The organism is Bradyrhizobium sp. USDA 4011, from assembly GCF_054063415.1.
The window spans coordinates 2321023-2377190 of record NZ_JBSSGG010000001.1 but is presented as its reverse complement, the minus strand read 5'-3'; the positions used below and the strand labels follow the sequence as shown (position 1 = coordinate 2377190).

General features: G+C 62.5%; 54 protein-coding genes and 4 pseudogenes (1 of these 58 running past the window's edge). 25 read left to right on the top strand and 33 right to left on the bottom strand.

Annotated features, from left to right (window positions below; genetic code table 11):
• Positions 1-383, top strand: partial view of a transcriptional repressor gene (locus tag ACVW1C_RS11085; RefSeq protein WP_456758451.1) — the 3' portion only. It extends 91 nt beyond the left edge of the window; the window shows 383 of its 474 coding nt (coding positions 92-474); its start codon lies beyond the left edge, outside the window; it ends in the stop codon at positions 381-383.
• Positions 384-547: 164 nt separating this feature from the next.
• Here the strand turns inward: ACVW1C_RS11085 and ACVW1C_RS11080 are convergent, their stop codons facing one another.
• From ACVW1C_RS11080 to ACVW1C_RS11065, 4 genes are read right to left on the bottom strand one after another with little or no spacing between them, the layout of a single operon-like run.
• The gene (locus ACVW1C_RS11080; protein ID WP_456758450.1) at positions 548-1459 is read right to left on the bottom strand and encodes a DUF3526 domain-containing protein; all 912 of its coding nucleotides are present in this window, start codon (positions 1457-1459) and stop codon (positions 548-550) included.
• On the bottom strand, positions 1420-2016 hold the full coding sequence (locus tag ACVW1C_RS11075) for a hypothetical protein (protein WP_456758449.1): 597 nt from the start codon (positions 2014-2016) through the stop codon (positions 1420-1422). Before ACVW1C_RS11075 ends, ACVW1C_RS11080 begins: the two co-directional genes overlap by 40 nt.
• Before the next feature lie 16 nt (positions 2017-2032).
• Positions 2033-3430 carry an ABC transporter permease subunit gene (locus tag ACVW1C_RS11070; RefSeq protein ID WP_456758448.1) on the bottom strand — a complete coding sequence of 466 codons (1398 nt, stop codon included), beginning with the start codon at positions 3428-3430 and terminating at the stop codon, positions 2033-2035.
• Between the two features lies 1 nt (position 3431).
• On the bottom strand, positions 3432-4136 hold the full coding sequence (locus ACVW1C_RS11065) for an ABC transporter ATP-binding protein (RefSeq protein WP_456758447.1): 705 nt from the start codon (positions 4134-4136) through the stop codon (positions 3432-3434).
• Between the two features lie 153 nt (positions 4137-4289).
• Between ACVW1C_RS11065 and ACVW1C_RS11060 the strand changes: the two genes are divergently transcribed.
• From ACVW1C_RS11060 to ACVW1C_RS11050, 3 genes are all read left to right on the top strand, one after another.
• The gene (locus ACVW1C_RS11060; RefSeq protein WP_456758446.1) at positions 4290-6707 is read left to right on the top strand and encodes a TonB-dependent receptor domain-containing protein; all 2418 of its coding nucleotides are present in this window, start codon (positions 4290-4292) and stop codon (positions 6705-6707) included.
• The gene (locus tag ACVW1C_RS11055) at positions 6707-8143 is read left to right on the top strand and encodes a PepSY domain-containing protein (RefSeq protein WP_456758445.1); all 1437 of its coding nucleotides are present in this window, start codon (positions 6707-6709) and stop codon (positions 8141-8143) included. Before ACVW1C_RS11060 ends, ACVW1C_RS11055 begins: the two co-directional genes overlap by 1 nt.
• Before the next feature lie 574 nt (positions 8144-8717).
• Positions 8718-9047, top strand: coding sequence for a hypothetical protein (locus tag ACVW1C_RS11050; protein ID WP_456758444.1), 330 nt, complete (start codon positions 8718-8720; stop codon positions 9045-9047).
• Between the two features lie 17 nt (positions 9048-9064).
• Here ACVW1C_RS11050 and ACVW1C_RS11045 read toward each other — a convergent pair whose 3' ends face one another.
• Positions 9065-9325 carry an ArsR/SmtB family transcription factor gene (locus ACVW1C_RS11045; RefSeq protein ID WP_456758443.1) on the bottom strand — a complete coding sequence of 87 codons (261 nt, stop codon included), beginning with the start codon at positions 9323-9325 and terminating at the stop codon, positions 9065-9067.
• Between the two features lie 164 nt (positions 9326-9489).
• On the opposite strand from ACVW1C_RS11045, the gene ACVW1C_RS11040 reads away from it, so the two are divergent.
• The gene (locus ACVW1C_RS11040) at positions 9490-9810 is read left to right on the top strand and encodes a hypothetical protein (RefSeq protein ID WP_456758442.1); all 321 of its coding nucleotides are present in this window, start codon (positions 9490-9492) and stop codon (positions 9808-9810) included.
• Between the two features lie 330 nt (positions 9811-10140).
• On the opposite strand, the gene ACVW1C_RS11035 is transcribed toward ACVW1C_RS11040, so the two are convergent.
• From ACVW1C_RS11035 to ACVW1C_RS11000, 8 genes are all read right to left on the bottom strand, one after another.
• Positions 10141-10434, bottom strand: a complete 294-nt coding sequence (locus ACVW1C_RS11035; protein ID WP_456730838.1) for a nitrate reductase — start codon at positions 10432-10434, stop codon at positions 10141-10143.
• A 46-nt stretch (positions 10435-10480) separates the two neighbouring features.
• A complete protein-coding gene (locus tag ACVW1C_RS11030) occupies positions 10481-11452 on the bottom strand; it encodes a CobW family GTP-binding protein (protein ID WP_456758441.1) in 972 nt (323 codons plus the stop codon).
• A gap of 93 nt (positions 11453-11545) precedes the next feature.
• Positions 11546-12451: a metal ABC transporter substrate-binding protein gene (locus tag ACVW1C_RS11025; protein WP_456758440.1), complete on the bottom strand. Its 906-nt coding sequence runs from the start codon at positions 12449-12451 to the stop codon at positions 11546-11548.
• Positions 12452-12478: 27 nt separating this feature from the next.
• Positions 12479-13345, bottom strand: coding sequence for a metal ABC transporter permease (locus ACVW1C_RS11020; RefSeq protein WP_456758439.1), 867 nt, complete (start codon positions 13343-13345; stop codon positions 12479-12481).
• Positions 13342-14142 (bottom strand): metal ABC transporter ATP-binding protein, encoded by an 801-nt coding sequence (locus ACVW1C_RS11015; RefSeq protein WP_456758438.1) that lies wholly within the window; start codon positions 14140-14142, stop codon positions 13342-13344. Before ACVW1C_RS11015 ends, ACVW1C_RS11020 begins: the two co-directional genes overlap by 4 nt.
• Positions 14139-14297, bottom strand: coding sequence for a hypothetical protein (locus tag ACVW1C_RS11010; RefSeq protein ID WP_456758437.1), 159 nt, complete (start codon positions 14295-14297; stop codon positions 14139-14141). The genes ACVW1C_RS11015 and ACVW1C_RS11010 overlap by 4 nt, the downstream gene beginning before the upstream one ends.
• A 53-nt stretch (positions 14298-14350) precedes the next feature.
• On the bottom strand, positions 14351-15700 hold the full coding sequence (locus tag ACVW1C_RS11005; RefSeq protein ID WP_456758436.1) for a CobW family GTP-binding protein: 1350 nt from the start codon (positions 15698-15700) through the stop codon (positions 14351-14353).
• The gene (locus ACVW1C_RS11000) at positions 15701-16102 is read right to left on the bottom strand and encodes a Fur family transcriptional regulator (RefSeq protein ID WP_456758435.1); all 402 of its coding nucleotides are present in this window, start codon (positions 16100-16102) and stop codon (positions 15701-15703) included.
• Positions 16103-16187: 85 nt separating this feature from the next.
• Between ACVW1C_RS11000 and ACVW1C_RS10995 the strand changes: the two are divergent.
• The 9 genes and pseudogenes from ACVW1C_RS10995 to ACVW1C_RS10955 all read left to right on the top strand — a co-directional run.
• Positions 16188-17397 (top strand): annotated as a pseudogene (locus ACVW1C_RS10995) (GTP-binding protein).
• Positions 17394-17678 (top strand): hypothetical protein, encoded by a 285-nt coding sequence (locus ACVW1C_RS10990; protein ID WP_456758434.1) that lies wholly within the window; start codon positions 17394-17396, stop codon positions 17676-17678. The pseudogene ACVW1C_RS10995 and the gene ACVW1C_RS10990 overlap by 4 nt, the downstream one beginning before the upstream one ends.
• 39 nt (positions 17679-17717) lie before the next feature.
• Positions 17718-18617, top strand: a complete 900-nt coding sequence (locus ACVW1C_RS10985; protein WP_456763049.1) for a metal ABC transporter substrate-binding protein — start codon at positions 17718-17720, stop codon at positions 18615-18617.
• A gap of 132 nt (positions 18618-18749) precedes the next feature.
• The gene (locus ACVW1C_RS10980) at positions 18750-19304 is read left to right on the top strand and encodes a HupE/UreJ family protein (RefSeq protein WP_456758433.1); all 555 of its coding nucleotides are present in this window, start codon (positions 18750-18752) and stop codon (positions 19302-19304) included.
• 112 nt (positions 19305-19416) lie between these two features.
• A complete protein-coding gene (locus ACVW1C_RS10975; RefSeq protein ID WP_456758432.1) occupies positions 19417-20049 on the top strand; it encodes a hypothetical protein in 633 nt (210 codons plus the stop codon).
• Positions 20050-20294: 245 nt separating this feature from the next.
• Positions 20295-20930: a DUF1007 family protein gene (locus ACVW1C_RS10970; RefSeq protein ID WP_456763048.1), complete on the top strand. Its 636-nt coding sequence runs from the start codon at positions 20295-20297 to the stop codon at positions 20928-20930.
• A 59-nt stretch (positions 20931-20989) separates the two neighbouring features.
• Positions 20990-22054 carry a nickel/cobalt transporter gene (locus ACVW1C_RS10965; RefSeq protein WP_456758431.1) on the top strand — a complete coding sequence of 355 codons (1065 nt, stop codon included), beginning with the start codon at positions 20990-20992 and terminating at the stop codon, positions 22052-22054.
• A 30-nt stretch (positions 22055-22084) separates the two neighbouring features.
• Positions 22085-22355: pseudogene (locus ACVW1C_RS10960) on the top strand (efflux RND transporter permease subunit); the annotation flags it as partial.
• Positions 22356-22372: 17 nt separating this feature from the next.
• Positions 22373-22500, top strand: a pseudogene (locus ACVW1C_RS10955) (TetR family transcriptional regulator); the annotation flags it as partial.
• A 366-nt stretch (positions 22501-22866) separates the two neighbouring features.
• Here ACVW1C_RS10955 and ACVW1C_RS10950 read toward each other — a convergent pair.
• The 9 genes and pseudogenes from ACVW1C_RS10950 to ACVW1C_RS10910 form a co-directional block, all read right to left on the bottom strand.
• A complete protein-coding gene (locus ACVW1C_RS10950; RefSeq protein WP_456758430.1) occupies positions 22867-23703 on the bottom strand; it encodes an alpha/beta fold hydrolase in 837 nt (278 codons plus the stop codon).
• Positions 23704-23890: 187 nt separating this feature from the next.
• Positions 23891-24306: pseudogene (locus tag ACVW1C_RS10945) on the bottom strand (Lrp/AsnC family transcriptional regulator).
• 200 nt (positions 24307-24506) lie between these two features.
• Entirely contained in the window at positions 24507-25439 is a 933-nt protein-coding gene (locus tag ACVW1C_RS10940) for a sugar-binding protein (protein WP_456758429.1), read from the bottom strand.
• A gap of 90 nt (positions 25440-25529) precedes the next feature.
• A complete protein-coding gene (locus tag ACVW1C_RS10935; protein WP_456758428.1) occupies positions 25530-26612 on the bottom strand; it encodes an ABC transporter permease in 1083 nt (360 codons plus the stop codon).
• Positions 26612-27376, bottom strand: coding sequence for an ATP-binding cassette domain-containing protein (locus ACVW1C_RS10930; RefSeq protein WP_207835400.1), 765 nt, complete (start codon positions 27374-27376; stop codon positions 26612-26614). The genes ACVW1C_RS10935 and ACVW1C_RS10930 overlap by 1 nt, the downstream gene beginning before the upstream one ends.
• 40 nt (positions 27377-27416) lie before the next feature.
• Positions 27417-28766: a carbohydrate porin gene (locus ACVW1C_RS10925; RefSeq protein ID WP_456758427.1), complete on the bottom strand. Its 1350-nt coding sequence runs from the start codon at positions 28764-28766 to the stop codon at positions 27417-27419.
• A 309-nt stretch (positions 28767-29075) separates the two neighbouring features.
• Entirely contained in the window at positions 29076-30137 is a 1062-nt protein-coding gene (locus ACVW1C_RS10920) for an ABC transporter permease (RefSeq protein WP_456758426.1), read from the bottom strand.
• On the bottom strand, positions 30134-31660 hold the full coding sequence (locus ACVW1C_RS10915) for a sugar ABC transporter ATP-binding protein (protein WP_456758425.1): 1527 nt from the start codon (positions 31658-31660) through the stop codon (positions 30134-30136). The genes ACVW1C_RS10920 and ACVW1C_RS10915 overlap by 4 nt, the downstream gene beginning before the upstream one ends.
• A gap of 64 nt (positions 31661-31724) precedes the next feature.
• Positions 31725-32690 carry a sugar-binding protein gene (locus ACVW1C_RS10910; protein ID WP_097673225.1) on the bottom strand — a complete coding sequence of 322 codons (966 nt, stop codon included), beginning with the start codon at positions 32688-32690 and terminating at the stop codon, positions 31725-31727.
• Positions 32691-32944: 254 nt separating this feature from the next.
• On the opposite strand from ACVW1C_RS10910, the gene ACVW1C_RS10905 reads away from it, so the two are divergent.
• Both ACVW1C_RS10905 and ACVW1C_RS10900 read left to right on the top strand, forming a co-directional pair.
• Positions 32945-34216 carry an ROK family protein gene (locus ACVW1C_RS10905; protein ID WP_456763047.1) on the top strand — a complete coding sequence of 424 codons (1272 nt, stop codon included), beginning with the start codon at positions 32945-32947 and terminating at the stop codon, positions 34214-34216.
• A 79-nt stretch (positions 34217-34295) separates the two neighbouring features.
• Positions 34296-35054 carry an SDR family NAD(P)-dependent oxidoreductase gene (locus ACVW1C_RS10900; RefSeq protein WP_092124364.1) on the top strand — a complete coding sequence of 253 codons (759 nt, stop codon included), beginning with the start codon at positions 34296-34298 and terminating at the stop codon, positions 35052-35054.
• A 46-nt stretch (positions 35055-35100) separates the two neighbouring features.
• Here the strand turns inward: ACVW1C_RS10900 and ACVW1C_RS10895 are convergent, their stop codons facing one another.
• Positions 35101-35403: a hypothetical protein gene (locus tag ACVW1C_RS10895; RefSeq protein ID WP_456758424.1), complete on the bottom strand. Its 303-nt coding sequence runs from the start codon at positions 35401-35403 to the stop codon at positions 35101-35103.
• A 150-nt stretch (positions 35404-35553) separates the two neighbouring features.
• Here ACVW1C_RS10895 and ACVW1C_RS10890 point away from each other — a divergent pair, with 150 nt between their 5' ends.
• Entirely contained in the window at positions 35554-36207 is a 654-nt protein-coding gene (locus ACVW1C_RS10890) for a TetR family transcriptional regulator (protein WP_456758423.1), read from the top strand.
• A gap of 8 nt (positions 36208-36215) precedes the next feature.
• Here the strand turns inward: ACVW1C_RS10890 and paaZ are convergent, their stop codons facing one another.
• Both paaZ and paaG read right to left on the bottom strand, forming a co-directional pair.
• Positions 36216-38243 (bottom strand): phenylacetic acid degradation bifunctional protein PaaZ, encoded by a 2028-nt coding sequence (gene paaZ, locus ACVW1C_RS10885; RefSeq protein WP_456758422.1) that lies wholly within the window; start codon positions 38241-38243, stop codon positions 36216-36218.
• A gap of 115 nt (positions 38244-38358) precedes the next feature.
• Entirely contained in the window at positions 38359-39150 is a 792-nt protein-coding gene (gene paaG, locus ACVW1C_RS10880; protein ID WP_456758421.1) for a 2-(1,2-epoxy-1,2-dihydrophenyl)acetyl-CoA isomerase PaaG, read from the bottom strand.
• 369 nt (positions 39151-39519) lie between these two features.
• On the opposite strand from paaG, the gene ACVW1C_RS10875 reads away from it, so the two are divergent.
• On the top strand, positions 39520-39660 hold the full coding sequence (locus ACVW1C_RS10875; RefSeq protein ID WP_456758420.1) for a hypothetical protein: 141 nt from the start codon (positions 39520-39522) through the stop codon (positions 39658-39660).
• A gap of 2 nt (positions 39661-39662) precedes the next feature.
• Here the strand turns inward: ACVW1C_RS10875 and ACVW1C_RS10870 are convergent, their stop codons facing one another.
• Positions 39663-40232, bottom strand: a complete 570-nt coding sequence (locus ACVW1C_RS10870) for a TetR/AcrR family transcriptional regulator (protein ID WP_456758419.1) — start codon at positions 40230-40232, stop codon at positions 39663-39665.
• Positions 40233-40321: 89 nt separating this feature from the next.
• Between ACVW1C_RS10870 and ACVW1C_RS10865 the strand changes: the two genes are divergently transcribed.
• From ACVW1C_RS10865 to ACVW1C_RS10850, 4 genes are all read left to right on the top strand, one after another.
• Positions 40322-40639: a monooxygenase gene (locus tag ACVW1C_RS10865; protein WP_456758418.1), complete on the top strand. Its 318-nt coding sequence runs from the start codon at positions 40322-40324 to the stop codon at positions 40637-40639.
• A gap of 150 nt (positions 40640-40789) precedes the next feature.
• On the top strand, positions 40790-41839 hold the full coding sequence (locus tag ACVW1C_RS10860; RefSeq protein ID WP_456758417.1) for an aldo/keto reductase: 1050 nt from the start codon (positions 40790-40792) through the stop codon (positions 41837-41839).
• Entirely contained in the window at positions 41836-42690 is an 855-nt protein-coding gene (locus tag ACVW1C_RS10855) for an amidohydrolase family protein (RefSeq protein ID WP_456758416.1), read from the top strand. Before ACVW1C_RS10860 ends, ACVW1C_RS10855 begins: the two co-directional genes overlap by 4 nt.
• A gap of 119 nt (positions 42691-42809) precedes the next feature.
• A complete protein-coding gene (locus tag ACVW1C_RS10850; protein WP_456758415.1) occupies positions 42810-45149 on the top strand; it encodes a Tex family protein in 2340 nt (779 codons plus the stop codon).
• Positions 45150-45198: 49 nt separating this feature from the next.
• Here the strand turns inward: ACVW1C_RS10850 and ACVW1C_RS10845 are convergent, their stop codons facing one another.
• A complete protein-coding gene (locus ACVW1C_RS10845; RefSeq protein ID WP_456758414.1) occupies positions 45199-46662 on the bottom strand; it encodes a catalase in 1464 nt (487 codons plus the stop codon).
• 434 nt (positions 46663-47096) lie between these two features.
• Between ACVW1C_RS10845 and ACVW1C_RS10840 the strand changes: the two genes are divergently transcribed.
• From ACVW1C_RS10840 to ACVW1C_RS10830, 3 genes are all read left to right on the top strand, one after another.
• A complete protein-coding gene (locus tag ACVW1C_RS10840) occupies positions 47097-47624 on the top strand; it encodes a hypothetical protein (protein ID WP_456758413.1) in 528 nt (175 codons plus the stop codon).
• Positions 47625-47770: 146 nt separating this feature from the next.
• Positions 47771-48463, top strand: a complete 693-nt coding sequence (locus ACVW1C_RS10835) for a response regulator transcription factor (RefSeq protein WP_021075850.1) — start codon at positions 47771-47773, stop codon at positions 48461-48463.
• On the top strand, positions 48450-49817 hold the full coding sequence (locus ACVW1C_RS10830) for a sensor histidine kinase (RefSeq protein WP_456758412.1): 1368 nt from the start codon (positions 48450-48452) through the stop codon (positions 49815-49817). The genes ACVW1C_RS10835 and ACVW1C_RS10830 overlap by 14 nt, the downstream gene beginning before the upstream one ends.
• A 335-nt stretch (positions 49818-50152) precedes the next feature.
• On the opposite strand, the gene ACVW1C_RS10825 is transcribed toward ACVW1C_RS10830, so the two are convergent.
• Genes ACVW1C_RS10825 through ACVW1C_RS10800 form a run of 6 tightly spaced genes read right to left on the bottom strand, consistent with a single transcriptional unit; the run spans position 50153 to position 56162 of the window.
• Entirely contained in the window at positions 50153-50779 is a 627-nt protein-coding gene (locus ACVW1C_RS10825; protein WP_456758411.1) for an FMN-dependent NADH-azoreductase, read from the bottom strand.
• 12 nt (positions 50780-50791) lie between these two features.
• Positions 50792-52363 (bottom strand): isochorismatase family protein, encoded by a 1572-nt coding sequence (locus ACVW1C_RS10820; protein WP_456758410.1) that lies wholly within the window; start codon positions 52361-52363, stop codon positions 50792-50794.
• Between the two features lie 17 nt (positions 52364-52380).
• Complete coding sequence (locus ACVW1C_RS10815; RefSeq protein WP_163151617.1) at positions 52381-53229, bottom strand: MBL fold metallo-hydrolase; 849 nt, start codon at positions 53227-53229, stop codon at positions 52381-52383.
• A gap of 49 nt (positions 53230-53278) precedes the next feature.
• Positions 53279-54169, bottom strand: coding sequence for an amidohydrolase family protein (locus tag ACVW1C_RS10810; RefSeq protein WP_456758409.1), 891 nt, complete (start codon positions 54167-54169; stop codon positions 53279-53281).
• On the bottom strand, positions 54166-55284 hold the full coding sequence (locus tag ACVW1C_RS10805) for a vWA domain-containing protein (RefSeq protein WP_456758408.1): 1119 nt from the start codon (positions 55282-55284) through the stop codon (positions 54166-54168). The genes ACVW1C_RS10810 and ACVW1C_RS10805 overlap by 4 nt, the downstream gene beginning before the upstream one ends.
• Positions 55281-56162 (bottom strand): AAA family ATPase, encoded by an 882-nt coding sequence (locus ACVW1C_RS10800; protein WP_456758407.1) that lies wholly within the window; start codon positions 56160-56162, stop codon positions 55281-55283. The genes ACVW1C_RS10805 and ACVW1C_RS10800 overlap by 4 nt, the downstream gene beginning before the upstream one ends.
• Positions 56163-56168 lie beyond the last annotated feature (6 nt).

The window sequence follows — 56168 nt, the reverse complement described above, 5'->3', positions numbered from 1 at the left end:
CGCCGATGCGCCAAAGCGTGCTTGCCTTGCTCGCGACGTCCGGAAAGCCGATGAGCGCCTACGAGATCGCAGAGAAACTGAGCGATGCGCGAAAGCTCAAGACCGTGCAGGTCTACCGTGCGCTCGAATTTTTGCAGGAGGCAGGGTGCGTCCATCGGCTGGCGTCCCGCTCGGCCTATTTCGCCTGCGATCATCTGCACGGAGAAGGCGAAACGGTTGTCTTCATGGTTTGCGCGCAATGTGGCGCAGTTCAGGAGGCAGCGTCCGAACTGGTGGCGCGCGGCTTGCGGGGCGCAGCGAAAACAACCGGCTTCAGGCCCTGGCATCCGATGATCGAGGTGGAGGGCCAGTGTGCGGAATGCGCGGGTACGCCTGAACGCTAGCCCTCAAGGCTTGTGGCAGGATCGGTCAATCTCGCGGTCAGGCGCAAGGAATATTGCTGGCGAGCAGCGGCAAGCGTCGCACCCCGTCTGGGCTTCACTGCGGTGTCGATAGCTTTGGCGATTCTCTGTACCAGAGGTGTCTTGATCGGAAACGCTTTGGACAGTCACGCGATCGATCGGCGGGACGAGCGCACAAGCGCGAGGCCGCCAAGCACGGATGCGAGCGCCAGCACCAACATGGCCCGCCACCAGATGCTCCATCTGATTTCGCTTGCCGGCATCTCAATCCAATGCCATCGGGGCAATGATGACAGGTCACGCACGGTCATGGCGCGGCTTTCCAGGATTCTGGGAGAGAAATACTGCCGCCATCCGTTGTGAAAAGTTTCGGTCTGATCCTTGAACGCGAGGAAACGGCGTGAATCTGTGCCGGCGATGGAGGTCAGTGCTTCATTGACGAGAATCGCAGGCGATAGCCAGCTCAGTCGGTCGACAAGTTTTTGCTGTTGCAGCAGTTGCTGATCAAAGCGTTTCAAAAGCGGCTCTATTTGTTCGTCGACTTTTTGCTTGGCCAGAAAAAGCGCGCGCATGCGCGAGGGTACTTCGACGCGTTCGTCTTTCACCAGCAGCGCTTCCGGATCGGAGGCATAGCGGTAGTCCGCGCTATAGAGGTCCTCGTATTCCCGCAATGATTCCGCCGTCGCTACGCGCGTGCGGCTCGCCAATTCCGTGCGGGAAGGCGCCGGGCTGACCAAGCCGACGACAAGGTTCATTGTCACTGGCAAGATGAGCACAAAAAATGTCCAGGTCGCCACCGTGATCAGGGCATTCGTCGAAGAGGAATAACCGCTCGCGTTGACCAGAGCCGCGACCGCAAACCAGAACAAAGTATAAGCTGCGACCAGTGCTGACCACGAGAGCATCAAGGCTAGTTGCTCCGCGCCACGGGCTTCGGGGTGGATGAGAACCAGCGCGACAAGCGGTAGGGGAATGGCGACGGCCAGCAGCGCAAGCATGAGCACGACGATTTTCCCGGTCAGCAAGGTGCCGATGGCCAGAGGCTGCGAACAGAGCATGCGTAGGGTGCCATGTTCACGCTCCGCGCCGACAGCAGGTTATAGCCGAGCGTAGTGACCAGCAGAGGCAACACGAAAACGATGACGAAAGCGAGGTCGAAGTGCCCGCTGAGTAGGTTCCACGGATTTTCGATTTCCGTGTCGTACATAAACTGAACTTTGCTCAAATAGGTGATGCGATAATAGTTGGGCATCATGTCCGACTGCCCGATCGCCAGCGCCGCGAGCGGCGCGTTGGGCATTGTGGCGAAGCGACCGGACAGGGAGCCTGCCATCGCAGCCGGGTTCGCCGGATTGGAGAAAGGTATCAGCGCTGTTTTGCCTTCGAGGACGGACCGGAGCGTCTCACTATTTGCCGCTTGGGTCTCTTTTTCGTGTTTGAGGACGTGGGCGACCATGCGGCCGCGGAGCGTTGCTTGCGCCAGTCCCACAAATAGTCCGTAACCCAGCATGAGGGCCAGAACGCAACATACCGACGGCAGCGTGCGGTCGCGCAAAAGGATGCGGGCTTCATGCAGTACGATCAGCGACAAGTTCGAGAGCGGGCGATGCTTCATCGTTTCATCCGAATACCTAGCGCATCAGCGGACGCGTGAGCGCGTACAATGCGAGTGCGCCGGAGAGGCAGAACATGACGGCGAGCAGTACAAGGCTCGCCCAATGGTGCGCCAAGGCAAACGACGCAGACGGAAGTTCATATTTGAATTTCGGCACGCTCGCCCACAGCTCGGGACCGGCCTTATAGGTGAAGTGCGCATTGCCCAAGCGATCGGCGTGTTCGATCAGGTCCTCACTGACAATGTTTTGAATCGTCCGCCGCTGGGTTTCGGCCGCGGTTGAGAAGTCGCGATGTTGCGAAAAGTCCGTTCCCGCCATGCCCATCGAGAAGCCGCGGAGTGCGACAACCGGGGCAACGAGGCCGACCCACTCTTGCGCGCGCTGTTGACGCTCGAATGTATCCCAAAGCCTGCCGAAGTTTTCATCAAGTGCGCCGTAGCCAGCCTCGTCGTCAACCTTTAGCGCCGCCCCCCATTTGTTGAGTGGAACCGATGGATCCCACGGCATTCGCGCACCGAAATGAGCGGACCAGGCCTTGCGGCCAGCGTCTGCCACGTCGTGCGCGAGATGATTGTCGAAGTCGAGCCGGGACGGAGTAGGGTAAAGCAAAATCGCCGCCTCCGAGGCAGTGCGCGGAGCAATCAGCGTTGCCGCGACCCAGAAGCTCAGGAGCAAGACCAGGGCTGCCCGCGATGAACTTACAAGAGCGGATACCGCAAGCGTCAGAAATACGAAAAAGCCGAGATAGAGCCCATATCCCAAAGCGAGCCACGCGATCCGACAGACCACGTCGAGGCGCTCTCCAGCGGGTAGGCGAGCAACGATGAGCACCGCAAAGGCAATGCCGACTGGGGCAGTCAAAGCGCCAATGCCGCCCGCCAGTGCAGCCGCTTTGCCGAGGAGGAGACTTCGCGCGGGTACGCCTAGGCTGAGAAGCTGGCGCAACGTTCCACGTTCGCGTTCGCCACTCACGGCGTTGAAGCCGATGACGATAATGAGCAAGGGGACCAAAACCTGAAGTAGCCAGGCCGGCGATAGCTCGCCGAACCGCTGCAATCCGGTGGCATCCTGGGCCGGTCGGAACTTGAGTTCGCTCTGGCGATGCGCCTGAAGCCAGACGGTCGAGCCGACAAACGGCGCTATGCCGGGATCGAAGACGGTAAGCGATGGTTCAGGCTTGAACACGTGCATGCCCTGTTCCGCCGCATCGTGCGGGTGGCGATAGCCTTGGTGAAGCCAGGCATCGTAGTCGAGGGCCTGGCCGGCCGACCGTTCGCTATTCAGCTGAACCTGCCGATTCAACCCGGCCGCGAGAGCCACCAGCATGAGGACGACGACCAGACCTCCACCCCAGAGCAGGCGCCCGTCGCGGGCCAATTCACGCAGATCCTTAACGGCTATGATTGCGAACACGTCAATTCTTCATGTGCTTGAGGTACAGCATTTCAAGATCGGCGTGGCTGACGTCCTCGCTCCTGAGCTCCTCCACCAGCCGCCCATGCTTCATGATGCCGATGCGAGTCCCGGTCTGTTTCGCGTGGAAGAGATCGTGCGTCGTTGTAAACACCGCGACGCCGTTGTTGCTCGCCTTGACGAGAAGCTCGGAGAACTCGTTGGCTGCGGACGGGTCAAGTCCCGAGGTCGGCTCGTCGAGCAGGAGGGCTTTGGCGTTCTTGGCCAGCGCGATGGCAATGCCCACCTTCTGGCGCATGCCTTTCGAGTAGGTCGCGACCCTGTCATCGGCTGCTTGACGAGGCAGACCCGCGGCCTCAAGCAGCTCAAGCAGCCGCAGCCGCGGCAAGCGCTCACCGATGGCGAGCGAAGAGAAGAATGCCAGGTTTTCCAAACCTGTGAGCACGCCATAGAGCGTGACCTGTTCCGGGATATACGCGAGCAGCCGCTTCGTCTCGAGAGGCTGACGCACCACGTCAAGCTTGCCGATTTGCAGGCTACCGGATGTCGGTTGGAGAAAATTCAGGAACAGATTAACCAGCGTCGTCTTGCCGGCGCCGTTGGCCCCGAGCAGGCAGTAGATCTCGCCGGGCTGGACACCAAGCGAGACATTGTTCAGCGCGCTCTTGGCGCCGAACTGCTTCGTTACTTCAATAGCTTCGAGCATGGATCCCCTTGCCTCAATCGGCCACCGCGCGGCGATGGTGTGGTGTGCGGTCCGCCAGCAACAGTGGCGAGGGATCACGCTGTAAGCGATGAAACGGCCTCTTGACCAGTGTAACGTTATAACATTACAGCGCGCGCGCTGTGAAGCCTCGATATGGGACGAGGTGGTTTGGTGGGGGCGAGTGTGCGTTATCTGTTGAGTTCGGTTTCTCTTTCAACGCTTTTGATAGTGGCAGACCTTCTTTATCTTGGCGTGGTCCAGGCGCAAGCTCAGACGGTTCCGTCGTCAACCCAGCCAGCGACTTCATTGCCGGCGGTAACCGTTGATGCGCCACAGCAGCGAACAACGGCCCGAGTGGCGACGCCGTCGAGCGCGCAGAGAGGTCGAGTCTCGCGTGCGAGCAGAAATCCGCGACCACCAACCACTGCCGAAGCGTCACCGCAGTCGCAAGGGCAACAGCAAATGCCCGCGACGCCGCTCAACACCAATACGGTGACGCAGAGCGCGAGCCGCCTGGGACTAACCGCGCGGGAAACCCCAGCGACAGTTGAGGTCGTCGGCGCGGACGCGATTCGCGAGCAGGGCTACCACAACATGCTCGATACCGTTAAGGGCGCGACTGGCGTCCAGGCGGGAGATGCGCCGAACGACATCTCCTTTGCGATGCGCGGTTTCCAAGGCAATCAGATCAACGTGACCTACAACGGCATCAATATTGGGCCGACGGGCTTCACGGCCTTGACGATGGAGACCTTCAATCTCGACCATGTTGAATTCCTCAAGGGTCCGTCGTCGCTGATGTCTGGCGAAGGCGCGGTGGGTGGCGCCATCAATTACGTCACCAAGACGCCGCACACCGGCCCCATCCAGAACGAGGCATTTGTCGGATTCGATTCCTACGGCAGCTACCGGACCGGCTTTGGATCCGGCGGCAGTACCAAAATTCAGGGGCTCGATTATCGCTTCGATATCAGTCAGTCGAACGTGAATGGATTCATCGATGGTACCGACGCCAAGAACCTGCACGTGTCTGGGCAACTCGACTATCGCCTCTCGGACACCTTCAAGGTGTTCGCCGCAGCAGAATACAAGAACTATTACGGCCACATCTACGAAGGAACACCGCTCGTTCCCGTAGCATTTAGTGGTCCTTACGCGACCAACGGGGTCGTGTCGGGCACGAAGGTGTCAGATTACAACGGCACCAACCTCGGCGCTGTCACGATTGACAGCCGGACGCTCAACACGAACTACAATGTGCTGGACAACCACAAGACCATTGACGAGACGTGGTTCCGCTCCGGATTTGAATGGAATCTCGCGAACAGCGTCACGCTAAGAAGTCAGACTTACGAGTACAATTCGAGTCGCGACTGGTACAACAGCGAGGTCAGTGCCTTCAATACCATCGACAACAAGGTGGATCGCGAGCGCTTCTTCGTGCACCACAATCAGAACACCGTCGGCAACAATACCGACGTGACCTGGGACTCTCGTTTCTTCGGTTTGGAGAATCGCCTGGTCACCGGCGTCGAGGCCTACCATCTGGACTTTACCCGCCCCGCAGCTGCCAACTTTCCTTACGACCAGGTCAACCTGGTCGACCCCACCCGCGGTTATTACGGCCTGCTTACGACACAGCGTCAGACCGCCACCATCGACAGCATCGCATTCAACGTCGAAGATCGTCTGAAGTTGACGCCGACCTTCGCCCTGATCGGCGGCCTGCGCTATAATCCGTTCTCGCTCGATCGCGAGTCGACAAACGTGTACGGCGCAACGAAGGCCGGCTTTCCCTACTCGGCCGACTGGGACCCGGTCACAGGCCGAATCGGCTACACCTGGGAAGCGTTTCAGGGCACCGCGTTCTACAGCCAGTATGCCACGGCCAGCGATCTGTCAGGCGGAAGCATCTTTCTCTTGAGCCCAACGCAGAAGCTTGTGCTTACGGATGCGCGTAGCTACGAGACCGGCGTTAAGAACCTGTGGTGGAACGGCCGTGCCGAATGGACCTTTTCGGCCTTCGACATCGAGCGCAGCAATGTCTACACGGCGCAGGCCGGACAGACTCTCAACCTCGCAGGAAAGGTCAAATCGCAAGGTGTCGAGTTCGCTGTGGCGGTGCGGCCGGTCCCCGAGCTCAAGCTCTGGGGCAACGTCGCCTACGTCCACGCCCGTTATGCGGACTATGATTTCACCGGCGGCTCATTCTCCGGAAACGCACCGCCCAACATTCCTGCGTTGGTGGTGAACGGCGGGGCATCCTACCGCTTCCTTAATCCGGGCTGGCTGCCGGCCGAGGCTGGCTTCTCGGTGCGTCACGTCGGTGACCGCTATACCACCGATGCCAACACGGTGACGATGCTGGCTTATACGACGGCTGACGTATTTGCGTTCGTCGACATTCCCAAATCCCGGACGTTCCCCACATTCGACAACACGCGTGTCACTTTCCGGGTTCGAAATCTCACGGACAAGATATATGCCGCCTGGAGCGACCCATTCTACCCTGACCAGATTTTCCTGGGAGCACGGCGAACATACGAAATTGAGACGTCGTTCAAGTTCTGATGGTAGTCCGCCTACAGCGATTCCTGGTCCTTATCCATCGTTGGCTGAGCATTCCGCTGTGCCTGCTGTTCGCGATGTGGTTTGCATCCGGTATCGTGATGCACTTTGTGCCGTTTCCTGTGCTGACCGAAACCGAACGGTTCGCTGGACTACCGGCCATCGACGTCTCCGTGATAAAGCACAGCCCGGCCGAGGCCGTCGCAGCGAGCCTTCTCAAGGGCGTTACGCGAGTGCGCTTGTGGCAGCGCAGCGACGGTCCTGTCTACCTGGTGTCTACGTCCTCCGGCATGAAAGCCTTGCGTGCCGACGATTTGCGCGCGGCCGATGTCGGGTCCGAGCTGGTTGCTGTGGCCATCGCGTCAGAGCATGCGCGTTTACGCGGCTTCGCTTCCGCTTCCACTACATTGGTTCGGCTGGCCGAATATGATCAATGGACGGTACCGAACAGCTTCGATCCTTATCGACCTCTCTATCGCGTTGCCCTGAACGATCGTGCGGGAACGGAGCTTTACGTCTCCTCGCGCACCGGTGAGATCGTAAGCGACTCGACGCGCAGTGAGCGTGCATGGAACTACGTTGGAAGCATCGCGCATTGGATCTACCCGACCGTACTGCGCAGAAACTGGGCAGTCTGGAACGTTACGGTCTGGTGGCTATCCCTTGCTGCTGTCCTCGCGGCATTGTCGGGCGTTATCGTGGGTCTGTTTCGTCTCAAGCGCGCGCGAGGCCGTATCGTATCTCCTTACCGACGATGGCATGCTTGGCATCACTGGCTCGGATTGACGTGCGCCGTTTTCGTCATGACTTGGATTGTCAGCGGGTGGCTATCGATGGACCATGGCCGTCTCTTTTCCACCGGCGCGCTGACCACATCGGAAGCGGATCGGATTGCCGGCACGGCGGCTTGGGAAAGTCTGACGTCAATAGGAGTCGCCCCACCTACCACCCGAGAAATCGAATGGTTCGCTCTCGGCGCCCGTATCTATCGGCGTATTCGAGCGGTGATCGACACTCAGCAGCTTTCCCTCGTCGATCCGGTGTCACGTGCGTCGTCTTCCTCGTTCTTGCAGGCCGACGAAGTCAACGCCGCCATCGTCCACGCGCTCGGAGGCTGCTCGAGCACGTCCGTCGTGACGCGAGGCGATGAATATATCATCGCATCTGACGCTGCAGCGGCTCCAGTCTATCGGTCCATCTGCGGAGAGGTCTGGTACCAAGTCGATGGCGCCAGCGGCGCCAACCTGGAAAAGCTTGATCCACAACGTCGAAGCTATCGCTGGCTGTATCGCGCGCTGCACACCCTCGACTTTTCCGTCTTGATGGCGCGCCCAGAACTGCGTACGACCCTCGTTGTTGTTCTATGCGCTTTGGGCGCAGCGTTCAGCGTCACCGGGATCCTGATTGCCTGGCGGCGACTGCGATTGGAATTTCGCTGACTCCATCGAAATGATCTGCCCGTGCTCAGCTGGCGGAGCCTCTATCGCCGGGCCGGGAAACAGCGAGGTTGCAAGCGCTCGCAAAGGGGAAACCCGTGACTCTGACGAGAGCTTCTCAAAACTGCCAACTGGCCGTCGATATGCCTCGCAAGCCGACCGCTGCGGAATGATCTTGGCCATGGCGCAGATGTGGAATCTGCTCGCGGGTGATGCCAGTCTCGTCTCGTTCGGCCAAGGTGTTTGTCGGAATCAGGGCCTCTTTGGGATCACCGACGAGCTCGATGTGTCCCCCTATTTGGGGTCTGCCGATCGCGCCGCTTGCCTGCGCGGTGTTTGCCGCCGTGATTGCGCTGCAGCTGTTCGACCTGTTCCACGAATCCCAAAATCCCCACATGATGTAGCCGTAGGCCTCCCATCAAAGTCATGGACCGTGGCTACGTCTTGCCACGGTCCGCGCTAGGACAGGGCGGGCCTGTGCCCGCTGCGACGGGGAAATTCCTCGTAGCGCTCACTCACACTGCGGCTGATTCGCTAGGGGAGATCAGGCCAGTGTCAGGCGACCGTGATCGTCACAATGGTCACCGTGGGCGTGATGCAAGCGTCCGTCGACGAGATAGTCGATGTGGTCCCCATGGGGCACTGCCTCATGTCCACAACCGGGGCCGTGGGTATGAGAGGCGCATTTCGTATCGGGCGTGCAGCGCACAGGGTTTGCGGCGCTGACAGCGATCACATGCTCATCGACATGATCGCCATGCATGTGATGCAGGTGACCGTCGTGCAGATAGTCGACATGGCCGTCATGTCGGACGGCGGTATGTCCGCAGTTCGGGCCATGTTGATGGGTGTGGTTGGCATGATGCTTCTCGTTACACGCGCTCATTGTTCATTCCTTCCGTATTGATCTCGAACTGCCCGAGATCAGATGTTGTGCCTTTCGGCGGCATGTTCGATGGCGCTCTCAACCAGTCGAAGAACATGGTCATCGGAGAGCGCATAGTAGATATGCTTTGCCTCTCGCCTGCGCTTGACCAGCCGCACCGCATGGAGCGTCTTCAGGCGCGCCGATACCGTGGTCAAATTCTCGTCTTCCAACTCCGCCAGTTCCGACACACAGACTTCGCCGCTGGCGAGGTGGGCCAGCAAACGCAACCGGGCTGGATCGCCGAGCGCCCGAAACATCGCAGACGCCTCCTCAAGCTGGAGGTCGTTCGGCAGTTTTGCGATCGGCCGTGGAGAATGGTGATGCGTATAGCGAGCCATTCATACTCCATCAGTCCAACGATCCATGGATTAATAGTTGGACTTGGTGCTGTCAAGCCCGACGTGGAGGCGGCGGCCTTGAGTTGAAGGCGCTCGCGCAGACCCACCTGAGTTGGACCTTCAACGGCGTGGACCCTGCCAATGAGATGCTCAAGGTCGCCGCGAAGACGCTGGGAACCCTAACTTCGCGCGTCGTCTGTCTCCCGCTGTCGAGGTACGTCGCGTTCGCAATTGCCTCCGGTGTGGATACTGAGCGCGCCCAGGCAATGCGCGGGATCATCGAGGCCAATCTGAATATGCTCAACCCCGAGCAGGACGAAGCGATTCTGCGTGAGGCTGGATTCTCCAACATATGTCAGTTCTACGCCGCCTTCACTTGGCGAGGATGGGTGGCGCACGGCTGATCCGCTTCGCATCTGTCAAGCTCCACGAGCGGTTTGGCGACGCCAATTGCGAGCCAGTGATTCCCGAGCCAGACGTAGCATTTCTCCCGTCTGCTACATTGACGAGGTCTGATTCCAGCCCGCAGCCCAGCGCGCATCCGTGCGCCGGCACAGAACGGTGGGTCCCAAGCGTCGTATCGTGCTTTAAACCCGATGACGATGGTGAATGCAGCGCCAGCCTTGCAATGAGACAAACTCAAGGGGTAACTAGACCCGAATTCGGCGATCGGATCTTAGTGACAGCGTCGGGGAGGCATACGCTCCTAAAAGGTGGATGCTAGGAGCCAACCATCACGTCAGGTCGTCTTGATCGCCTCCAAAAGCCTTCACCAAATCCTTCAACGTCACTTCGGGAATCGGTTTATGGATGCGGGCCAGACGCGGCTTCTCGCCGTTGATGAGTACCGCGACGACTGTCTCGGTGTCGGGGCAATCCCTATCGCTGCAATTCAATTCGGTAACGGAAATTGTGACTTCTTCCGTCAGGTCCAGGTGCCGGCGCGCCTCTTCCTTCAACCGCGCGACGGATTCCGGGTACCCAATCTTCGATTTGCGGGCGAACGGATTTACAAATGACGATGACATGTCGTGCTTCAACCCGACTGTTCAATTCGGTCCTTGCATTGCGGGACTAGACTTGGCAGGCCTCAAATCCAGTGCGCAACACGTCTTCCGGCAAATTTCTTCCGATGAAGACGAGGCGGCTCTCGCGCGGCTCGGTCTCTTTCCAAGGCCGCTGTGGGGCGCCATCGATCAGCATGTGCACGCCCTGGACGACAAACCGGTCGGGGTCATCCCTGAAAGCCAGAATGCCCTTCATGCGAAGGATATCCATGCCCAGTTTCTGGACGATCATCTGGATCCATGGCAGGAAACGATCGGGGTCCAAGTCTCGGCTTGATTTCAGCGACAAGCTCTTGACGTGACTGTCGTGCTCATGCGCGTGCGTTTCATTCATGAAGTCGGGCTCGAATTCCAGGATCCGATTCAGATCGAACGCATCCATGCCCATGACCTTGCCGAGGTCGACTGAGCACTTCTCGGTGTGATGTAGCTTGGCGTATGGGTTGATCTGGCGGATGCGCGCTTCAACTTGCTTGATTTCGTCAGAGGTGACCAGATCGGTCTTATTGACGAGAATGACATCGGCAAATGCGATCTGTTCCTGCGCCTCGTGCGCGCTCTCGATCTCGCCAAGCAGGTGCTTGGCGTCGATCACGGTCACGATCGCGTCGAGCTTCGTCCTCTTGCGAACCTCTTCGTCGACTATGAACGTTTGCGCAACCGGCGCGGGATCGGCCAAGCCCGTTGTTTCAACAATGATGCCGTCGAATTTGCCCTTGCGCTTCATCAAGCCTTCTATGATGCGGATGAGATCTCCACGAACGGTGCAGCAGATGCAGCCGTTGTTCATTTCGAAGATCTCTTCATCGGCGTTGACGATGAGATCGTTGTCGATGCCGACTTCGCCAAATTCGTTGACTATCACCGCATAGCGCTTCCCGTGGGTTTCGGTCAGAATGCGGTTCAACAACGTGGTCTTGCCCGATCCGAGATAACCCGTGAGAACAGTGACGGGCGTTTGAACGTCGAGGTTTGTCATCATGAACACTCCGGGTCTGACGGGCCAAAAATCTACACGGTCTCGTCCAGTCTATGAACGGATAGTATAATATACGATACGAGCCAACAACGGTTATTCGGATAGCGCGGAGATCATGGTCCGGAGGTTGGAACGAAACATGTCAAGATAGGTCGGTGCGGGGCCGTCGGGGGCCGAAAGAGAATCCGAGTAGAGCGTCCCACCGATAACCGCGCCGGTCTCGCTGGAAAGTTGACCAACAAGCCGAGGATCAGTGACATTCTCCAGAAAGACGGCCGGGATTCTTTCGGTTTTGATCTGACGTACAATCCTGGCGAGGTCCTGCGCCGAAGGTGCGCTTTCGGTGCTGATACCTTCGGGGGCAATGAACTCGAAGCCGTAGGCGGCACCGAAATAGCCGAACGCATCATGCGTGGTAATGATTTTGCGCCGCTCCGCCGGAATCTTGGCGGCTGCGGCTCTCACCTCCGCATCGAGCTTGTCGATTTCAGCAATCAATCTTTCGGCATTCGTCTCGAATGTCGCCTTGTCGTTGGGATCTGCCTTAGCCAAGCCATCCCGTATGTTTGCAACATAGATCTTGCCGTTCTGCAGATCCTGCCAGGCATGCGGATCGGTCACCCTGGTGCTGTGTTCCACCATTTCCCGCGGCTTGACGCCGGCGCTTGCTGTTACAAGGACGCCATGAAAGCCGGAAGCGTCCTGCAGTCGAGGCATCCAGCCTTCCAGTCCCAGGCCATTCATAACAAGGACCTTCGCGTCTCCGAGATGTCTGGCATCAGAAGGCGTGGGATGGAACGTGTGAGCATCGCCATTGGGCGCCACGAGCGTCATCACGGCTACGCGGTCGCCACCGACTTCGCGGGCGAGATCGCCGAGAATGGAAAATGATGTGACTACCAGGATCTTGTCGGAAGCATTCGCCGGATGTTCCCAGCCAGCAAGCGCTGATACAAGCAAGGCGGTCAATATGCTGATCATCGCTCGATTTTGTTTCATGAGCTGCGTCCTCCAGGACAAACTGCATCAGGCTTCGAGATGGCGCACCGGAAGCAACTTAGTGAGGACACTGCCGCGCGGACCAAAGAGCATGGAAAGAACATAACTCCCACCACAGGTGACGACGATGGTCGGGCCAGAAGCCATGTTCAGGTAATACGAGAGAAGGAGGCCAACGTAGCAGCTTGCAAGGGCGAAGATGACGGCGAACAGGAGAAGCTGGAAGACTTCGTCGGCCCAAAATCGCGCGGTCGCGGCGGGCAGGAGCATGATGCCGACGGCCATCAGGGTGCCAAGTGCGTTGAAGCTTCCCACGAGGCTCAACACTACCAGGGCAAGAAAGGAAAGATGCACAACAGAACTGGAGCGGCTCACGGAGCGCAGGAATTGTGCATCGATGCACTCCACGACGAGGGGGCGGTAGATGATCGCCAGTCCGGTCATGCTGATGGTTGCGATGGCACCCATCACAAGCAGGGATTTGTCGTCAAGCGAGAGCACGGTGCCGAACAGGACCTGCATGAGATCGACATTTGAGCCACGAGCAGAAACGATGAGGACTCCAGCTGCAAGGGACATCAGGTAGAATGCCGCTAGGCTTGCATCCTCCTTGAGAACGGTGGATCGGCTGACCGCTCCGGCAAGGAGCGCAACGCTCAGGCCTGCGATCAAGCCGCCTGCGGACATGGCCGACAGGGAGAATCCCGCGACCAGATAGCCAATCGCGACCCCAGGCAGGATTGCGTGGCTCATCGCGTCCCCCATCAAGCTCATCCGTCGAAGCATCAAGAATACGCCGATCGGCGGGGCGCCTAGCGACAGCGCAAAGCATCCGACCAGCGCCCGGCGCATGAAGGAGAACTCGACGAATGGCTCGATAAGAAGATCGATCATGACTTCCTTTGCGCCTCATGCTCTCCACGCTGACACACCTCGGCATTCTCGTCCCACGCCTCGCACAGGTGACGCGCGCGCCTGAGATTGTCGTCCGTCAGGACGGCCGCGCTGTCGCCCCAGGCAACCAGCTCGCGTGCGAGCAACAGAGTTTGCGGAAAATTCGCTCGTGCCTGGTCGAGGTCATGGACTGCCGCGATGATGGTTCGTCCTTCCTCGTGCCATCTCTGGATGATTGCGATCAGGTCCGACACCGTCCGGCTATCGATCGCAGCAAAGGGTTCATCGAGCAGGATAATCGACGCATTTTGCAGCATTAGTCGTGCAAACAGGGCCCGTTGTAACTGGCCGCCGGAAAGGGAGCCAATCAGGCGGTCTTCGAAGCCGGCAAGGCCGACCAAGTCGAGCGCCTGCCTCGCGCGCAGCTCCAGTTGCGTATCAAGGGGGCGCCAACCGCCAATCTCGTGCCACAGACCCATCGAGACCAGATCGAACAATCGCAGCGGAAAGCTTCGATCGATTTCCTTCAGTTGCGGCAAATACGCGAAGTCGCGCGGATTTGCTCCCTTGCGGTTGAGTTTTCCCTGCAGCGGCTTGATATCCCCAATGATGCCTTTGAGCAGGGTCGATTTGCCTGCGCCATTCGGACCGACGAGGGCAATGAGATCGCCTCGCGCGACGGTGCCGTTGAGATGGTGCACTGCCGGATGCCGATCGTATCCGAGCGTCAGTTCCTCGAATGAGAGAGCGACGCTCTTCGGCTTCGAAGGAACGGAATGTACGACGGCCGGCATCATGATCCGACGACCAGCGCAATTGCCAACCAAAGGATAGCTGCCAACATCGCGACCGGAATCAGCCGGTGAGCGACACCGGTGCGCAGCGGCGAAAAGCGAAGCCGCGACGTATCGTTGTCGCGGATCGCGGCCGGCTCGGAGTTCGCGGCCGTCATTGTGCCCAACCCCTTCGTTCGAAAATGTTGTGCACGGCGTCCACTCATTGACGTTACATTATAACAGTCGCTTCTATCGAAGTGGCCGTCAAGGCCTGCGTCTGCAAAGGAGAGAAAATGAAAACAGGCGGGTTCGGCCAATTCCGACGACGGTCCTGCCAGTTTATTTCGGATAGATGCGTCGGCGTGCAAACAGAAACTGTCGCCCCGTATAAGGGATTGCAATCGCGATGGCCGGCGCGCTGATGTTCCGACAGGTGGTTTGAGACCGACAGCACAGCTGCCCCCACCGCGATCGCAAACGCTGCAGCAATCAGCACAAGCGCGACGGGCGCAGCTCTTGGTCTCTTCAATCCGGCCAACGCATCGAACAATTGTTGGACGGCCTCGGGATCGATATCCCGACAGATAACGACAAGGCGAGTTCGGCGATCCTCGGAGGGCCATTGTTCAAGACGGTGGAAGGGATAGACCGTGTGCTGCACCACATGAATCAAAATTGGTCGATCGACATCATCTGAAACTGCAATTAGGCCCTTGACGCGCAACAGCCGGTCGCCGGCAGCGCTCTGGAGCAGGAAGAGAAATCCATCCAGATCCGTCTGTGAGACCGGTTGGTCTCTGATGATGCTGAACGTCTGTATTCGGCCGGCGTGGCGGCCCTTGGAGGTTGCGGCATGCTCGCCCGACTGCTCGGCTGCGAGCACGCGATCTAGCGCAAGCCAGTCTTCAACGTCCTCCTTGCGTTGCGCAGTCACGAATTCGCGAGCCTCGAACAGATGCGCGATGGCGAATCCGGCGCCGTGTCGGTCAATAACCTTCGCGGTCGGATTGATGTCGGCAATCTGCCGGCGCAGGTCCTCAATCGGGCTCCCTGCCAAGTCTGTCTTGGTCAGGACGATGCGATCGGCAAATGCAATCTGCTTGAGGCACTCGAAATGTCGCTCCAGCGTTTGTTCAGCAGCCAGGACATCCACGGCGCAGACAAAACCCGCCAGATGAAACCGCCGAGCCACCACGTGATCGCGCAAACCCGTGGCAGGCGTGCCGCCAGGAATGAGTTGGTTGACCACGGGGGCTGGATCCGCAAGACCGGTCGTCTCGACGATCACCCTTGAAAAGCTGCGGCCGAGTTGCTTTTGGACGTTCTCATGGAGTTCGAAGAGCGAGGTTCTGATGTCGCTGCCGGCGGTGCAGCACAGGCAGCCCGTCGTCGTGATCATCATCTCGCGTTCGCCGACGCGGACAAGATCGTGGTCGATCGAGATGTCACCGAATTCGTTGATGATGACGGCGGTGTCGCCGAATGCCGGGTCGCGGAGAAGGTCGTTCAAAAGCGTCGATTTGCCGGCGCCGAGAAACCCGGAAAGCACGATTACGGGTGTCGATTGTGGCGCCACCATCTAGGCGTGCGATCCCACGCACGCATTGCATTGTCCCTTGAGTTCAATAACTGCGGTTTCGATCTTGAAACCATGTTTGTCGGCTGTTGCTCTGAGACGCCGAAAGGCATCGGCTTCATCGAGTTCTTCCACATTGCCGCAGTCGCGACAGATTGCGAACACCGCAGCCCCATGCCGATGCTGGGGGTCAACGCAGGCGACATAGGCGTTGATTGTCTCAAGCCGGTGAGCAGCTCCCTGTTCGATCAGCTTGTTGAGTGCGCGATAGACCGTCGGCGGCGCCGAAATCTCATGCTTGCGGGCGGCATCAAGGACTTCATAGGCCGTCATGGGCCCTCCTGCCGTCTGGAGGATACGCAAAATCTGCTGATGTTTGGGCGCCTTGGCATTCGCGCGCTTCATTGAGGTCTCCTCAACTCTTCAAACGGCGGTTGACGGATGTTATAATATACGACTAAACCTGCGGCACAAGTCGCAGAGGCTCATGATGGCTCATCAAAATCTTCCCGTCACCGTTCTTTCCGGGTTCCTTGGCGCAGGCAAGACGACGCTCTTGAACCACATGCTCGCCAACCGCGAGGGACGCCGGATCGCTGTGATCGTCAACGACATGAGCGAGGTCAACATCGATGCGGAGCTTGTGCGCCAGGATGGGGGCCTGACGCGGACCGATGAAACGCTGGTCGAAATGACCAATGGCTGCATCTGTTGCACGCTCCGCGAGGATCTGCTGGTCGAAGTCCGGAAACTAGCTTCGAGCGGCCGCTTCGATGCCTTGGTGATTGAGTTCGACCGGAGTTGGGGAACCGCTGCCGGTCGCGGCCACTTTCGAATTCCGGGACGAGGAGGGCGCCAGCCTTTCCGATGTTGCTCGCCTTGACACCATGGTGACGGTCGTGGATGCGGCCAGTCTGCTTGCGAACTACTCCAGCCAGGACTTCCTTCGGGATCGGGGCGAAGTTGCCGGCCCCGAGGACCAGAGGGCGCTCGTCGACCTTCTGGTCGAGCAAATCGAGTTTGCCGACGTGATCGTGCTCAACAAGGTTTCGGCGGCCTCTCCGGAGCATCTCGAGATCGCGCGCGCGATCGTCCGGTCCCTGAATTCCGATGCCAGAATAATCGAGACAGATTTCGCGACTGTGCCTCTCGATCAGGTACTGGGAACCAATTCCTTCGATTTCGAGAAAGCTCATCGCCACCCGCTCTGGTTCAAGGAGCTTAACGGCTTCAAGGACCACCTCCCGGAAACCGAGGAATATGGCGTGCGGTCCTTCGTCTATCGTGCCCGCCGTCCGTTTCATCCCGGACGTTTCCAGGCATTCTGCAATGAACCCTGGCCGGGGGTCATTCGCGCCAAGGGATTCTTCTGGCTCGCGACGCGCCCGAATTTTGTCGGCGAACTGGCGCTTGCCGGAGCCATTGTCCGAACGTCGAAACGGGGGCTGTGGTGGTCGGCTGTCCCGCAGCAGAGATGGCCCGAGGATCCCGGTTGGCGGCAGAGCATGAAGCCCTATCTCGACCCGGTTTGGGGCGACCGGCGGCAGGAGATCGTGATCATCGGGATCGATCCGATGGACGAGGCGTCCATCCGCCGCCGTCTCGACAGCTGCCTGGTCGGAGAGCCCGATCATTTCACGCCGGAAGCATGGGGCTGTTTGCCAGACCCATTCCCGTCCTGGACAAAGGACGCCGCATGACAAACCGAATGATCGGCCGCTCGTGGGAAGAGCTGCTGCACACGCCCGAAGAGATGGACGCGTCAGTAGTACCGCCCCGCTTTGACGAAGCGCGCGATCACATCGGCTTGGCAATCGAACGCATCGAGCGGGCAGGCATTCCGGCTGAAACGCTTCACGCCGTCTTGATGAGCGAGACGTTGCCGCGCTTGATCCATGAGCACGGCCCGCTCTGGGTCGCTGCCATGCTTGCACAGTTTTCTTCGGCGCTCATTCGTGACGCGGGATCCAAGCATCAATAGACAAGAGTATCGAAGCCCGAGTGAGATTGGGGTGTCATGATGCCACGATATGCGCTTCTCCTCACCGTCATCGTGACGCTGTTTGGGATTCAGAGCGCCAGCGCTGGGAAAAAGCTCGACGTCGTCGCGACTTTCTCCATCCTTGGCGATCTCGTGAAAAATGTCGGCGGCGACCGGGTCTGCGTCAATACGCTTGTCGGGCCGGACGGCAACACTCACGTCTATACACCATCGCCTGCGGACGCAAAGAAGCTCGCCGACGCAGATGTCATCGTCGTGAACGGCTTGGGGCTTGAGGGGTGGTTGGACAGGCTAATCAATGCCTCTGGCACAAAGGCGGCGATCATTGTTGCAACCACGCGGATCAAACCGAAAGAGAGAGCCGGGAAGGCGGATGATGACGGTCATGGCAGCACCGATCCTCATGCTTGGCAATCGGTTGCGAATGCAAAAACCTACGTCGAAAACATTCGCGATGGGTTAGTTGCGGCCGACCCCGAGGGCAAGGGGGCGTATGAGGAGAACGCACGGGAATATCTCGCCCGTCTCGACCAGCTCGATCGTGATGTACGATCGACGATTTCAACCATCCCAGCCGACAAGCGGCTCATCGTTACAAATCATCGCGCGTTCGGATATTTCGAGCGGGAGTATGGCATCAAGTTTGCCTCACCTCAGGGTCTTTCGACAGAAGCTGAACCATCCGCGAAAGGCATGGCATCGATCATTATTGCTATCAGGCAGAGTAAGGCACCTGCGGTATTTCTGGAAAACGTTACGGACCCGCGGCTAATGCAGCAGATTGCCACGGAAACCGGTGCCAGAATTGGAGGCACGCTGTACTCTGACGCTCTCACGGATGAAAAAGGCGATGCGTCCACATATATTGATCTTGTTCGGCACAATCTAAGGCAACTGTCCTCCGCACTTTCAAACTGAATCGGGAAAATCGCATTCTCGATGGCGCGGTCGTATGTTCAATAGGATTGACTGGCTCTTGTGAATCGTACGATCCGACTAAATCCGCGACTCGCAGCCGTCGCCGCAGTTGCCATCGGCTGTTGCTGCTGGATGCTGCCAGATTCCGCGGCAGCCCACATCGCCTCGACGGGCTCCGGCGGCTTCGGAAGCGGGTTTGTCCATCCGCTCACCGGACCAGACCATTTTCTTGCGATGTTCGCCGTCGGCCTGTGGGGCGCCCAGATGGGCGGTCGGCCGGTTTGGACGCTGCCGGTGACATTCCCGCTGATCATGGCTGCCGGCGGCGCTGCCGGAATGTTCGGCCTGCCGCTTCCGGGCGGGGAGATCGGCATCGCGCTCTCGATTCTCGCGCTGGGCCTGGCAATCACTTTTGCCTGGAATCCCGCGGAAGGGATAGCGCTCTGTTTGATAGCGGTTTTTGCGATCTGTCATGGATACGCGCACGGAGCTGAGTTGCCCCTTGCGGCCGATCCGGTCGACTACATCATTGGCTTCGTCGTCGCGACGGGCCTGATCCACGTCTTTGGTATCGGCGTCGGGCTTGGACTAGGCAAGCCGTTTGGGGGGCGCCTGGCTCGCGGGCTGGGAGTGCTGATCGGGCTTGGCGGAGTTTACTTCCTTGTCCCAGCGCTCTCCGTCAGGTGAACGTCTTGTCGACGTCCTCGCCGCTGCGGGAAAATGGAGTGGCCCCGCACTGGTCGCTCTCGGATTGCTCGGGGCGTCGGCAATAGCGATGCTTCCCACTGCGGGACGCAGCATGCTCGCGTGGTGGATATTATCGACTGCGCTCGCACCCGAGCGGGTGCTCCCGCTGGTCGGGCTCGGCGTCGCCTTCGCACTGGTGGACCGCAATTACAGTCTCGGAGCACTCGCGCTGCTCGGCGGCGGCGTGGCTGTCGGCTTTTTCAGTCGAGACTGGCTGCTGTCGGCCGTGGCGGCAATTCCAGGGGCAACAAGCCACCATTTCCTGACGGTGACAATCTCCAGCGTGACCGTCGGCGTCGCACTTGCGCTGCCCGATGGGCGACTGCGTTCAAGGCTTCTGCTCGTCGCCGCCGTCGTCGCCGGAAGCATGCTGGCGGTGACGATCCAGGTGACGGACCCCAGCCTTCACGATATTTCGATCCCCGTGGCGGGAGTGGTCGTCGGGTTTTGGATCATCGCGGCCGTTGCGCTGACCGCACGGGCGTTCCGGCGGGACTGGTTTGCGATTCCAGCGCGCATTCTCGGCAGTTGGCTCATTGCCATCGGCCTGCTCTATGGCGGGGTGTCGCTGATACCGAAACATAAGTCCGAATCGCCACTGCCCGCCGGTCCGGCGCCGAATCTCGTTCCGGACCCAGGGGCAGGTCGCCTGGCTCCCGAGCTCCAGCCGCAGAGCCCGCCCTAGCATTCCGGTCCTTAAAGGCTCTAGCTCGATCGTGTCCCAGCACGCGCCTTTAGGTCCGCAAGGCCACAATTAGCTTGCAATTGCCCTGCGACTTGGCGACGATTCCCAAATCAGATACCTGCAGCATGAGAAGCGTTAGAATAGCCTTCTGACAGGATTGACATTGGACGGATATCGTTCGAGGCCGACATAGCGTGACTGTCAATTTCGGAAGACTGTAACTTCGTCGATGGGAGTCGAAGGTGATCCGGCGGGGCGGCGTCTACTTCATTGCAATTGCTGCAGGCATCGTCCTTCAGGCGCGCGCCGCGCACGCTCACCCCCATGTGTGGATCAAAGTTGCCAGTGAAATCGTCTATGATGCGGATGGAGCAATCAAGGGCATCCGGCACGCTTGGGCCTTCGATGATATGTTTACAACCTATGCGCTTCAGGGGATCCACGCCAAGACGAGCGGCGCTTACAGTCGCGAAGAACTGGACCCACTCGCGCGAACAAACATCAAATCGCTCAAGGATGCCGACTATTTCACCTCCGTAGAGGTTGACGGAAGAGAGCAGAAGCTTGCCGACCCGATCGACTATTATTTCGAATACAACAACGAGGCGTTGGTCCTGCATTTCACCCTTCCGTTTCAAACGCCGGCCAAGCCAAAACAACTTGCGCTGGAGATATTCGATCCAGACTATTTCATCGAGTTTGCGTTGCAGGAACGAGAGCCGGTCCGGCTGGTCGGCGCACCCGCCGGGTGTACGATGACGATCCACAGTCCGACCGACGACGAGAGCACGGAGAAGCTCAAGGGGCAAAATTCATCAGGGAATGCCAATAGCAGTCTCGGAGCCGCATTTGCTGACCAGATCAGGGTCGATTGTCCGTGAGACTGCCTAGCATTAGAACCCTGGCGACGGTTTCGGCCATTTTGCTCGTGGCTGCAGGGATGGATGGCCTGTCGCATGTCTTGATGGCGCAGAATCCGTTTGGAGGTACGCCGCGATCAGGCCTCGACCCGCAGACGAGCGGTGTTGTCGGCTGGCTTCTGAGGAAGCAGTCGGAATTTTATCGAGAGATTTCCTCCACTATTCGGGCCGCCAGGACCAGCGGCAGCGCGGTCTGGTCGCTGCTTGCCATCTCGTTTCTGTACGGCATCTTCCATGCCGCAGGTCCAGGGCATGGGAAGGCAGTGATTTCATCGTACCTCGTTGCCAATGGTGAGACCGCCCGACGAGGCATCATATTGTCTTTTGCTTCGGCCCTTATGCAGTCGCTGGTTGCTGTGGTGATTGTCGGCGCAGGGGCCTGGATCCTGAATGTGACGGCAAGATCCATGTGCGGCGCGGAGCGCGTGATTGAGATCGCGAGCTATGGTTTCATTGCCGTCTTTGGTGCTCGGCTGGCCTGGACGAAGGGCTGGGCGCTCATCCGCGTGTTACGCGTTTCGCGAGTATCGACCGTCACTGCGGCGCCGGCATTCGCGTATGCCTCGTCTGAGCGCTACAACGCCGCCGAGCATGGCCGAACGGAAACTCGATTTCTACATGCCGCCATGCCCGCGGACGAGCGGTATTCCCATGAACAAGACGATCGACCCACGAGGCAGCTGCACATTCACGACGAACATTGTGGGCATTCGCACGGTCCGCAGCCGGGCGACTTGGCGGGTCCCGGCGGCTGGGGACGCGGGGTCGGCGCTCTTCTTACCGTCGGTATGCGACCCTGTTCCGGTGCACTCCTGGTGTTGGTATTCGCTCTGGCCCAAGGTCTGTTTTGGGCGGGCATAGCCGCCACTTTCGTAATGGGATTGGGGACCGCAATCACGGTTGCGACGATCGCCATTATTTCGGTCTATGCCAAAAGTGTGGCGGTTCGTCTGATGACAAGACGCAACGCAGGATCGGCATTGGTGTCCGGAGGTCTGGAATTCGCGGCCGCCGGTCTCGTTCTGCTCTTCGGTGTCGGACTGCTGTTCGGATACGTTGCCGCTGAGCGTGTAACCTGCTTTTGAGGAAAGCGAGGTTCGTGCTGACAGCCGAGGCTGCGCCGCGCCCGCCCGGTGGCGCTGACGGCGCTCGCCGCCATCCTCGCCATGATCCCGCTGTCGCGCTCGGCCTTCTGTGGCCCGATGGCGATCACCATCATGGGCGGCTTGTTCGTCGCGACCTTCCTGACGCACGTACCTGCCCGGCCTCTACGCCCTCTGGTTCCGGAAGAGCCTGGATGAGGCCGGCACTCCCGAGCAGCCTGCCGCGCACCAGCATGGGAGCGATGACCCCCACGCAATTCCGCTTGCTGAGAAGCTACGCTGATTGACGAGTCCTGACAGATGACACTGATTGCGGAACAAATCGAAGGCGATACCGGGATCGTATCCTCGAGGTGGCCGAGCGGCTGTTCCGCCAGATCGGCTATCAGAAGACCACGGTCGGGAACATCGCCAAGGAGCTCAGGCTCATGTGATCGAGGTGAATGCAGAAAGGGGAGTGCGGCCAGTTAGTTAGATCGCAATCTGAACCGAATATCGGTATCGTTGCGCCTCCAGGATTTGAGCCTACTCCAAGTCGGGCGATGATTGTGCGCAAACGGTGGCTGTTGACGAAGCTCCAAAGGACCCCGCTCCTGAGTTAGGCTACCCTCCGATAGGAAAACAGGGTTTCGGAAATAGTGGGTCTTGGGCTGTAGCGGTCCCCCGCTACCAAGCGTGACCCATTACTATCGAATGTGGGTTTTGCGCTGTAGCGGTCTCCCGCTACCAAGGCTGCGAATTTGTCCGCCAGTCGACGATTTCTCGCGATTTTGGGTTCCGTGACGGTCGGTCTGTCAGTTGCCATCGATGAAATGCAGAAGAGCCGCATTGAACGATGCGGGATCTTGCAGGAACGCGAAATGACTGGTGTTGGGCAGGATCAGCAGCCCCGCGTTCGGGATGGTGGCCGCGATATATTCGGTGTGGGCGCGCTTGATCGCCTCGTCATGATCGCCATCCACCACGAGGACCTTCGCCTTGATCGAACGCAGCTGATCGTCAGTCCAGTTCGGTTCGGTCTCCCACATCCTGGTGATCTGCGTGACGAAGGCGTCGTAATCCTTCGGCGTTGCGGATAATTCGGCGTACTCGGCGCGGGCTCGCTCGATGAAGCGCGCGAACACAGGGGTTTTCTCCACGCCCTCCTGTACACCCGACGTGACCGTGTTGGCGGCGAATGCGAAGACCTTTCCGACACGGTCTGAATGACGGAGTGCAATATCGAGCCCGAGAATGGCACCGTCGCTCCAGCCGACGACGTCGGCCTTGGCGATATGCAGCGCATCGAGAAGCGCGACGATGTCATCGGCCATCAAGTCGTATCCATAGGGGCGGTCGTCACGTGTGCTGCGGCCATGGCCACGGCTGTCCACGACGATCACCATGTGCTGCCGGGCGAGAGCCTTGATCTGATGACCCCAGTAGTTCGAATTCGAAAGTCCGCCATGGAGCAGGACGATCGGCGGTCCGTGGCCGATGGTTGCGTAGTATAGGCTGATGCCATTAACCTTGGCATGGCCGGTGCGTTCACCCGAGACAGGCGGCGGCGTCGGCGGGAGGGTCTGCCAAAGCGATTCGGCGGAAGCCTGTACGGGAAGCAGCAGCAGGAGAGCCCACAGGAGGAAGCGCATCGATAGTTCCCTTGGGGAGCCGGTTGATGACGATGCATCGATTGGCCCGATGAGGCAAGCGAAGCGCGGCCTGGCATTGCGCTCGCGTGACCGAACCCTATCGCCTGACGTGCCAATCTGATCGCCAATCGTCGGCCACGCTTGGCTGCGCTGGTGGGAGTGCCGGGACAGGCAGGGCGGTCACCGACTAGATTTCCTCCATTGCGAAGCGCGCGGTCACATTCTTCAGCGCAATCGCGCCGATCAGCTTCTTGTAGAGCAGATCATAGCTCTGCATATCAGCGACGACCACACGCAGGACATAGTCGATGTCGCCGGCCATGCGGCAGAACTCGATCACCTCGGGCAGCGCGCTGACGACCGACGCAAATCTCCTCAGCCACGTGCCGGAGTGGTCGTCGCTCTCGACGGACACGAAGACCGACAGACCCAGACCGATCTTGTTCTGGTCGACGAGCGCGACCTTGCCAGTGATGACCCTCTCGTTCTCCAGACGCTGCACGCGCTTCCAGCAAGGGGCGAGGAAAGTCCAACACGCTCACCAATCTCCGCGATCGATAGCGATGCGTCTTCCTGGAGAGCCCGCAAGATCTTGCGATCAATCGCGTCAAGGCGGCGAGCTCTGTAGTTCTATCCGGTCGCTCCAGGTCCATTGCGCTCAACGCTCGAGAAGGCGCGCCGGCCGATATCGTAGGTTTGGTTGGTCTCGGGGAAAGCGGTAGCCTTCCCCGTCACCAAGGGTCCCGATATCGTGCGCCGAGCCGCCACGAAGAGGCGCCGCCGCCTGCGGGTTTCGCACGCTGCTACTTCAGCATCGCCGCGACGTTGTCCTTTGTCACGACGTCGAGACCGGTGTGGATGATCTCCGGCACCTTCTGGCCCTTCTTGATGGCGAGCAGCGTATCCATCGCTTTCTCGCCCATCTCGAACGGACGCTGGCCGATCAGTGCGTTGACATAGCCCTCGTTCAGAAGTTCAAGCTGCATCTTGAGGGTATCGGCGACGACGAGCGTGAACTTGCCGGCGTCGAGGTCCTTCTTGCTCTTGCTGGCGAACGCCTTGAAGCCTTCCGGGGCGAACATCGGCCAGCCGCCAACCGGGATGATCGCCGCGAGATCGGGAACAGCGGTGCGCAGATCGGTCATCTGCTGGACGCCCAGCGCGGGGTCGTCGTTGCAGAACGTCGGCGATCCCCCGACTTCGGTCCACTTCGAGCCTTTGAGCGCTTCGCGGACGCCATCGACGCGTTCGGCCAGGTTCTTCGCGCCCGGCCCGCCGGAGACCATCGCGTACTTGCCGCCATCGGGCCGGAGCTTCAGCAACTGCTTGCCGAGCGCGACGCCGAACTCCTTGTTGTCGGTGCCGATATAGCCAATCCGCTTCGAGCCCGGCGCGTCCGCGTCAAACGTGATGACGGGAATGCCGGCCGCATTTGCCGCCTCGATCGACTTGGTCATGGCCGCGACATCGGCGACCGAGATGGCCAGGCCGTCCACCTTCTGGGTGATGAAGTCCTGGATGATCTGCGCTTGCGTCGCCGGCTCGTGCTCGACGGGACCCTTGTAGATGCATTCGATGTTGCCGAGTTCCTTGGCGCGCTTCTGGCAACCGTCGCGCGTGAAATCGAAGAACGGATTGTTCATCGCCTTGGGTACGATCACGAACTTGTAGCTCTGGGCGAAGCCGGGTGTCGCCATCATGGCGAGGACCGCGGCGGCAAGAAATGCCTTCTTCATTGTTTCCCTCCACATTTTTTGCCTATCCCTTGAAATCAGCGGCTCCCGAAGGCGGATAGGCGGACATTGTGGTCCTCCAGGACGAACTCTTCAGGCCATGCGCGAGCGAAGCCGATCGACCAGCACCGCTGCGATGATGATCACGCCCACCAAGGTCTGCTGCCAGTAGGAGTTGATCTGCGCGAGCACGAGGCCGTTGCGGATCACCTCGAGCAGCACGCAGCCGACGATCGCCCCGAGCGGGCCGCCGGCGCCGCCGGCGAGATTGGCGCCGCCGATGACGGCAGCTGCAATCACGTTGAGCTCGTAGGACGTCGCCATGTTTGCCGGCGCCGATCCCAGCCAGCCCGAGATGATGATGCCCTGCAGACCTGCAGCGAGCGCGCAGATCACGTAGATCTCGATCTTCACCCGTACGACCGGAATGCCGGTCAGCGCGGCCGCCTTCTCGTTGCCGCCGACGGCAAAGACGTGGCGGCCGAAACCGGTGTGATGCAGCACGATCGCCATCGCGACCGCAAGAACCACGAGATAGATGAACGGTGCCGGCATGCCGAATACGACGCCGGATGTCAGCGCGTAGAGATAATCGGCTTCGGGGCCGCTGGGAAAGCTGCCGCGGCCGTTGGAGACGACGTAACCGAGGCCGCGCACGATCGAAAGCATGCCGAGCGTGGTGACGAAAGGCGACAGCCCGAGCACCGCGATGCAGAAGCCATTGACGAGACCGACGATCAGCGCGACGCCGAGCCCCGCCAGGACCGAGACGAGCAGGATCAAGCCGGGCACATTTGCGATCACGGTTTTGCCGTCGCCGGCCAGATGCACGAACCACTCCGCGCCGGGCATGCCGGGTGTCGAGATATGCGTCATGACCATCGAGGTGATCATCGCGGAAAAGCACATCACCGAGCCCACCGAGAGGTCGATGCCGCCGGTGATGATGACGAAGGTCACGCCGAGCGTGGCGATGGCGATGAAGGAAAAGTTCTTCGCCACATTCTGCATATTGCCTTCGGTGAGGAAGTAGGGGCTGGCGAAGCTCATCACCACGAACAGCGCCACCAGCGCGAGCAGGACGTACCCGGTCTGCGAGGCAAAGAAGCCGCTCTGCCACCATTTGGTCTTGCCGACATTGGTGAAGCTGATGGGAGATTCCAGGGGCGTGGCCATTACGCAGCCTCTCTCGCTCCCGTGATGAGGGAGGTGACTTCCTCGGGGCTGGTGTCGCCGATCGCCTTGTCGGCACGTTTTTCGCCGCGGCGCATCACGACGACGCGGTCGCAGACCGCGAACACGTCGGGCATGCGGTGCGAGATCAGCATCACCGCGACTCCCTGTTCCTTCAGGCGATGGATCAGGCTCAGCACCTGCTCGACCTGGCGGACCGAGATCGCGGCCGTCGGCTCGTCCATCATCACGAGCTTGGCATTGGACAGCCGAGTCCGTGCGATCGCGACCGCCTGACGCTGGCCGCCCGACATCTGCTTGACGAGATCGTGCGGTCGGGTCTCCGAACGCAGCTCGCCGAACAGCTCCAGCGCGCGGGCTGCCATCGCCTTGTGGTCGAGAAACGCGAACGGACCAAGCTTGCGCTTCAGCTCACGGCCGAGGAAGACATTGGCCGCTGCCGTGAGATTGTCGGCGAGCGCGAGGTCCTGATAGACTACTTCGATTCCGACCGCGCGGGCATCGATCGGCCGGGCGAAATGAACCGGCTTGCCGTCAAAGCGGATCTCGCCGTGACTTGGCGGGAAGTTGCCGGCGATGATCTTGACGAGCGTCGACTTGCCGGCGCCGTTGTCTCCCATCAGGCCGACCACCTCGCCGGGAGAAACGCGCAGGTCGACGCCATGCAACGCGCGAATGGCGCCGAACTCCTTGCCGATGCCCTTCAGCTCCAGGACGGCCAGCCCGGCGTCGTGAGGGGTTACCATGGCTGGCCTCGCTCGGGCATGCTGGCAAACCCCCTCCGGCTCAGAAGTGCACCAGCGTGCGCAGACCAAGGACCCAAGCATTCTCGGTCTTGATGCCGGCGGCATTATAGCCGCGCCCGCCGGGATTGATCACGTACTGGGCGTCGAACTTGAGGTTCATCCAGCCGGTCGCCTGCCAGCCGTACCAGGCTTCGATCGGAACTTCGTTTCCGCCCGCATTGAGGGTGAGCGCGGCCGAATTCACGTGGGTCGTGCCCACCGCGAAGCCGACTTCGTCTTCCGGGCGCCAGGAGAACGTTCCGGTGTGCCGGAAGCCGAGGGCGACCTGGTAGTCCTGATACGACGTCCGGTGATCGGCGACCGTCGTGTTGAGGAACATGTACCAACCCTGTGCCTTTGCACCCTCAACGGTCAGCCGCTGCAGGATCGACTCGTAGACGCCATAGCGGCCGCGTTGATCGCCCAGATTCTGGTCCGAGACGCCGCCGATTCCGGGGGCGATCGCGATGATACCCGGAAGGCCACCGTCAATCGTCGACGCGCTGTCATACCAGCCGCCGAATCGCCAGGTCCCGTTCAGGGGACCGCTCGGCGCCCAGACCACCTCGACCGGCACCAGCACGCCGGAGGCCCGGCTCGAGCCGGGGACGCCCGGCAGGAAGTAGGTCGCGGAGTCCGACGTCGTCAGATAGTTCGGATTGGCGTCGTAGACGCCGACCGAAAGCTGCCATTCCTTGGCGAAGTTGTAGTGTGCGACACCGGCCCATTGGCTCACTGGCCAGTTGTAGATGTAGCCGCCCTGAATGTTGCCGGGCTGACCGCCGCAGAAGGTCAGGTTGATGAACTCGCACAGGCCGAAGAAGAAGTCGGAGCCGACCGGAAGACGGCCGCCCTTGAGTTCAAGGCGGTTATCGAACAGCTTCTGCGAATAGTAGAGTTCGGTCAGGCGAAGAATACTGCCGCGGCCGAACACTTCGTTGGTCAGCTGCAACGCCGGAATACCCGCCTCGTCATTCAGGTTGCGGCCGAAGCGGTCGACCAGCGTGAGGCCGACCAGGCCGCCCTGGATGCCGGCAAGCTTCGCCATGTCGAACTTGGCCTGAAAGAACAGCTGTCCGGCTTGGGTCGCGGTGTTCCTGTTTCCACCCGACAGATTGCCGACGGCTTCGTCGCCCAGCGTCAGGGCCAGCGAGATGCCCTGCTCCTTCAGCTGCGTTCTGCCGAGATCGCCGAACAGATACGGTCTCGTCCAGAAATCATCGGTCTCAGCGTAAGGAATGGGCGGAGCTTTCGTCGAGAGATCGGCCGCATGCGCGCCGCCGCCGAACAAAGACAACAAAGCGATCCCCACGCCGCATGCCCGCGCGGTGTTTACAGACCAAAGTGACATTTTCTGCACTCCCAGCGTCCCCGGCTTTGTCCATTTTTGTGTCGCGTTCCCGCCCAAAGCCCTTCAGCCTGGAACGCACTCCTTTCAGCGTAGCGATCCGTCAACTTGAGATAGAAACTGCGCGCACACCAAAGCCTTTCACGACGGTGGTGAGGGTCTGTCCGCGGCCCCACCGGGTTCGGCGTGCGGGGCCAACGTGGAGGCGAGCGTCGTATGCTTGATCAGTCTTGCGCACTGAACTCTCTTCCCCTTGTTCCTCTACCGAAGTCGCCGCGGCCATATTCCCGATCGTCGCTCTTCGCAGTCGAGTCACGCTTGATCGCCCGCGCTCGTCGGCAACGCCGTCGCGCCGCGCGCAGATGCGTTTTGCAGAATTGTGGTTTCCTTTGCTCGAGGCGCCGTGCGGGCGAGGCCGGCCAGCGCCGCCTTGCGCCGCCGCCGGGCCTGCAATTGCTGATCCGCCAGAACGCCGATCAAAATCACGGTCCCCATCACCGCGAAATTCAGGGAGTTCGGAATGCCGAGGATGTTCACGAGGTTCTGCAACACCTGCAGCAGCGCTGTGCCCAGCACGATGCCGAGAATCGAGCCTTCGCCGCCGCGCAGGCTGCAGCCGCCGAGGACGGCAGCCGCAATCGCATAGAGTTCGTAGAAATTGCCGAAGGAACTCGGAGAGACCGAGTTGGTGTAGAAGACGAACATCACGGTCGAAACGCCGGCGAGGCCGCCGCTGATGACATAGGCGGTCGCGATCACGATATTTGTGTTGATACCGGAGAAGCGCGCCGCTTCCTCGTTCTTGCCCACGGCATAAAGCCAGCGTCCGTAAACCGAACGATGCAGCAGCACGCCGAGGATCAGCGCCAGCACGATCAGGAAGATGAAGGTGTTCGGAATGCCCGCGACATTGCCGGAGGCGATGTTGCCCAGCGTGCTGGCCTCGTCACCATAGCCGAAGCCGCGTGTCGAATCGCTGGTGTAATAGCGCGCGGCGCCGCGATAGATCAGCAACCCGCACAGCGTCACGATGAAGGGCTGCATTTTCAGCCGCGTGATCAGGAAACCCTGGATGCCGCCCAGCGCCAGCCCGCCCATCAGGACCAGCAACAGCGCGATGGGCCAGGGCACCTGATACGTCGTCAGAAGGTCGATGAAGACGACGCCGAGCAGCGCGAACATCGAGCCGAGCGAAAGATCGATGCCTCCGGTGATGATGACGAGACCTTCGCCCAGTGCGAACACGCCGAACAGGCCGATCAGATTGGCCATGTTCAGCAAGTTAACGAACGACAGGAAGGCCGGATTGATCGCGCCGGTGATGGCGGAGATCACCGCCAGCAGCAAGAACAGGCCGAGTTCCTTCTTCATCATGGCGCAGCGGCCTCCAGGGTTTCGAGCGCCTGGCCGACCGCCAGCCTCAACACGTTGTATTCGCTGAACTGGTCGCGCTCGAGCACGCCGCTGACGCTGCCTTCATGCATCACCGCGACGCGGTCGGAGACGCCGATGACTTCCTCCATGTCCGAGGAGATCATCACGATCGCGACGCCCCGGTCGGCGAGGCTGCGCATCAGCGCGTAGATCTCGCTCTTGGCGCCGACATCGATGCCGCGGGTCGGCTCGTCGAAGAACATCACGCGCGGCTGCATGGAGAGCCACTTGGCCAGCACCACTTTCTGCTGGTTGCCGCCGGAGAGCGTTACGGCTTCGATGTCGATGCTTGGCGCCTTGATCGACAGGTTCCTTGCCTGGTCTTTCGCGATCTTGCGTTCGGCCGCGCCGTTGACCAGCCACATTCGTGCGTGATCCAGCAGGCTCGCGAGCGTCACGTTCTCCCGGATCGGCAATTCCAGCACCAGCCCGGACTTTTTGCGGTCCTCCGGCACCAGATAGATTCCTTGCCTGATCGCATCGCGCGGCGAGGCGACACCGACCGGTTCGTTGTCGATCCTGATCTCGCCCCCCAGCAGCGGGTCAACGCCGAACACCGCGCGGGCAAGGGAGGTGCGGCCGGCGCCGACGAGTCCGGCGAGGCCGAGGATCTCGCCGCGCCGCACGGAAAGGTCAATCTGTCGGTCTGGAAAGGCGGTCGTCACGACGCCGGCGATATCGCAGCCGCCCGGCTGCGGCGAGCGTGCCGGCGGCGTGTACAGCGCCTTCAGGTCGCGGCCGATCATCAGCCGGATCATCGCGGCATGGCTCAGCTCGTCCCGCGCCAGTTCCCCCACCGTGCGCCCGTCGCGCAGCACCACGACACGATCGGCGCAGCTCATGATCTCGCCGAGCCGGTGCGAGATGTAGATCACCGAGATGCCGTGGGCTTTCAGGTCGGTGATCACCTCCAGCAACCGCTCCGTCTCCGAAATCGTCAGGCTGGAAGTCGGCTCGTCCATGATGATTACGCGGGCGTCGATCGAGAGCGCCTTGGCAATCTCCACCATCTGGCGCTCCGCGATCGACAAATTGTCCACTAGCGTGTTCGGCGCGAAGTCGGCGCCCAGCCGCTGCAGCAGTGGCGTCACGCGGGCGCGCATCTCCGCGTTGTCCACCAGCTTCAGCGGGCCGCCGGCGAGCTTCTCGCGCCCGATGAAGACATTGGCCGCGACATCGAGATTCTCGAACAGGTTCAGCTCCTGGTGCACAAAGGCGATGCCGGCGAGGGTCGCCTCGTTCACCGTCATCCTTGCGTGGTCGTTGCCGCCGATGCGGATCACGCCCGCGCTCGGTGCGATCACGCCAGCCAGCACGCGCATCAGTGTCGACTTGCCGGCGCCGTTCTCGCCGATCAGGCCCAGCACCTCGCCGCGGCAGACGCGCAGATTGACGTCGTCGAGCGCCTTGACGCCGGGATAGGTCTTGCTGATACCGCTGAGTTCGAGCAGCGTCTCCGGCATTCGGCATGTCCTCCTGCATCCCGCCCGGCGGCCTGTGGCGGCCGGGCGGCGAAGTCGACTGAAGTTACTTTTTCAGCAGTTCCTTCAGTTGCCCGGCGAACTCGGCGACGTTGGTCTTGCTGATCACCTTGGTCGGCACGATCAGTTTGCTGTCCTTCGGAATCCAGGACTTGTCGCCGTTCAGCGTCTTGATGATGTTGGTGGCGGAGAGATAGCCGAACTCGTAGGGCTGCTGCACGACCGTGGATTCGATCGTGCCGTCGGAAATGCCCCGCAGCGTCCGCTGGTCCTCGTCGAAGCCGACGATCTTCACCTTGCCGGCCTTGCCCGCGGCCTTCACCGCGTCATAGATCAGCGGGGTCTCGTAGCTCCACAAGCCCGAGAGCAGCGCGATGTCTGGATATTTGACGAGCACATTCTCCATGTTCGCCTTGGCCTTGGCAAAGTCCACCTGGTCGGTGAACACGTCGACCAGTTCGACCTTGGTGCCGGCGATCGATTCCTTGATGCCCTGTACGCGCTCGCGGGCATTGTCGGCATCCATCGTGCCGACGAACAGCGCGATCTTGCCGCCGTTCGGCAGCGCCTTCTTGATCTCCTCGCCGGCCTGCCGCCCGGCCGCGACGTTGTCGGTGCCGATATAGGCGAGACGGTTGCTCTGCGGCGCGTCGCTGTCCGTCGTGATCAGCACGGTCTTGGCCGCGACCTTGTTGAGTTCTTCGGTTGCATGCGGCGCATCGTCGACCGAGATCGAGATGCCGGCGACGCCGCGCACCAAAAGGTCGTCCAACTCGCGCCGCTGGCCGGCCGCGGTGCCTTCGTTGGTGACGATCAGCTCGATATTGTATTCCGGGTGCTCCTTCTGCGCCTTCTCGAGCCCGCGGCCCGCGATGGTCCAGAAGTCGGCCGCGACATTGGTCACTAGCGCGATGGTCTTTTTCTGCTGTGCCTGTGCTATCCCTGTAGCCATCGCGAGCGCGGCCGCGCCCGCCAACAGCGGCACGATCAATCTTCTCATTGAGTCGTTCATATGCACCTCCCTGTCGACACCCCTGGTGAGGGGTTTTCACGTTCGGCGCTTTTCACGCCTTATTTTATTCACGTAACTAATAAATTAGCGCGGCAAAATGTCCAGTCAAGGATGTCGTTGCCCGTATCTTCAAGCAAGAATAGTGTTGTGGTGATGTATTGTTGCCACTCTCGGCGCCTTCTGACCATTATCTGACCATTATATATGGGTTTCTCGCGTTGAATAACTTCATTAAGCGAATTAAAAAAGCCGGTATGAATGAACAGCCCGAACCGCTGAGACGCGCTTCGAGTTTGGCCCGCGGATCGAATCGCGGCCGGCTCGTCGAAGTGTTACGGCGTCAAGGGCCATTGCCGCGCGTCGAACTCGCACGCAGCACGGGGCTGAGCTTCCCGGCCATATCGGCCATCACGTCGAAACTGATGGCGGAAGACCTGCTGTGCGAGGCAGTGACTGAGACGGCGACGTTGTGGCCCGACGATACCGACGAAGAGGATACGGATGGCCTGAACGGCCGCCGCCGCGGCCGGCCGGCGGTCTTGCTGACCCTGAACCCCGAGTTTGGCCGCATCATTGCGGTCTCGCTGCGCATGAATCTGATCGAGACATTGATCGCCGATTTCAGCGGCTCTGCCCTGGCCCAGTCGCGACTTGAGCTGACGACACGCGCGCTCGATGCAGCCGCGTTGTGTGATCTCGTGATCGCGCAGATCGACGCCATGCTTGATGCGACGGCCACGCCGCGACATCGGCTGTTGGGAATCGGGGTTGCGTTGCAGGGCATCGTTGACTCCGACACCGGTCGGCATCTGTGGAGCCCGGCGCTGTCGATCACCGACGTCGATCTGGCGACGCCGGTCCGCCAGGCATTCGGCGTCGAAGTCGTGATGGCGAACGACGCGGTTGCGGTTGCGCTGGCCCTCGCAGCCGCCGAACCGGCGCTGGCGCAGGGCCTCACGGCCACGATCATGGTGGGTCACGGCGTCGGCATGGGCGTCGTGGTCGACGGTGAAGCGCGCGACGGTGCCGGCGCAGGCAGTGAGATCGGCCATGTCAAGCTGGCGCCGAACGGTCCGCAATGCCGCTGCGGTCAGCGCGGCTGCATCGAGGCCCATCTCGCCGACTATGCGCTGTACCGCGACGCGCGTACCTTTCTCGACCTGCCGCCGGCGGTGTCGCAGCAGCCGTCCGAGGCGCAGATGGCTCTGCTGCGCGCGCGGGCGCGCGCCGGCGATCCCCGTCTCGAGCAGTTATTCCGGCAGGCAGGCCACGCGCTGGCCGATGCGGTCGCCACGACGATATCGGTGCTGCGCCCGCATCACATCATCCTCGCGGGTCCGGGCCTGCAGGCATTCGACATGATGCGCAGTGCCTATGAGGAGCGGCTCGAGCAGGCAGTGTTGCCGTGGCTGCTCAAGTCCACCGCGATCCATGTGCGTCCAAGCGAATCGGCGACGATTGTCGACGGCATGGTGCGGCGGACGCTGCGGGTCGTGGACCGAAACCACATGGAGACGACCGAGTGAACCTCGGGAGCCGTGGCTCTCGGCTGGAGTCGCAGCAACGCAACCGACGCGCTTCAGGCGCCAAAGCGAGAGAATGCCAATGCAGGGTGCCATCTATCCAAGCCTCAAGGACCGGACCGTCCTGGTAACCGGTGGCGGTTCCGGCATCGGCGAGGCCATCGTCCGCCAGTTCATCAGCCAAGGCGCACGGGTCGGATTCATCGATATCGATGTGACGTCCTCGGAGCAGCTGCTGTCCGATTTGGGAGCGCATGCCCGCGTGCACTTCGAGCACGCCGACCTGCGCGACATCGCCGCACTGCGACGCGCGGTTGCCGGCATCCGTGAGGCGCTCGGGCCGATCACCATCCTGGTCAACAATGCGGCGCGCGACGACCGTCACGCGATCGAGGACGTGACGCCGGAATTCTGGGACGAGCGGATCGCCGTCAACCTGAAGCATCAGTTCTTCAGCGCTCAGGCGGTCGCACCCGACATGAAACAGGCGGGGGGCGGTTCGATCGTCAACATCGGCTCGGTGAGCTGGGTGATCGGTCAGGGCAACATGCCCTGCTACACGACCGCCAAGTCGGCGGTTCAGGGCCTCACCCGGGCGCTGGCCCGCGATCTCGGGCCGCACAACGTGCGGGTCAACTCCATCCTGCCCGGATGGATCATGACCCGGCGCCAGCAGGATCTGTGGTTGACGCCCGAAGGCGTGGCCGAGCTGATGCAGCGCCAATGCCTCAAGCGCAAGCTCGTGCCTGACGACATCGCCCGCGTCGTCCTCTTTTTCGCCGCCGACGACAGCGGCGCCTGCACCAACCAGAGCCATATCGTCGACGGCGGCTGGGTCTAGCTAGCGATCGCGCCGCAACTCGGAGCGACGGCCCTGGTCGATGAGACTAGTCGTCGCTCGAAGCAGTCAATGCGTTGCGAAGCGCCTGGACGCGCTTGTTGAGTGAGATGAGTTCGTCGACGGTCAGGCCGGACCGCTCCAGCAAGGTATCGGTCAGACAGCCGGTGCGCGACTGCATCGCCTTGCCGCTGGGGGTCAGGTGGACGCCGACCTGCCGTTCGTTCGCTGCGGTCGGAAGGCCGCAGTTTCCGGCGATCAGCCGACCGCCGTGCGCGATCACATCGGCAACGTGCCGCCATGCTCCCGCGGGCGAGGACTGTAAAGGCTGGATTGCAACGCCGCGGCCCATTCCGTATATGTCGTAGAATTGTCCGACCGGATGGTCAATGAATGGGCGTCCCGGACGTGGCCCTGTGGGTGCGCAGGGATGTTTGCGCTGAACTTGTAATTTGCACCTCAAGACGAGAGCCGACTACCCGGCCGAATAGAACGGAAAGACATGGCCCGATCGCGCGCCAAGGACTACGACGACAAGCGCCTCTCGATGCTGCATCGCTCGGCCGAGCTGTTTGCCGCATCGGGCTATGTCGGCACGTCGATGAACACGATCGCGGATGCATGCGGCGTCTCGAAGGCGCTGCTCTATCACTATTATCCCGACAAGGAGGCGATCCTGTTCGATATCCTGTCGTCGCATCTGGAGAAGCTGGTGGCGGCGGTCCGGAAGGCGAGCGCGCAGGCCGGCGATCCGGTCGAGCGCTTCCGAACGATCGTTGCGACCCTGCTCGAGCTCTACCGGCATGCCGACGCCGAGCATCAGGTCCAGATCGCAAGTCTGAAGCTGCTGCCGAAGGACAAGCAGCAGCCGCTGCTTGCGAGCGAGCGGATCCTGGTCGGGATCATGTCGGATGCACTCGCCGCGGCCGTGCCGGCGGCGAAGCAGAAGCGCGTCCTCAAGCCGCTGACAATGAGCGTGTTCGGCATGCTGAACTGGCATTATATGTGGTTTCGCGAGGGTGGGCCGATGACCCGCGCCGAATACGCCGACTTCGTCGCGCAACTGGTGTTGGCGGGCGCCGCGGATGCCGTCGCAACCCGGCCGTGCAGCAAGGCAAGGCCGGCCGGCCGAAGCCGGCAGGCCGCGTTGCTCTGAGCTGCGCGTTACGCCCGCATCGCATTCATCGTCAGAAGTTCATATGTCGCCGCGGTCTCGCCGGTCCCGGTGGTGATCTCGACGTCCCAGCGCACCTCGCCATACTGCTTGTTGCGCGGCGTCTTCTCCTTCGCGGTCAGCCGCACCTGGATCTGTTCGCCCGGTTGGACCGGCTTCACGAAGCGCAGGCTATCGAGGCCGTAATTCGCCAGCACCGGCCCGTAGTCGGGATCGACGAACAGGCCGGCCGCAAACGACAGCAGCAGGTAGCCATGCGCGACGCGGCCCGGGAAGAACGGATGTCCCTTGGTCGCTTCTTCGTCCATATGGGCGTAGAAGGTGTCGCCCGTGAAGTGCGCGAAGTGCTCGATGTCGTCGAGCGTGATCTGCCGCGCCTTCGAGACCAGCGTGCGGCCGACCTCGAGATCGTCGTAGTGATAGCGGAACGGGTGCAGATCACCTTCGAGCATCGGGCTGCCCTTGAACCAGCGGCCCGTGACGCCGCTCAGCATGCGAGGCGAGCCCTGCAACGCGGTGCGCTGCATGTAGTGCTGGAGACTACGGACGCCGCCCAGTTCCTCGCCGCCGCCGGCGCGGCCGGGACCGCCGTGAACCATCTGCGGCATCGGTGAGCCGTGGCCGGTGTGCTCGGCCGCGCAGTCGCGATCGATGATCGCGACACGGCCGTGAAAGCTGCCGATGCCGAACGCGAGCTCGGTCGCGGTCGGAATGTCGTGGGTGTAGACGGATGCGACCAGGCTGCCGCCGCCGCGATTGGTCAGCGCGATGGCCTGGTCCAGATCGTCATAGCCCATCACGGTGCAGACCGGCCCGAACGCCTCGATCTCGTGGACCGCGGTTGCGGTGAGCGGTTTCGCGCAGTGCAGCAGCAGCGGCGGAACGAAGGCGCCGCGTTTGGCGTCGGCGTCGACCAGTTCGAATTTGTCGGGATCGCCGGCCACCAGTTCGGCTTCGGTGCGAAGCCTCGCCACGTGCGCAAGCACATCGCTGCGCTGGGCAAGGCCGACCAGCGGTCCCATCCTGACCTTCTCGTTCTCGGGATTGCCGATCGTGACCTTGGCGAGACGCTCGCGCAGCGCCGTGATGACGGCGTCGAGCTGCAACGCCGGGGCCAATGCGCGGCGGATCGCGGTGCATTTCTGCCCGGCCTTGACCGTCATCTCCTTCGCCACCTCCTTGATGAAGAGGTCGAACTCCGGGCTTCCCGACACGGCGTCCGGCGCCAGGATCGCGGCGTTGAGCGAATCCCGCTCGGCGATGAAGCGGACCGCTTCGCGCGCGACGACCGGATGCCGTTGCAGCTTTTGCGATGTGTCGGCCGAGCCCGTGAAGGACACCACGTCCTGGCAGGTGAGATGGTCGAACAGGTCGCCGGTCGATCCGACGATGAACTGCAGGACGCCTTCCGGCAGCGCGCCGGATTCGGTGATCATCCGTGCCAGCTCGTAGGCGACATAGGAGGTGACGGTCGCAGGCTTGGTGACGACGGGAACGCCGGCGAGCAACGCGGGCGCCAGCTTCTCCAGCATGCCCCAGCACGGGAAGTTGAACGCATTGATGTGCACCGCGACACCGCGCAACGGCGTGACGATATGCTGGCCGGCGAACGCGCCGCCCTTGGAGAGCCCCTCGACGTTGCCGTCGAGCAGGTATCTGGTGTTCGGAAGCTCGCGGCGTCCCTTGCTGGCATAGGCGAACAGCGTGCCGATGCCGCCATCGACGTCGATCATGGCGTCGGTGCGGGTTGCGCCCGCATGGAGCGACAGTTTGTAAAGCCGGTCCTTGTGCTGGCTGAGATGGTCGGCCAGCGTCTTCAGCAGGCCCGCCCGCTGGTGGAACGACAGCTTGCGGAGATTCTTGCCGCCGACCGCGCGGCCATAAGCGAGGATTTCGCGCATGTCGAGGTCGCTTCTGGTTGCGAGTGCCACGACATCGCCGGTGACTGCGCTGTGAATTTCGGCGGCCGGCTCGCCGGAACCGGTCCAATGTCCACGGACGAAGCTGTTGAGCTTCATGACGGACTCTCCCGTTCGCGCGCCGCTGGATTGAGGCTGTGTCATTGAAATCGAACCCTTTGAGCTGTGATCTATGTTGCGTCTTGCCTTGGCGGCGGAATGTTCAATCCGCGCCTTAAGCGCGTCCGACGAAGCGCGGTGCCCGTTTCTCGAGGAACGCGGTCACGCCCTCGGCGAAATCCGAGGTCCGCCCGGCGTGGCCCTGGAAATCGCGCTCGAGGTCGAGCTGCGTATCGAGCGTGTTGGTCTCGGACGCATCGAGCGCCTGCTTGATCAGCGCCAGGCCATCCGTGGGTTGCGTCGCGAGGTTGGCGGCGAGGGCGTGAGCCTCGGTCAACAGATCCGCATCCTCAACCATCTTCCAGATCATGCCCCATGACTGCGCCTGTTCTGCGGAGACGGGCTCGGCCAGCAGGGTCAAGGCACGCGCCCGGGCAGGTCCGACCAGCCGCGGCAGGAACCAGGTGCCACCGGAATCCGGGACGAGGCCGAGCTTGGCGAAGGCCTGAATGAACCTGGCCGACCGCGCGGCGATCACGATGTCGCAGGCAAAGGCGACGTTGGCGCCGGCGCCGGCGGCCACGCCGTTGACGGCGCACACGACCGGCATCGGGATGCTGCGCAGCTTGCGCACCAGCGGGTTGTAGAATTTTTCAATTCGCACGGAGAGATCCGGCGTCTCGCCCGGCGTGAACACGCCGTCCGAAAGATCCTGCCCGGCGCAGAATCCGCGGCCGGCCCCGGTCAGGATCAGCGCGCGGCAGGATTTGTCCTGCCCGGCGTCCGTCAACGCGGCCAGCAAGGCGGTGTGCAGGTCGGCGCTGAAGGAGTTCAGGCGGTCGGGCCTGTTGAGCGTCAGGACGCGATATCCGTCGCGGATATCGGTCAACACCATATCGCTGACCATGATTACCTCCCGTTGCGGCTTCTGATGACCGAAGGTCGCGTGACCTGCAACCGGATTACTATTGACCGTCCGGTCAGTCAATTATAATTATCCACGCTCCAATGCGGACGGCGTCTTCGGGTTTATCGAGCGAGGACAATTCTATTCCGGTCGCGAATTCGGTCGCGACAAACGCATCAAGATCGAAGGAATTTTTACGGGCGCTGCACCTGGCTGCGTATTTGCGCAGCTCATGCGCGATGCTTGACACTTGACAGATCGAGCCATCGGCGGAACCCGCGAAAGGTTCATGTTTGCAGCCGTGCTGCATGGCGCCCATGGCTCGGCGGTGGGCCGCCACAAATCAGCCGTATACGGACGGCGACCTCCGTGAAGCTCGGCGTCGCCACCGAAGCGGATCTGGCGGTGGACAGTTTTGCCGAGCGCTTGCGCAGCGAGGTGGTCGCCATGCAGGGCGTCTTTGCGCTGCCGACCTTCGTCGGCGCATGGTCGCGCAGCCGGCCCGGCTGACCTCAGGCATTGTCAACGACCGCGTCGATGAACGTCGCGGCCAATTCCCTCAACTGCTTGCGGCTGTATCCGGCGCGCTCCATCACGGCCAGCCCGCGCGTGTACGTCACGATGACGCGCGCCAGCCGGTTCGCATCGGCCGCGCTGCGCTTGCCCGGCGCCGCACTGACAGCCTTGCCGATCAGATGCTCAAGCCGCGTCAGCACGTCCTGCACCCGCTGACGCACATCCGCGCTTGAAATGGCTGCGTCGAGCGCGGTGCGCGTGGTCAGGCAGCCGCGCGGCGGCGAACCGTCGGTCATGTTGACGATGATCATGTCGAAGAAGCGCCTCAGCCCCGCCGCGGCGTCGCCGTGGGACAACGCGTTGCCGGCCGCCTCCAGGAACTGCCCGGTATACTGATCGAAGGCGCGCAGGAAGATCGCTTCCTTGTCGCCATAGGCGTTGTAAAGGCTGCCGCGCTGCACGCCGGTCGCCGCCGCGAGGTCCTGCATGGTCGCGTCGTGCAGGCCCTTGCGCCAGAACACGTCGAGCGCGGTTGCGATCACCTCGTCCTCGTCAAACTGACGCATGCCTACCATTCGGTTTGCTCCAGCAGACCATTGTTGACACAATCGTCAAGATTGACAATCATGTCAAGAATGATGCCCAGGAGGTCCAAATGATCACCGCCGTCACGACGTTCAGATTGCCGAAGCCGGTCACGCGCGAGGAAGCGCGCGGCATCTTCCTGAGCACCGCACCGCTCTATCGCGACGTGCCGGGGCTGTTTAGCAAGACCTATGTGCTGTCCGAGGACGGCATGACGGCCGGCGGCATCTATTTCTGGAACTCGAGGGGCGAGGCGGAAGCGCTGTACACCGCTGCGTGGCGGGCCCGCGCTCGCGAGAAATACGGCGCGGATCCGACGGTCACATATTTCGAGAGCCCCGTCGTGGTCGACAATGTGACCAAGGAGATCAACTCGGACGACGAATAGGATCGCGTCGTCACGTCAGATCCACAATGGTACGGAACTTTCGACCATCGCTTGATGGCGTGTCCGCACGTGACGCGCGTCCGCTTGTGTTCGGCGCGCCCGCAAGGCTACTCTCCCGGCAAGCAAGAAAACTGCAAGGGAGCCGTCACGGTGAACCAATCTCCTTCCTCAGATACGGCGCCTGCGTCGACGCTGCCGCGCCGCAGGCTCGGCCGCACCGGGCTCGATGTCTCCATTCTCGGCTTCGGCACCGCGCCGCTCGGCGATCTCTTCGCGCGGCTCGACGACGCCACCGCGATCGCGGCGGCGGAGCGGGCGTTCGCACTGGGTGTGAACCTGCTCGATTCCTCACCGCTCTATGGGCACGGCCTCGCCGAGCATCGCTGTGGCACCGCGCTGCGCCGCGTGGCGCGTGACGACATCGTCGTCTGCACCAAAGTCGGGCGCTGGATGGACCCGTTCCATGGCCGCGGCGGCGGCTCGAACTTCGTCGGCGGCCAGCCGCATCGGGCGGTGGTCGACTACTCCTATGACGGCACGATGCGCTCGGTCGAGCAGTCGCTGCTGCGGCTCGGCACCGATCATATCGACTTGCTGCTGATCCACGACGTCGACGTCTGGACCCATGGTGCCGATGCGATCGAAGCCAGGTTCCGCGAGGCGATGGAGGGCGCCTATGTCGCGCTCGACAAATTGCGCGCCGAGCGCGTGGTGAGGGGCGTCGGGATCGGCGTCAACGAGGCCGAGATGTGCGTGCGCTTTGCCAGGGCCGGCACGTTCGACACCATGCTGCTCGCCGGCCGTTACTCGCTGCTGGAGCAGCCGGCGCTAGCCGAATTCCTGCCGCTGGCGCGGGCGCAGGGCATCGGCGTGATGCTCGGCGGCGTGTTCAACTCCGGCATTCTGGCGACCGGCGCGGTTGCCGGCGCCAAGTACAATTACAAGGATGCGCCGCCCGACGTGATGCGGAAGGTGGCGGCAATCGAACGCGTCTGCCGTATCAACGGCGTGGCGCTCGCGACCGCGGCGCTGCATTTCGCGCTGGGCCATCCGGCGGTCGCGAGCGTCGTGCTCGGCGCGCAGACGCCGCAGGAGGTCGAGCGCAACGTTGCCGCCTTGTCGTCGTCCGTCCCCGCCGCGCTGTGGCGTGACCTAAAGGCCGAGGGGCTGCTCGATCAGCATGCGCCGGTGCCGGAATGATGCGGATCGATGCCCATCACCATGTATGGACCTTGGCGCGCGCCGATTACGGCTGGCTGACGTCGGAATGCGGGCCGATCTACCGCGACTTCGGCCTGTCGGACCTGATGCCGCATCTCGCCGCGGCCGCCATCGAGGGTACGATCCTGGTGCAGGCGGCGCCGACCGAGGCGGAGACGGCGTTCATGCTCGACGGCGCCAAAGGCGCGGAGTTGGTGCGCGGCGTGGTCGGCTGGATCGACTTCGATGCCGACGATGCCGCGACGCGGGTCGATATGATCGCCGGGCGCGAACTGCTGGTCGGTTTGCGGCCGATGGTGCAGGACATCGCCGACGACGACTGGCTGCTGCGGCCGGAACTGGCGGCGCCGCTCGAGGCCATGGCGCAGTACGGTCTCGTGTTCGACGCACTGGTGCTGCCGCGCCATCTGCCACGGCTCGTTCAGGTGGTCGATCGCCATCCCGACCTGCAATTCGTGCTCGACCATTTCGGCAAGCCGCAACTCGCGACCGGCGACATCTCGGTCTGGAAGAACGACATCGCAAGCTTGGCCGCGCGGTCCAACGTCGTCTGCAAGCTGTCGGGCCTTGCGACTGAGGCCGCGCCGAACTTGCAGGTCGCCGATTTGCGCGAGGCCGTGGATCATGTACTGGCATGTTTCGGGCCGCAGCGGATGCTGTGGGGCAGCGACTGGCCCGTCGTCAATCTTGCCGGCGGCTATGCGCAATGGTTCGCCGCGGCAGAGACCTTGCTTGCTGATTTGTCAAGTGAGGCAAGAGCTGCGATTTTCGGCGGCAATGCGGCGCGGGCCTATTTGTCAAGTCGCGGACGGCCAACATCCCGGAAATAGCGCGCGCAAGGCGCCAAATTTGATCCACAGCGCGCCTTGATGAATCATTCCGGGATGGTCCATAAGCGGCGTCCGCGCCATCGGTGATTTGGCGGCGCAACGGGGTGAGAGAGACAGGCGTGGCAAAGATCCATCATCAAATTGCGCAGGAGCTGGGAGTTCGCGACGAGCAGGTCGAGGCGGCGGTGACGCTGCTCGACGGCGGCGCCACGGTGCCGTTCATCGCGCGATACCGCAAGGAGCTCACCGGCGCGCTCGATGACGCCCAGCTGCGTACGCTGGAAGAGCGGCTGACCTATCTGCGCGAGCTCGAGGAACGCCGCACCGCGGTGCTGAATTCGATTCGCGAGCAAGGCAAGCTCGACGCCGCGCTCGAGGCCCAGATCATGGCCGCCGACAGCAAGGGCCGCCTGGAAGACATCTATCTTCCGTACAAGCCGAAGCGCCGCACCAAGGCCGAGATCGCCAAGGAGGCCGGACTCGAGCCGCTCGCCGATCTCCTCCTGACGCAGCCGCAGAACGATCCGAACGAGGCCGCTGCTCCCTTCGTCAATGCCGATAAGCAGGTCGCCGACGTCGCCGCCGCGCTGGACGGCGCGCGTGCGATTCTGGTTGAGCGCTTCGCCGAGGATGCCGACCTGATCGGCGCGCTGCGCGAGGAGATGTGGTCGAACGGCATCATGGCCTCGACCGTCCGCACCGGCAAGAAGACCGAAGGCGAGAAGTTCAAGGACTATTTCGATTTCTCCGAGCCGCTGCCGAAGCTGCCGTCGCATCGCATCCTGGCGCTGTTCCGCGGCGAGAAGGAAGAGATCCTCGACCTCGCAATCAAGCCGGAGGCGCAGGAGCCTGTGGCGGGTGTGCCCGGCCTCTACGAACTCCGGATCATGAACCGGTTCGCAATCTCCAACCAGGGCCGCAAGGGCGACAAGTGGCTGACGGAGACGGTACGCTGGGCCTGGCGCACCAAGATTCAGATCCATCTCAACATCGACCTGCGGATGCGGCTGTGGACCGCGGCCGAGACCGAGGCGGTGCGCGTGTTCGCGTCAAACTTGCGCGACCTGCTGCTGGCGGCGCCGGCCGGACCGCGCGCCACCATGGGGCTCGACCCCGGCTATCGCACCGGCGTCAAGGTCGCGGTGATCGATGCCACCGGCAAGGTGGTGGCGCATACGGCGATCTTTCCGCACGAGCCGCAACGGCGCTGGGATGAGGCACTGGCCATTCTCGGCAAGCTCGCGATCGAGCATGGCGTCGAGCTGATCGCGATCGGCAACGGCACGGCCTCGCGCGAGACCGACAAGCTCGCCGCCGAGCTCGTGAAGCGGCTGCCCGAGCGCAAGATGACCAAGATCGTGGTCTCCGAAGCCGGCGCGTCGGTCTACTCGGCCTCCGCCTTCGCCTCGAACGAATTGCCCGACCTCGACGTCACCATTCGCGGCGCGGTCTCGATCGCGCGGCGCCTGCAGGATCCGCTGGCCGAGCTGGTCAAGATCGATCCGAAGGCGATCGGCGTCGGCCAGTACCAGCACGATCTCGGCGAGGCCAAGCTGGCGCGCTCGCTCGATGCCGTGGTGGAAGACTGCGTGAACGCGGTCGGCGTCGATGCCAACACCGCCTCGGTGCCGCTGCTCTCGCGGGTGTCGGGCATCGGGCAGGGGCTGGCGCAGAGCATCGTGCAGCACCGCGACGCCAACGGCCCGTTCAAGTCGCGCAAGGCGCTGAAGGAGGTGCCGCGGCTTGGGCCGAAGGCGTTCGAGCAATGCGCCGGCTTCCTGCGCATCAGCAACGGCGAGGACCCGCTCGATTCGTCCGGCGTGCATCCGGAAGCCTATCCCGTCGTGCGCCGCATCCTCGAAGCGACCAAGAGCGACATCAAGGCGCTGATCGGCAACGCCGACGTGATGCGCGGACTGAAGCCGCAATCGTTCGTCGACGACACGTTCGGTCTGCCGACCGTCACCGACATTCTGCGCGAGCTGGAAAAGCCCGGCCGTGACCCGCGTCCGGCGTTCAAGGCGGCGGTGTTCAAGGACGGCGTCGAGGAGGTCAAGGACCTCAAGAAGGGCATGATCCTCGAAGGCACCGTGACCAACGTCGCCGCCTTCGGCGCCTTCGTCGATATCGGCGTGCATCAGGACGGCCTGGTGCATATCTCGGCGATGTCGAGGAATTTCATCAAGGACCCGCGCGAAGTCGTGAAGCCGGGCGACATCGTCAAGGTCAAGGTTCTGGACGTCGAGGTCGCGCGCAAGCGCATCGCGCTGACGCTGCGGCTCGACGACGAGATCGGGCCGAAGAAGGACAACGCTGGCCCGTCGCGCGATTTCTCGCGCGGCTCGGCCAAGATGACGTCGTCGGCTCCGCGCCGGCCGCAGGAGCAGTCTGGCGGCGGCGCGCTCGCCGAGGCGCTGCGCCGCGCGGCCGAGAAGAGCGGGCGCGGCAAGCCGACCTAGGCAGCGCGTTAGGGGCGGCAAGCCGAACTCGCCGTCCCTGCATTTTCCTCTACAGCTTTCCCGCCGCGAATTTGGCCAGCGCATCCGCGACACCCTCGCCGTAGGCCGGATCGGCCTTGCTACAATTCGTAACGTGCCGTTCCTGGATGTGCTTCGACGCCTGGCCGACCTGGCGGGCGGTGTTGTCGAACAGCGCCCGCTTTTGTGCGGCATTCATCTTGCGGAACAGATCGCCCGGCTGCTGCCAGTGGTCGTCGTCCACGCGGTGATCCCAATGTGCCGCCGCGCCGACAATTTCGAGCGGCGGCTCGTTCAGTTGCGGCTGGTCGGTCCATTCGCCGTGGCTGTTCGGCCAGTAGGTCAGCGTGGCGCCCAGATTGCCGTCGGTGCGCATCGCGCCATCGCGGTGATAGCTGTGGAACGGACATTTCGGCGCGTTGACCGGGATCTGGTGGTGGTTGACGCCGAGCCGGTAGCGTTGCGCGTCGCCATAGGAGAACAGGCGGGCCTGCAGCATCTTGTCCGGCGAATAACCGATGCCGGGCACGACATTGGCCGGCGTGAACGCCGCCTGCTCGACCTCGGCGAAGACGTTCTCCGGGTTGCGGTTGAGCTCGAAATACCCGACCTCGATCAGGGGATAATCCGCCTTCGGCCACACCTTGGTCAGATCGAACGGGTTGAACGGGAAGGCCCTTGCCTGCGCGTCCGTCATCACCTGGATGAACAGCGTCCAGCGCGGGAAATCGCCGCGCTCGATGCTGTTGAACAGATCGCGCTGGTGGCTCTCGCGGTCCTTGCCGATCAGTGCCTCGGCCTCGGCGTCGGTCAGGTTCTGCACACCCTGCTCGGTGCGGAAATGGAATTTCACCCAGACGCGCTCGTTGTTCGCGTTGATCATGCTGTAGGTGTGGCTGCCGAAGCCGTGCTGATGCCGGAAGCTTTTCGGGATGCCGCGCTCGCTCATCACGATGGTGACCTGGTGCAGTGCTTCCGGCAACAGCGTCCAGAAATCCCAGTTCATGTCGGGGTCGCGCACGCCGGTGCGCGGATGTCGCTTGATCGCGTGGTTGAGGTCGATGAAGCGCAAGGGATCGCGGAAGAAGAACACCGGGGTGTTGTTGCCCACCACGTCCCAATTGCCTTCATCGGTGTAGAATTTCAGCGCGAAGCCGCGGATGTCGCGCTCGGCGTCCGCCGCGCCGCGCTCGCCGGCAACAGTCGAGAACCGTGCGAACATCGGCGTCTGCTTGCCGATCTCCGCGAAGATGCTGGCCTTGGTGTAGCGCGTGATGTCGTGGGTGACGGTGAAGGTGCCGTGCGCGCCGGCGCCCTTGGCGTGCATTCGACGCTCCGGGATCACTTCGCGGTGAAAATGCGCCAGCTTCTCGATCAGCCACACATCCTGCAAAAGCGCCGGCCCGCGCGGACCCGCCGTCATGATGTTCACATTGTCGGCAACGGGTGCGCCGGAGGCGTGGGTCGGAAACGGTCTCTTGATCTCGTCGCTCATCGAAAACTCCTTGCTGGAAGTCAGCACTCGTCGTCCCGGCGCCGAGGGAAGCCGGGCGAAACACGATTGCATCGCGGATGGATTGCGGCCGGCGCAACGGGGGAGACCCGGCGATCGACAAATTGTGAACCGGGTCTACAATCCCGCCACGACGACGTCGTTTCTTGGATGAGCGCAGGATTAAGAAACCCGGCCGATCGATTCAACGCGCGCCACCCGCTGATTCCAGCCAAATGTCCGTCGATCCCGGCCAACGCAGTCGCGGGCCGTGATCCAGACATTTGCCGCGCGTGCCGGCGCGTTCGCCAATCCTAAATCCGGCGTCAGAATCTGGCGTATTTGTCAGTTGAAGTCGGCCTCACGCTTGCGTCTTCTGGCCATGCTCTGCATGCGGCGACACGAGGTTCGCCGCGGTCCCAATCAGGGAGGATTTCATGACGAACAGGCTCTTCACGCTTCTCACGGCGGCGACGCTCGCTGTCAGCGTTGCGCTTGCACCCGTAGCCTTCGCCAGAGGTGGCGGCGGTGGCGGTGGCGGTGGTGGGCACGGCGGTGGCGGTGGCTTCGGCGGCGGCCATGGCGGCGGTTTTGGTGGCGCCATGGGCGGCGGCATGCACGGTGGCGGCTTTGGTGGCGGAATGCATGGCGGTGGTTTCGGTGGCGGCATGCGCGGTGGAGGCATGGCGTTTGCCGCCATGGGCGGCGGCGGACATTTTGTCGGTGGGCATTTTGGCGGCGCGCGCTTCGCCGGTGCACCGGCGTTCGGCCCGCGATTTGCCGGCGCCGGATTCCACGGCGGTCGCTTCTTCCATCACGGCGGCTTCTTCCACCATCACCGCTTCCATCGCTTCGCATTCTTCGGCGGGCCTTACGTCTATGCCGATTACTATGACGGCTGCTACCGCAGGGTATGGACGGCTTACGGTCTGCAATGGGTCAATGTGTGCGGGGACTATTGGTGATCGCCCAATCAACCGCACCGTTGTCGCGGTCGTCGCCAGGCGTTCCATCCAGCCCCGGAATGGGATAGTCTGGCGGCGACCGTTGCGGGGCGCTCGGAGAGTTTGAGAACTCGGGGAGTTCAGGACAGCTCGGAGAGTTCAAGAACATGACCGGAGCTCACCGCCGCATTCTCGTCGTCGAGGACGATCCGGAAACCGCCGGTCAGCTCGTCGAGGAACTCACCACCAGCGGTTATGACGTGGATCTGGCGGCGAACGGCCGCGAGGCGCTGAGCCAGGGCGCGGCGCGCGACTATGCCGTGATCACGATCGATCGCATGCTGCCCGACATCGACGGCATCACCGTGATGCGCCAGATGCGCGACGACGGCATCGCGGTGCCGTTCCTGATCATCAGTGCGCTCGGCGAGGTCGATGATCGCGTACGTGGCTTGCGCGCCGGCGGCGACGACTATCTGGTCAAGCCGTTTTCCTTTGTCGAACTGCTGGCGCGGCTGGAGGCGCTTGGCCGCCGCAGCGAGACCGTTGCCAAGGAGACCATCCTGCGGGTCGGCGATCTCGCGGTCGATCTGATCGCGCGGACGGCAAGCCGCCGCGGCCGCAAGATTCCGCTGTTGCCGAAGGAATTTCAGCTGCTCGAATATCTCGCGCGCAACGAAGGCCGCGTGGTGTCGCGCGCCATGCTGCTGCAGCACGTGTGGGACCTGCACTTCGATCCTTCCACCAACATCATCGACGTCTATGTCGGCCGGGTGCGCCGCAAGGTCGACGACCAGCAAGCCTATCCGCTGATCCACACGATCCGCGGCATCGGGTACTGCCTCCGTGCTCCTGGCTAAGACCCTCAGATCGTCGACGTTCCGCCTGGCGTTGATCGCCATCGGTACGTTCGGCCTGATCGTGTCCGTGATCTTCGCCTATGTCTACTGGTCGACGCTGTCCTATGTGCGCGACAGGTCCGACCGCGCCATCATGACCGAGCAGGCGAGCCTCGACGATGCCTATGCGCGGTCCGGCCGCGATGGCCTGACCGCGTTGATCGCGCAACGCATCGCAAGCAAGGGCGATCAGGTTTATCTGCTGGTCGGCCCCGGCTCCGTGGTGCTCGCGGGAAATCTCAAGCAATGGCCGCCAGACACCGTTGGAGATGGATGGACGGAATTTCGAACCTCGCTGCCGCAGCTGCCTTCGGCAACCGCGCTCGTGCGCGCCGTGACGAAGACCTTGCCAGGCGGTGATCGGTTGCTGGTCGGCCGCGACATCAGCGATCTCGACGGCTTCATGGCGCAGATCAGGGCCGCGGGGATCGCAGTCGTCGTGCTGATCATCGGCCTTGCGGCCGCCGCCAGCATCGGGGTCACGCGGCGAACGGTCGGCCGGATCGAGTCGATCAATGCGACCAGTCGCGCGATCATGCTCTCCGGCCTCGACCAGCGCATCCCGCTCCACGGCAGTCATGACGAATGGGATCGCGTCGCGGAGAACCTCAATCTGATGCTGGATCGCATCCAGACCCTGATGGGCGACGTCAAGCAGGTCAGCGAGAATATCGCCCACGACCTGCGCACGCCGCTGACCCGGATGCGCGGCCGGCTCGAGAAGGCCTATCACGCCCCGCGCAACGGGGAGGGCGATGCGGCGCTGATCGGCGACACCATCGCCGATCTCGACGCGGTGCTCGGGATGTTCGCGTCGATCACGCGGATTTCCGAGATCGAGACACGGGCCCGCAAGGGCGCGTTCCGCACCGTCAATCTCGTCGAGATCGCAGGCGAGGTGGTCGAACTCTACGATGCCGCCGCCGAAGAGGTCACCACCCATCTCGACCTTGCCAGTGATCCGGCGGTGCTGGTCACCGGTGATCGCGACCTTCTGTTCGACGCCATCGCAAATCTCGTCGACAACGCCATCAAGCATGGCCGTCCGGGCGGACGGGTAACCGTGACCTGCGACAACGACGAGGGCGGCCCGGTGATTTCGGTCGCCGACGACGGCCCCGGCATTCCGACCGAGCAGCACGATCGCGTCTTCAAGCGCTTCTATCGGCTCGAGCAAAGCCGCTATACGCCGGGCAACGGCCTCGGCCTCAGCCTGGTCGCGGCGGTCGCCAGCCTGCACGGCGCAAGGATCGAATTGCGCGACAACGCGCCGGGTTTGTTGTGCAGGCTCGTGTTTCCCGCGGCGGAAACGTAGCGAGTGTTGGCGCTGTCGCGAGAATGCGGATGTATGTCCGCCGGCCGTGCAACAAACCTGGTGTCGTCCCGGGCAAGCGAAGCGCGACCCGGGACCCATAACCACCAATGCGAATTGTTTTTGCGACGCTGGGGCCACAGCTCACTCCTACAATACAACCCTGTGGTTATGGGTCCCTGATTTTGCAGGGACGACGCGTGGCAATATCGGTGGACCCACACACTGCTTCACCTGCATGCGCGGGGATGACACCGCGTGTTTGGACATCTTGAAACGAGAACCATCCACCGCCCGTGTCCTGGCGAAAGCCAGGCCGACGATGCGGTGAGAGCATGTCAAAACCGCCCCGCCATCTCCGCGAGCCGGCGGTGCGCGGCATCCCGCGCCGCGCGGATCGGCTCCGCAGGTCCGGTGGTCGGGCCGATCGGCACGAAGCGGACGTCGCTGACGCCGATGAAGCGCAGCACCTCGCGCAGATAGGGCGTTGCCATGTCGATACGGCCGCGGTCCATGCCGGTGACGAAATCGCTGCCGCTGGCGATGATCACGACCGTCGGTCGGTCCTTGAGCAGCGGAAGATAACCTAACGCAGGATCGAAGCGGAAGGTCAGGCCGGGCTGGATGATGACATCGAGCCACTGCTTGAGCTTGTAGGGGATGGAAAAATTCCACATCGGTGTCGAGATCAGCACGCGGTCGGCCAGCGACAGCCGCAGCGCCAGGCGCTCGGCGACGGCAAAGGCGTCGTGTTGCGAATTGGTGAACGACTTGCCGCCGATCCGGGCGTATTTCGCCTCGAGCAGATAACCCTCGAACTCCGGCAACGGCTCGCGCCAGAGATTCATCGCGTCGATCTCCCAGTCGGGCCGCAACTCGCGGAAGCGATCGAGAAAGACGCGCGCGCCGGCTGCCGATTCCGAATCGGCGCGGGGAGAGCAGGCAACGTGAAGCAGCTTTGGCAATGCGTCCGCCTCTCAGCCGAGCGCCTTGATGACGGTGTCGGCGTTGGTTACGACGGAGACGTTCTGCAGCGCGAAGTTGATCGCCGCGTTGTGCCAGTCGGCATTCATGGTCGAGCAGCAATCCTCCGGCACGATCATGAAATAGCCCTTGTCGGCGCCGGTGCGCGCGGTGTGCTCGACCGACATGTTGGTCCAGGCCCCGGTGTTGATGATCATGTCGCGGCCGGTGGCTTTCAGGATGGTCTCGAGCCGGGTACCTTCCCAGGCGCTCATCCGCATCTTCTCGACCACGAAATCGCCCGGGCGCGGCTCGAGCCCGGAGACCGGCGCCGCGCCCCAGCTGCCGCGCACCATCGCCTTGCTGTCGACCAGCCCCTCGAATAGCGGCGCATTCAGCGTCACGCCGGGCGCGCCCGGCTCGACGACGAACCAGACATGGATGATGGCGACGCCGCGGGCACGGGCGGCCTCGGCGACGCGGCGCACATTCTCGACGACGTGCTGCTGGCGGGCATGCGCTGGCGCGCCGGAAGAGGCGAACGCGCCGCCGTCCATGATGACGTCGTTCTGCATGTCCTGGATGATCATCGCGCAGCGCTGCGGATCGATCTGCATCTCGCCGGCAGTCAGGTTAGGCGCAGATGCGGATGATGCGGCACTCACCGCGCCACGCTTGCCGTTCATATAGGGCTCATGGCGCGGCCCGATCTTGGTCGGGATCGCGTACACCGAATGGGTCGCGGTCAGATAGAGCATGCGGAAATCGGCGCCGCCCCAGGCGAGGTTGGCGACGAGCTCGGGCAGGCGGACCTTGCCGAGTAGGTCGCCGGCGGGCGAATAGACCCAGACGCCGCCAGGCGCGGTAACCCAGACATTGCCGCGCTGGTCGCACTTCATGCCGTCGGGCAGGCCGGGTTCGAGCTCGGAGCGGATGCCGGAGGCGAACACGCGCGGATTGGCGAGCGAGCCATCGGCGCCGACATCGAAGGCGCGGATCAGCGCCTGCACGGTGTCGTTGACATAGAGGATGCGCTCGTCGGGCGAGAAGCACAGTCCGTTCGGCTGCTCGAACAGATAACGATCGACCAGCAGTTTCGGCGCGCCGCCGCCGGGCGGCACGCGATAGACGCCCTGGAAGCCGAGCTGGCGCGGCCGCTCGACGCCATAGACCGGCATCCGGCCGTACCAGGGGTCGGAGAAATAGATCGCGCCCGAGGAATGCACGCAGACGTCGTTCGGGCTGTTGAGTTCCTGGTTCTCGTAATGCGAGGCCAGCACCTCGCGCCGCCCGTCGGGCCGCTCGCGGATCAGCGAGGAGGTCGCATGCTCGCAGACGATCAGATTGAGGTCGGCATCATAGGTCATGCCGTTGCATTTGTTCGACGGACGCTTGACCTCGACCACGCCGCGCCGTGCATCCCAGCGCCGGCGCACGTCACCGGGCATGTCGGAGAACAGCAGGAAATGATCGAGCGGATGCCAGATCGGTCCTTCCGTGAAATCGAAGCCCGTGCCGACCTGACCGACCGGCGCGTAGGGGTCGATCAGGTCTTCGAACTCCGCGCGCAGCGTGACATGCGTCATCGCGTTCGTCCTCGCTGTTACGCCGGAAACCAGCTGCGTTGCGGCAGGCTCTGCACGACGGGCCCGGGCACCTGGTCGTGCAGCCGGCCGACCACCGTGCCGCCTTCGATCTTCGCCGGGCGATCGTGCACCGGCAGCAGATAGCGCGAGCTGGAGAGCAGCTTCTTGATCGCGGCCTTCTCGGCGCGCTTGCTGGTGCCGTGATTGCCGGTGGTGCGCGGCTCGGCGTCCTGGATTTCGTTGAACGGCGTGACGATCTGGTCGTTGAAATCGTAGATCACGTCACCGCAGATCGTCGCGATGCCGTCGGCGGTGTGGACGTGGATGTTCATCGAGCCTTCGGTATGGGCGTTGGCGGCGTCGCAATAGACGCCCGGCATCAGTTCGACCGGGCCGGTGATCTCGAGGTCGAGGAAGCGCAGCGCGCTCTTGGTGTGCAGGCGGTCGATCAGGTGCTTGATGTCGGGCGCTGGATATTGCGGGTGCATCAGGCCGGAGACCGAGTATTCCAGTTCCTTGCGGTTGACGACGACGGTGGTGTTCATCGGGAACAGATCGTCCTTGCCGGCATGATCGATGTGCAGATGGGTGTGGCAGACGAAACGGACGTCACCCATCCGCACGCCGTGGCGGGCGAGCTGGTTCTCGATCATGTTCTCGTGGAACTGGAGACCGCGCATGCCCAGCGTCTCCATGATCTGGTTGGAGCGATAGCCGGTATCGACCAGCACTGGGTAGGGGCCGCCGAGGATCAGGAAGCCGAGCGTCAGCACGCGGCGGGTGCGGCCGCAATTGTGCCCGAGCACGAGGAAGCTCGATTCCAGCTCGATATCGCCATAGTCCAGGATCTTGATCTCCAACGGCATCTTTCTCCCTCCCAATTCGTGTTCGTTGTTATGTTCGTCCGCAGCGCGCCTATGGCCCCAGCCGATAGACCCGCGCCGCCGTCGTGCTGAAGATCGCCTCGCGCTGCTCGCGGCTGAGCCGCTCGGCGGCCGCCTTGAAGGCGTCGATGAGATCGCGGTAGCTGGTCCACAGCTTCTCGATCGGAAAGTTCGAGCCGAACAGGCAGCGGTCCGCGCCGAAGATCGCGACCGTGTCGATCACGACGCCGGCGACATGCGCGGCATCGTTGCGGTGGATGAAGGTACCGAGCCCGGACAGCTTCGACACGACGTTCGGGCGCTGCGCGAGCCGCGCCATGCCGGCGCGCCAGGCGGCGCGGCCTTGCGGCGACAGATCCTCCAGCATGCCGGCATGTTGCAGGATGAACGTCACGTCGGGGCAGGCCTCGGCGAGGCCGGCCGCATCGGCCATCTGCGGCGCGAACACCTGCAGGTCGAAGCTCCAGCCATAGTCGGCGAGATGGCCGACATTGCGCCGGATCACCGGATCGGTGCAGAGATCGGGACGGGCCGCGAAGCGATAGAGCGGGTTTTCGTGCCAGTGCAGTTGCATGCGCACGCCGCGCACCAGAGGATAACGCTTCAACCGATCGAGCTGCGGTCGGACGTCGTCGACGGTGAAATCGGCATAGGCGACGAGCGCGTGCGGCCAGCCGTGCTGATCCGCGGTCTGCTGAACCCAGGCCGCCTCGTCCTCAAACTGGCCGTTCGGCCAGTTGGTCTGGACATAGACCGATCGGGTGACGCCGGTGCCCTTGAGGTCGTCGAGATATTCCCCGATCGGATAGTCGCGGCGGATCGGCTCGTAGGGGCCGAAGATGCGCGGCTGCATCGGGCCGGACAGCCAGGCGAGATCGGCCTGACGCCAGATGTGATGATGTGCGTCGACAATGCCGGTCACGCAGCTCTCCTTGTTGCAAGCGACAGCAGATGCGCGACCACTGCCGCGCTCGATCCGCCGTCCACGAGATCATCGACCAAGCGCTGGATCGCGATCAGTGCCTCGGTTTGCGGCTTGAACCCGGGCGAGGTCGCGAGCGGCGTCAGCCAGCTCACGCGCCAGGCCCGGCGCGACAACTTTGCGACGGCATCGCACAATGCGGCCGGATCGCCACGCTCGAGGCCGTCGGAGACGATCACGATCGCGGCGCCGCGGGCATATCCGCCGAACCGGGGCACGGCGAGGAAGGCCTGCAGCGCGTCGCCGATCCTTGTGCCGCCGTCCCAATCGCTGACCAGGAAGGAGGCCGCGTTCAGCGCCTGCTCGCGCCGCTTCAGCCGCAGCGCCGGGGTGACACGGGTCAGACGCGTGCCGAAGGTGAACACCTCGACATTGCCGGCCGCCTGCACCAGCACATGTGCGAGCCTCATGTTCTCCTCGGTGCGCGCCTTCATCGAGCCGGAGACGTCGATCAGCAACAGGATCTTGCGCGGGCGGTGGCGGCGGCGCATCCGGCCGAGCCGCAGCACTTCGCCGTCATTGCGCACGCTGTCACGCAGCGTGCGGCGCAGATCGGCGAATGGACCAGAGCGCGCACGGCGGCGCCGGTGGCCGCGGCGCCGCGGCAGCCGTTTTGCCGCGTCGCGCGCCAGCCGGCGCAGCGGATCGCTGGTTGCTGTCTGCGCAAAGCGGCGCTCGACCAGCGCTTCGGCGCGCGCGGCGGCGAGGCCGGATTCGTTGGCCTCATCGGCAAGCGGCGGCTCGTCCTCGCCGCCGCCTTCCTCCTGCAGGCGGACGGTCTCCTCGTCCTCGCCTTCGGCCTGCTCGATCGCATCAGCGTCGCGGAAATGGATGTCGAACAGCCGGTCATACGTCGCGCGGCGCTCCGGCGGCGGCGCCAGCGTCGCAAGCCCGGCCTGACGGATGTGCTCCAGGCTGCGCGGCCCGAGCAGCTCGACCGCGGCGAGGAAGCTCGTCGTCTGCTCCGGCGCGACCGAGAAGCCGTTGGCGCGCAGCAGCGCGACAAAGGACACGAAGATCTGCGCGGCACGCGGCAGCTTGCGGTCGTCGCTCACGCGGCTGCCTCCGCGATGATCGCATCGAGCCGGGGTGAGATGAAGTGAAGATCCTCCTCGTCCTTCAGCGCGACGCCGATCGAGCGCCTGAAGGCATCCGGCCAGCGTGCGCCGCCCTTGTTGAGCAAGGTCGCGGCCTCGGCCCAGTCGACTGCCTCGGCAACCCCGGGGGCCTTGCTCAGTGGCTCGCGGCGCAGCCGGCCGACCGCGGCGACCACGGCGCGGGCGGTCGCCTCGGCGACGCTGGAGGCCCGCATCATCACGATCCGCGCCTCGCGCTCGGCATTCGGATAATCGATCCAGTGATAGACGCAGCGCCGCCGCAGCGCCTCGTGCAGATCGCGCGTCCGGTTCGAGGTCAGCACCACGACGGGATGCTCGGTGGCGCGCACGGTGCCGCGCTCGGGGATCGATATCTGGAAGTCGGAGAGGAATTCGAGCAGGAAGGCCTCGAATTCCTGATCGGCACGGTCGATTTCGTCGATCAGGAGCACGGTCGCGTCCGGCGCCCGAAGTGCCGCGAGCATCGGCCGCTCGATCAGGAACGAATCGCCGTAGATGTCGATGCTCTCTTCGCCCGCCTGCCGGATCGCCAGCATTTGGCGCGGATAGTTCCACTCATAGAGTGCGGCGGATGCGTCGATGCCCTCATAGCATTGCAGGCGGATCAGCCGGCGGCCAAGCACGGCGGCGATCGCCTTCGCGGCTTCGGTCTTGCCGACACCCGGCGCGCCCTCGAGCAGCAGCGGCTTGCCGAGCGCAAGCGAGAGATAGGCGGCGGTCGCGATGCCATCGTCGGCGAGGTAATAGGCCGCGCGCAGCGCCTTCTCCAGCGCCTCGGGGCTGTCGATGCCGACGATGTTGCTGCGGACCGGCATGGAAGG

Excerpts from the sequence above, each read along its gene's own strand:
- ACVW1C_RS11080 (WP_456758450.1), bottom strand. The coding sequence starts at position 1,459 with ATGCTCTGTTCGCAGCCTCTGGCCATCGGCACCTTGCTGACCGGGAAA.
- ACVW1C_RS11005 (WP_456758436.1), bottom strand. The coding sequence starts at position 15,700 with ATGGTGGCGCCACAATCGACACCCGTAATCGTGCTTTCCGGGTTTCTC.
- paaG (WP_456758421.1), bottom strand. The coding sequence starts at position 39,150 with ATGGTCAGCGATATGGTGTTGACCGATATCCGCGACGGATATCGCGTC.
- ACVW1C_RS10890 (WP_456758423.1), top strand. The coding sequence starts at position 35,554 with ATGGCCCGATCGCGCGCCAAGGACTACGACGACAAGCGCCTCTCGATG.
- ACVW1C_RS10990 (WP_456758434.1), top strand. The coding sequence starts at position 17,394 with ATGACAAACCGAATGATCGGCCGCTCGTGGGAAGAGCTGCTGCACACG.
- ACVW1C_RS10800 (WP_456758407.1), bottom strand. The coding sequence starts at position 56,162 with ATGCCGGTCCGCAGCAACATCGTCGGCATCGACAGCCCCGAGGCGCTG.
- ACVW1C_RS11010 (WP_456758437.1), bottom strand. The coding sequence starts at position 14,297 with ATGACGGCCGCGAACTCCGAGCCGGCCGCGATCCGCGACAACGATACG.
- ACVW1C_RS11020 (WP_456758439.1), bottom strand. The coding sequence starts at position 13,345 with ATGATCGATCTTCTTATCGAGCCATTCGTCGAGTTCTCCTTCATGCGC.
- ACVW1C_RS10920 (WP_456758426.1), bottom strand. The coding sequence starts at position 30,137 with ATGATGAAGAAGGAACTCGGCCTGTTCTTGCTGCTGGCGGTGATCTCC.
- ACVW1C_RS10985 (WP_456763049.1), top strand. The coding sequence starts at position 17,718 with ATGCCACGATATGCGCTTCTCCTCACCGTCATCGTGACGCTGTTTGGG.
- ACVW1C_RS10980 (WP_456758433.1), top strand. The coding sequence starts at position 18,750 with ATGCTGCCAGATTCCGCGGCAGCCCACATCGCCTCGACGGGCTCCGGC.
- ACVW1C_RS10820 (WP_456758410.1), bottom strand. The coding sequence starts at position 52,363 with ATGACGCATGTCACGCTGCGCGCGGAGTTCGAAGACCTGATCGACCCC.
- ACVW1C_RS10975 (WP_456758432.1), top strand. The coding sequence starts at position 19,417 with ATGCTCGCGTGGTGGATATTATCGACTGCGCTCGCACCCGAGCGGGTG.
- ACVW1C_RS10840 (WP_456758413.1), top strand. The coding sequence starts at position 47,097 with ATGACGAACAGGCTCTTCACGCTTCTCACGGCGGCGACGCTCGCTGTC.
- ACVW1C_RS10895 (WP_456758424.1), bottom strand. The coding sequence starts at position 35,403 with ATGGGCCGCGGCGTTGCAATCCAGCCTTTACAGTCCTCGCCCGCGGGA.
- ACVW1C_RS10905 (WP_456763047.1), top strand. The coding sequence starts at position 32,945 with ATGAATGAACAGCCCGAACCGCTGAGACGCGCTTCGAGTTTGGCCCGC.
- ACVW1C_RS10915 (WP_456758425.1), bottom strand. The coding sequence starts at position 31,660 with ATGCCGGAGACGCTGCTCGAACTCAGCGGTATCAGCAAGACCTATCCC.
- ACVW1C_RS10835 (WP_021075850.1), top strand. The coding sequence starts at position 47,771 with ATGACCGGAGCTCACCGCCGCATTCTCGTCGTCGAGGACGATCCGGAA.
- ACVW1C_RS11025 (WP_456758440.1), bottom strand. The coding sequence starts at position 12,451 with ATGAAACAAAATCGAGCGATGATCAGCATATTGACCGCCTTGCTTGTA.
- ACVW1C_RS10925 (WP_456758427.1), bottom strand. The coding sequence starts at position 28,766 with ATGTCACTTTGGTCTGTAAACACCGCGCGGGCATGCGGCGTGGGGATC.
- ACVW1C_RS11060 (WP_456758446.1), top strand. The coding sequence starts at position 4,290 with ATGGGACGAGGTGGTTTGGTGGGGGCGAGTGTGCGTTATCTGTTGAGT.
- ACVW1C_RS10815 (WP_163151617.1), bottom strand. The coding sequence starts at position 53,229 with ATGCCGTTGGAGATCAAGATCCTGGACTATGGCGATATCGAGCTGGAA.
- ACVW1C_RS11045 (WP_456758443.1), bottom strand. The coding sequence starts at position 9,325 with ATGTTTCGGGCGCTCGGCGATCCAGCCCGGTTGCGTTTGCTGGCCCAC.
- ACVW1C_RS11075 (WP_456758449.1), bottom strand. The coding sequence starts at position 2,016 with ATGAAGCATCGCCCGCTCTCGAACTTGTCGCTGATCGTACTGCATGAA.
- ACVW1C_RS11030 (WP_456758441.1), bottom strand. The coding sequence starts at position 11,452 with ATGACAAACCTCGACGTTCAAACGCCCGTCACTGTTCTCACGGGTTAT.
- ACVW1C_RS10855 (WP_456758416.1), top strand. The coding sequence starts at position 41,836 with ATGATGCGGATCGATGCCCATCACCATGTATGGACCTTGGCGCGCGCC.
- paaZ (WP_456758422.1), bottom strand. The coding sequence starts at position 38,243 with ATGAAGCTCAACAGCTTCGTCCGTGGACATTGGACCGGTTCCGGCGAG.
- ACVW1C_RS11000 (WP_456758435.1), bottom strand. The coding sequence starts at position 16,102 with ATGAAGCGCGCGAATGCCAAGGCGCCCAAACATCAGCAGATTTTGCGT.
- ACVW1C_RS10900 (WP_092124364.1), top strand. The coding sequence starts at position 34,296 with ATGCAGGGTGCCATCTATCCAAGCCTCAAGGACCGGACCGTCCTGGTA.
- ACVW1C_RS10845 (WP_456758414.1), bottom strand. The coding sequence starts at position 46,662 with ATGAGCGACGAGATCAAGAGACCGTTTCCGACCCACGCCTCCGGCGCA.
- ACVW1C_RS10950 (WP_456758430.1), bottom strand. The coding sequence starts at position 23,703 with ATGCGCTTCCTCCTGTGGGCTCTCCTGCTGCTGCTTCCCGTACAGGCT.
- ACVW1C_RS10910 (WP_097673225.1), bottom strand. The coding sequence starts at position 32,690 with ATGAACGACTCAATGAGAAGATTGATCGTGCCGCTGTTGGCGGGCGCG.
- ACVW1C_RS11015 (WP_456758438.1), bottom strand. The coding sequence starts at position 14,142 with ATGATGCCGGCCGTCGTACATTCCGTTCCTTCGAAGCCGAAGAGCGTC.
- ACVW1C_RS11055 (WP_456758445.1), top strand. The coding sequence starts at position 6,707 with ATGGTAGTCCGCCTACAGCGATTCCTGGTCCTTATCCATCGTTGGCTG.
- ACVW1C_RS10865 (WP_456758418.1), top strand. The coding sequence starts at position 40,322 with ATGATCACCGCCGTCACGACGTTCAGATTGCCGAAGCCGGTCACGCGC.
- ACVW1C_RS11065 (WP_456758447.1), bottom strand. The coding sequence starts at position 4,136 with ATGCTCGAAGCTATTGAAGTAACGAAGCAGTTCGGCGCCAAGAGCGCG.
- ACVW1C_RS10965 (WP_456758431.1), top strand. The coding sequence starts at position 20,990 with ATGGATGGCCTGTCGCATGTCTTGATGGCGCAGAATCCGTTTGGAGGT.
- ACVW1C_RS11050 (WP_456758444.1), top strand. The coding sequence starts at position 8,718 with ATGGTCACCGTGGGCGTGATGCAAGCGTCCGTCGACGAGATAGTCGAT.
- ACVW1C_RS10940 (WP_456758429.1), bottom strand. The coding sequence starts at position 25,439 with ATGAAGAAGGCATTTCTTGCCGCCGCGGTCCTCGCCATGATGGCGACA.
- ACVW1C_RS10930 (WP_207835400.1), bottom strand. The coding sequence starts at position 27,376 with ATGGTAACCCCTCACGACGCCGGGCTGGCCGTCCTGGAGCTGAAGGGC.
- ACVW1C_RS10935 (WP_456758428.1), bottom strand. The coding sequence starts at position 26,612 with ATGGCCACGCCCCTGGAATCTCCCATCAGCTTCACCAATGTCGGCAAG.
- ACVW1C_RS10870 (WP_456758419.1), bottom strand. The coding sequence starts at position 40,232 with ATGCGTCAGTTTGACGAGGACGAGGTGATCGCAACCGCGCTCGACGTG.
- ACVW1C_RS11035 (WP_456730838.1), bottom strand. The coding sequence starts at position 10,434 with ATGTCATCGTCATTTGTAAATCCGTTCGCCCGCAAATCGAAGATTGGG.